Origin of the sequence: Streptomyces sp. NBC_00490, from assembly GCF_036013645.1 — a bacterium.
Lineage (GTDB): Bacteria > Actinomycetota > Actinomycetes > Streptomycetales > Streptomycetaceae > Streptomyces > Streptomyces canus_F.
In genome coordinates, this window is record NZ_CP107869.1 from 4,377,736 (window position 1) to 4,435,406 (window position 57,671).

Genomic DNA, 57,671 nt, shown 5'->3' on the forward strand with positions numbered 1-57,671 from the left:
TGGCCGCCGTTGTACGCGCCGTTCGGCACGTGCGCGTGCTCGTCGCCCGGCGGCTCGGAGTCCCACGGCTGTCCCGTCGGCGTCGCCCACGGGGCGGACGCGCCGCCGGGCAGTGTGGCCGGCGGTGTGCCGCCCCACTGCTCGACCAGGGACGACGTGGTGAACTCGCCCGATTCGTCCGGAAGGTCGCCACCGGCGACGGGGATCGACCACTGCCCGGTCACGTCGTGACCCGGCGCGGGAGCGATCTCCGCGGCCTCCGTGTGCTCCTGGAAGTTCCACTGCCCGGTCGCGCCCGGGCTGTACGTGAACCGGTCGTCCACGCCGCCCTGCGGCACGGCGTTCGGGTCGGGCCACTGGGTGCCGTCGACGGGCACGGCCCAGGCACCGGTGGCCGCCGGATCGGTGCCGGCGGCGCCGTCGGGGGCCGCCGTTATCTGCGGCGGCACATAGCCGTGACCGGGCGCGGCGAGCGGGGTGTCGGAGGCCAGCAGGGCCTCGATGCCGCCCTCGGGGAGCTTCACGAAGGCGGTCGCGCCGTCGTCGTAGTCGCCCTGGGGCAGCGGGTCCCAGCGGCCGCCGCCCTGGGGCATGGCCTCTTCGTTCCGGTCGTCGGTCACGACAGCGCCCTCCCCAGTGCTCGTCGGGCCAGCGCGGCGACGGTGCGCCGCAGATGCAGTACGCCGGGCGGAAGCTGTGGCACGGAGCCGTCCGCCTCCGGGGCCGGGTCGGGGATGCAGGCCGCGGCGACGTACTCACCGAAGGCCTGCAACGCCTCCGGGACGAGCGCGCGGTTGTTGTCCCAGTCGATCAGCCGGCCGACCCACAGCTCGGCGTCCAGGGGCCGCAGCGGCATCGGCGCTATGGCTCCGACGGCGCACCGCACTCCGCGCCGGGCGGGGTCGAGGACGAGCGCGACGGAGGCCATCGCCCGTCCGGGGCCGGTGCGGCCGGTGGCCTTGAGGAAGACCTGCGGTGCGTGCAGCAGCGGCACGCGCACGAAGCCGATGAGTTCGCCGGCGCGCAGCATCTCCATGCCGGCCAGCAGATGCGACACCGGGATCTCCCGGCGGGCTCCGCCGGGGCCCGCGATGATCAGCGTCGCTTCGAGGGCGGCGAGGACCGGGAGCGCGTCACCGGTGGGGGACGCCGTGGCGATGTTGCCGCCCAGGGTGCCCGCGTTGCGGATCTGCGGCGGGCCCGCCGCGCGTGCCGAGGCGGCGAGCGCGGGGATGAGGGCGGCGAAGTCGGGCCGGCCCATCCGCGCGTGCGTGAGTCCGGCTCCGAGCAGGGCGTGCCCGTCCTGGTACTGCCAGCCGCGGATCTCGCTGATGCGGCCGAGGCCCACCAGGGCGGCGGGCCTGAGTTGGCCGGAGTTGACGGCGGCCATGAGGTCGGTGCCGCCCGCGACGGGCACGGCTGCGGGCATGGCAGTGAGGGCCGTCACTGCCTCGTCCAGTGTCGTGGGCAGCGTGACGGCCTGCGCCGCCTGCGGTGCGTGCGTGGTCAAACCGGCTGCCCCTTCCCGCTGCCCCACCTGGTCCCAGCTGGTCCCACCTGTTGCTGCCGTACGGTACGTGCTGACAGGGCGGACGTGGCAACTCTGGCACATCTTCGCCGGGGCCGAAGACAGGGGTCCGCTAGGAGGCATTCGCCCACGTCGTCGGGGAGATGGTCCGTTTTCGTACGGCATCACCTGTGCGTACGGATTGACACTCTTCGGTGATGCTTGCGGGCTTTATCCGTAACCTGTTCGGAAGACCTACCTGTTCGGTGGCGGCCCCTCGATCGGCCGGCCGAGCACTCCTGGGCGCCGCTGCCAGGGCCGCGGTCCGGTGGGCGGCCGGTAGGAGACGCCCAGGGCGTCAAGTCGCTCGTAGTGCCGGACCATTCGCCGCTCGAAGCCGTCGAAGTCGCGCTCGGCAGGGGCGGGCAGATCGCTCCAGGCGACCTCGGCGAAGGCCGAAAGCCTGGGAAACGCCTGGTAGTCCACGCGCGCCTGGTCCTCCATGACCTCGGTCCACAGGTTGGCCTGCGTGCCGAGGACATGCGCCGCCTCCGCCGAGGTCAGCTCCGGTGGAACGGGTTCGAAGCGGTACACGTCCTCCAGGGTGCGGACGTAGCCGATGGGGACCGGCTCGTCGGCGCCCTCGTGCTGCCGGTGGTCCAAGTACACCTGCTGTTCAGGACACATGACGACGTCGTGGCCCGCGCGCGCGGCCGTGATGCCGCCCTCGTACCCGCGCCACGAGGACACGGCCGCGCCCGGAGCGAGACCGCCCTCCAGGATCTCGTCCCAGCCGATGAGCCGGCGGCCGCGCGCGGTGAGCCACTTGTCGAAGTGCCCGATGAACCACGACTGCAGGCCGTCCTCGTCGCCGACCCCGAGTTCCTTGATCCGGGCCTGTGCGGCGGGTGAGGCCCGCCACTGGTCCTTCAGGCATTCGTCGCCGCCGACGTGAATGAACTCACTCGGGAACAGTTCCAGGAGTTCCTCGAAGACGCCCTCGTAGAAGCGCAGGGTGTTGTCAGTGGGGGCGAGTACGTTCGGAGAGATACCCCAGGTGTCCCACACGGAGAGGGAGGTGTCGGTGTTGCCGAGTTCCGGATACGCGGCGATGGCCGCCTGCGAGTGTCCCGGTACGTCGATTTCGGGGACGACGGTGATATGCCGCTCGGCGGCGTAGGCCACGATCTCCCGGATGTCGTCCTGTGTGTAGTAGCCACCGTGCGGCTTCTCCTCCCACAACGGCGAGGCCCGGTGGCCGAATTTGGTACGCGCCCGCCATGAGCCGACCTCGGTCAGCCGGGGGTACCTCCCGATCTCGATCCGCCAGCCCTGGTCGTCCGTCAAGTGGAAGTGGAAGACGTTGAGTTTGTGGGCGGCCATCAGATCGAGGTAGCGCAGGACACCGTCCTTGGGCATGAAGTGCCGGGCGACGTCGAGCATGAGGCCGCGCCAGCGGAAGCGGGGGGCGTCCTCGATCGTCTGGTGCTGGACCCCGTATTCGAGTCCGGGGTCGATGGGAGCGCGCCGGAAGGCGTCGGGGCCGAGGAGTTGACGCAGTGACTGCGCGCCCCAGAACACCCCGGCCGCGCCGCCGCCCGTGATCTCGACGCCCCAGTTGAGGGTGACCTTCAGTCGGTACCCCTCCGGGTCCAGGGTGTCGTCGAGCCGCAGCGTGACGGTGTTCTCGGCACCCTCCTGCCCGGGCGGCAGCGACAGCCCCAGGGCCGCGCCCACCGTGGAGCGCAGCCACCGCTGCGTGCCCTCGGTGCCCGGCGCGCCCCACAGGGCGGTGTCCACCCCGAAGACGAAACCGCAGGGACTGGGCCCTTCGACGGCGCGCGGCGCCGGAATCAGATCCGCGAGTGAAGTCACGTCAGTCCTTTACCGCTCCGCCCAGCCCCGAGACCAGCCGTCGCTGTACGAGTACGAAGAACACCAGCACCGGAACCGTCATCACCGTCGACGCCGCCATCACGCCGCCCCAGTCCGGCTCGTCCGGCTTGTAGAAGACCAGCAGGGCCATCGGCAGCGTCGACTGGGACGTGTCGCTGATGATGAACGACTTGGCGAACAGGAAGTCGTTCCAGGCCGAGATGAAGGAAAACACGCTCGTGGCCACCAACCCGGGGAACACGAGCGGGAAAAGGATCTGCCACAGGAATCGCGCCCGGCTCGCCCCGTCGATGTACGCGGCCTCCTCCAGCGCCTCGGGCACCGCTTTCACGAACCCCCGCAGCATCCAGATCGCGAAGGGCAGCGAGAAGGCGATGTGCGGCAGGATCAGCGAGCCCAGCGTGTTCAGCTGACCGAAGTCCCGCATCAGGAAGAAGAGAGGGATGGTGAGTGCCTCCACCGGCACCATCTGCGCCACCAGGAACATGATCAGCAGCGTGGTCCGGAAGCGGAAGCGGAATCGGGTCACCGCGGTCGCCGCGAGAAACGCGATCAGTGCGGAGGCGATCACCACCGTGCACGCCACGACAAGGCTGTTGACGAAATACCGACCGAAATCCTGCTGGCCGAACACGCGCCGGAAGGAATCCAGGGAGGGCGAAAGCGTCCAGGGCCGCGGCTCGGCCGACTCGATCTCCCCGGCCGGTTTGAAGGCGCTCAGCACCATCCAGTAGAGGGGGAAGGCGACGACCACCGCGATCAGCAGCGCGGACGCCTCGGCGGCCAACCGCCACGGACGCCTCACAAAAGACCGCGCCCGGGCTCGTACAAGATTCACAGTTCCTCCCCCTGCCTGCGGAGCAGTCGCAGATACCCCAGCGTCACGGCGAGCAGGATCAGCAGCATCACGATCCCGATCGCCGAGCCGAGGCCGTACTGCGAGGAGGCGAACGCCTGCTGGTAGGCGTAGACGTTCAGGACGAGGTTCTGGCCCGCGATGCCGCCGCCGTTCGTCATGACGTAGATCTGCGTGAAGACCTTGAAGTCCCAGATGACCGACTGGATGGTGACGACCACCAGGATCGGCCGCAGCATCGGCGCCAGCACGGACCGCCAGATCCGCCAGTGCGAGGCGCCGTCGAGGGCCGCGGCCTCCAGCACCTCGCCCGGGACGGCGCGGATACCGGCGTACACCGTGACCATCACGAACGGGAAGGAGCACCACACCACTTCGAGCAGCACGAGGAAGAAGGCGCTGAAGCGTCCGTACGTCCACGAGTGGTCGCCGAGGCCCAGCACCCGGTTCACCGGCCCGAAGTCCGCGTCGAACAGAAACAGCCACACCGTCGACCCCGTGACGGCCGGCGTCGCCCACGCCCCCAGCGCGGCCAGCATCAACACCAGCCGCGGCACGGCCCGCACCCGCGTGAGCAGGACGGCGAGGGCACACCCGACCGCGAGGGTGGACACGACACAGGCCGCGGCGAAGACGACGGTGGCAAGCAGCACCTGCCAGAACCGCGAGTCACCGAAGAGCTCGGCGTAGTTGCCGAATCCTTCGAAGGTGGCCGGTTCACCACCGCTGACCTGGGCCTGGGTGTACTGGAAGAGGGAGATCAGCCCAAGCTGATAGATGGGATAGACGAGCAGCGAGCCGAGAACGACGAGGGCGGGGGCGAGATAGAGCCAGGGAGCCTTCTGGCGCCGCGAACCCTCACCCACCCAGGGGCGCGGGGCTGTGTTGAATTTGCGGCTACCGCCGCGTGGGCGCGACCAGCCACGCCCCTCCCGCACCCGCAAACGCTCCGCAGCCCCCGAGCTGGTAGGCGTGCCGCTCACCCGGCAGAGCCAAACGCCTCGTCCATCTTCGCGGCCGCATCCTTCGAAGCCGCGGCCACACCCTTCTTACCGCTGATGATCTCCTGCAACATCGTCGGCAGCACCAGCGACGAGTCGATCTGCGACCACCCCGGCGACGCCGGCACGAACCTCGTCCCCGCCCCCAGCGTCCGCGCGAACGGCTTCACATACGGCTCCCGCGCCGCCGCCCGCTGCCGCACATCGGTGAACGTCGGCAGAAAGCCCATCGCGTCGAACATCGAGGCCTGCGTCTTCTTCGACGACAGCTGCTCCATCAGCTCGACGGCCAGTGTCCGGTGCGACGTGCTCTTCAGTACGCCGATGTTGTTGCCGCCCGCGAAGGCGGGAGCGATCGAGCCGGGCGCGACCCCCGGCAGCGGGACGACCGCGTACTTGCCCTTGACCTTGCCCGCCTCGACCGCCGTGTGACTGAAGTCGCCGCCGATCGCCATGCCCGCCTTGCCGGCCGCGAACGCGGTGATCGTGTCGTTGCCGCCGAAGCCCGCGCACTTGGCGGCGGGACAGTTGTCGTCCGAGAACAGGGACGTGTACGCCTTGATGCCCTTCTGGGCCGCCGCGCTGTCGATCGCGGCGGTGTACGAGCCCGCCGTGCCGGTGGCGAGTTCACCGCCGTTGGCCCACACGAACGGCATCGCGCCGTAGGTGTAGGCGCCGCCGACGACCAGGCCGTACAACCCGGGCTCGGCGGCCCGGATCCTGCGGGCCGTGGAGGCCAGCTCGGCCATCGACTTCGGCACGTCGAGGCCGAGCTTCTCGAACACGTCCGTGCGGTAGTAGAGGGCGCGTACACCGACGTAGAACGGCGCCCCGTACACCTTGCCGGCCACCGTGACCGACTGCTTCGCCGTCGGGTCGGTGTCCTTCGCCTCGCTCCAGGCGCCGAACTCCTTCGTGACGTCGAGGAGTCCGCCGTCCTTCACATAGCCGGCGGTGTCGGTGTTGCCGTACTCCATGACGTCGGGCGCGGACTTCGGGTCGTTGAAGGCGGCCTTGACGCGCTGGGCGCGGGTCTCGACCGGGATGTACTCGACGTCGACCTTCGTGTCCTTGTGGGCCTTCCGGAAGGCGGTGACGACCGAGTCGACGACCTTCTCCTTGGGCTTGTTGCCGACCTCCTGGAAGAGCCAGACGCGCAGGGTGCCGGACTTCTCGTCCTTGTCGGAGGCGGTGTTGGTGGAGGTCTGCGGGGCGCAGGCGGTGACGACGAGGGCCGTGAGCAGGACGGCCAGGCGGGGGGATCGGGGGGAGCGCTTCATGGAGTGGGCCTCCGAGCATGCGTTGCAACATGTGCAATGACAGTTTCGCTCTGCACAACGGAGGCTAGGGACTACATGAACATGCCCACAAGAGGTCTCCACCACTTCGTGACCTGTGAGGGCATGCGAAAGGCCCCCGGAGCGCGCCGAAACGCGCCCCGGGGGCCTCGCGAAACTCAGTCGGGCAGCGGGCCTACTTGTCGCCGCCGCCCTTGCCGTCGCCGTCCCCGCCGGCACCCATGGACTCGTAGATCTCCTTGCACATGGGACACACGGGGTACTTCTTCGGGTCGCGGCCCGGCACCCAGACCTTGCCGCACAGCGCCACGACGGGGGTCCCGTCGAGGGCGCTCGCCATGATCTTGTCCTTCTGGACATAGTGGGCGAAGCGCTCGTGGTCGCCGTCACCATGGGACACCTGCGGCGCCGGCTCTACGAGGGTCCCCGTTCCAGTCCCGCGCTCGCGCTGCGGCTGGGTCTCAGGCTCAAGAGTGCTCATAAAGGCAAGCGTACTGAAGCTCACAGACATCAGTTGAGCGAAGGGTCGTCCGGATATGTGGCCACCATCGCGAGCTCGTTGCGCTGGCGGCGCAGAACCTCGCGCCAGAGCCTTTCCGGGGACGGGGAGGAGACGTCGCCGGGTTCGGACTCGACGACGTACCAGGCGCCCTCCACCAGCTCGTCCTCCAGCTGGCCGGGCCCCCAGCCGGCGTATCCGGCGAAGATCCGCAGCGACCCCAGGGCCGAGGCGAGAAGTTCCGGCGGTGCCTCCAGGTCGACCAGACCGATCGCCCCGTGCACCCGGCGCCAGCCCAGCGGAGCGCGCTCGCCGGACGCGCCGCCCGGGATGACGGCCACGCCGAGCGCGGAGTCGAGAGAGACCGGGCCGCCCTGGAAGACGACGCCGGGCTCACCGGTGAGGTCCGCCCAGCCCTCCAGGATGTCGCCCACGTCCACCGGAGTGGGCCGGTTGAGGACGACACCGAGGGAGCCCTCCTCGTCGTGGTCGAGAAGGAGCACCACCGCACGGTCGAAGTTCGGGTCCGCCAGGGCGGGTGTTGCCACGAGCAACCGCCCTGTGAGCGAGGACACCTCGGTCATGCCAGACATGATCCCGCATCTTCCCCGTGAGCGGGGAGGCAATGCGCGTACGGCAGGGAATGCAGCTCAGAGCGCAACCACGCGCCCCCACGCGCACAACCGCCCCGGTGACCCCATGTGCCCGGGACCGCACGGCACGTGTTGTGACACAGCTATGACGTGACTGGGCGGCACTTGGGCTTACGGAAGGGGGGTGGGCGGCGATTACCCTTTCCCTTCTGGCCACCTGCCCCACCAATCGGAACGCGAGATACATGACCGTCAACGGCTCTGACGACGTACTGCTTGTCCACGGCGGCACCCCGCTGGAGGGCGAGATCCGTGTTCGTGGTGCGAAGAACCTCGTACCGAAGGCCATGGTCGCCGCCCTGCTGGGCAGTGGACCGAGTCGACTGCGCAACGTTCCGGACATCCGTGACGTGCGGGTCGTACGCGGACTGCTGCAACTGCATGGGGTGACGGTCCGTCCGGGTGAGGAGCCGGGCGAACTGGTGATGGACCCGACGCATGTCGAGAGCGCGAACGTCGCCGACATCGATGCCCACGCGGGTTCCAGCCGTATCCCGATCCTGCTGTGCGGCCCGCTGCTGCACCGCCTCGGGCACGCCTTCATCCCCGGTCTCGGCGGCTGCGACATCGGCGGCCGGCCCATCGACTTCCACTTCGAGGTGCTGCGCCAGTTCGGCGCGACCATCGAGAAGCGGGCGGACGGGCAGTTCCTGGAGGCGCCGCGGCGCCTGCGCGGAACGAAGATCCGGCTGCCGTACCCGTCCGTGGGCGCGACCGAGCAGGTGCTGCTCACCGCGGTCCTCGCCGAAGGTGTCACCGAGCTCTCCAACGCCGCGGTGGAGCCGGAGATCGAGGACCTCATCTGCGTCCTGCAGAAAATGGGCGCCATCATCGCGATGGACACCGACCGCACGATCCGCGTCACCGGTGTGGACCAGCTCGGCGGCTACAACCACGCCGCCCTCCCGGACCGCCTGGAGGCCGCCTCGTGGGCTTCCGCGGCGCTGGCGACCGAAGGCAACATCTACGTCCGCGGCGCCCAGCAGCGCTCGATGATGACGTTCCTGAACACCTACCGGAAGGTGGGCGGCGCCTTCGAGATCGACGACGAGGGCATCCGCTTCTGGCACCCCGGCGGCCAGTTGAAGTCCATCGCGCTCGAAACCGACGTGCACCCGGGCTTCCAGACGGACTGGCAGCAGCCGCTGGTCGTGGCGCTCACCCAGGCCACCGGCCTGTCGATCATCCACGAGACGGTCTACGAGTCCCGCCTCGGATTCACCTCCGCGCTCAACCAGATGGGTGCTCACATCCAGCTGTACCGCGAGTGCCTGGGCGGCAGCGACTGCCGCTTCGGCCAGCGCAACTTCCTCCACTCGGCCGTCGTGTCGGGCCCGACGAAGCTCCAGGGCGCCGATCTGGTCATCCCCGACCTCCGCGGCGGCTTCTCCTACCTGATCGCCGCCCTCGCGGCCCAGGGGACCTCGCGGGTCCACGGCATCGACCTCATCAACCGTGGCTACGAGAACTTCATGGAGAAGCTCGTGGAACTCGGCGCGAAGGTCGAACTGCCGGGCAAGGCGCTCGGATAGCCCAGTCCGAGTAGACCCGGTCCGAGTACGGCGATGGGGCGGCCCCTGGAAAAGGGGGCCGCCCCATTGGCGTTACTGCGCCTCGTACGTCGTACCGGACGTACCGTCAGGCCTTACTTGCCCTTGGCGGCTTCCTTGAGCTTGCTGCCCGCGGAGACCTTGACGCTGTAACCGGCGGGGATCTGGATCGGGTCGCCGGTCTGCGGGTTGCGCGCGGTGCGAGCGGCACGGTGGGTGCGCTCGAAGGTCAGGAAGCCGGGGATGGTGACCTTCTCGTCGCCCTTGGCGACGATCTCGCCGACAGTCTCGGCGAACGCGGCCAGCACGGCGTCGGCGTCCTTGCGGGTCACCTCGGCGCGGTCGGCCAGGGCGGCCACCAGCTCACTGCGGTTCATGTTGTTACTCCCGTGTTCTTTTGCCGTTGGGGCGTGCCACGCGGCGTAGCCGCACTTTCGGCACAGCGATGCCGATGCTGCCAGGGTTCTCGGTAAGGCCCCGGACCCGGGTCCGTCGTCAGACCCTCGCGCCCAGAGACGCATCCTGCCCCCACCTGCGGCGCGAAAGCCAATCCGGCACCCGTAGGAATCATGAGAACACCCTTGGGTGTCACACGAAGAGAGGCCCCGAGCCTGGCCGACACGATAAACGGCGGCCAGGAGCCCCGGGTTCCACGACGCGCCGATGCAAGGCCTTGCCGTGGTGATCCTCACAGCCCGCGCACATCGTCCTACGAGGACGCCGCCGCCTTCGCCGCCTCGCGCACCGCTCCGGCGACCGCGCCCGCGACCTTGTCGTTGAAGACGCTGGGGATGATGTAGTTCGGGTTCAGCTCGTCCTCGGTCACCACGTCCGACAGGGCGGTCGCGGCGGCCAGCATCATGTCCGTGTTCACCGTGCGGGACTGCGCGTCCAGCAGACCGCGGAAGACACCCGGGAAGACCAGCACGTTGTTGATCTGGTTCGGGAAGTCGGAGCGGCCGGTGGCCACGACCGCCGCCGTCTGGCGGGCGATCGCCGGGTCCACCTCGGGGTCGGGGTTCGCGAGCGCGAACACGATGGCGCCCTCGGCCATGGCGGCCACGTCGTCGCCGTCCAGGACGTTCGGGGCGGAGACGCCGATGAAGACGTCCGCGCCGCGCACGGCCTCCTTCAGGGTGCCCGTCAGGTTCTCGGGGTTGGTGTTGTCGGCGATCCAGCGCAGCGGCGAGTCAGCGGCGGCGGACACCAGGTCCTCGCGGCCCGCGTGCACGACACCGTGGATGTCGGCGACGACGGCGTTCTTGACACCCGCCGCGATCAGCAGCTTGAGGATGGCCGTACCGGCCGCGCCCGCACCGGACATGACGACGCGGATGTTCTCGATCGCCTTGCCGGTGACCCGGAGCGCGTTCTTCAGCGCGGCGAGGACGACGATCGCGGTGCCGTGCTGGTCGTCGTGGAAGACGGGGATGTCGAGGGCCTCGCGCAGCCGGGCCTCGATCTCGAAGCAGCGGGGCGCGGAGATGTCCTCGAGGTTGATGCCGGCGAAGCCCGGGGCGATCGCCTTGACGATCGCGACGATCTCGTCGGTGTCCTGGGTATCCAGGCACAGCGGCCAGGCGTCGATGTCGGCGAAGCGCTTGAACAGGGCCGCCTTGCCCTCCATGACCGGCATGGCGGCCATCGGGCCGATGTTGCCCAGACCCAGGACCGCCGAGCCGTCCGTCACGACCGCGACGGTGTTGCGCTTGATGGTGAGGCGGCGCGCGTCCTCGGGGTTCTCCGCGATCGCCATGCACACGCGGGCGACGCCCGGGGTGTAGATCATGGACAGGTCGTCACGGTTGCGGATGGGATGCTTGGACTGCATCTCGATCTTGCCGCCGAGGTGCATCAGGAACGTACGGTCGGAGACCTTGCCGAGCGTGACGTCCTCGATGCCGCGCAGCTGCTCGACGATCTCCTCGGCGTGGGCCGTGGAGGTCGCCGCGATGGTGACGTCGATGCGGAGCTTCTCGTGGCCGGAAGCGGTCACGTCGAGGCCGGTCACCGAGCCTCCGTGGGACTCCACGGCCGTGGTGATCTGGGAGACCGCGGTTCCGCTCGCGGGCACCTCCAGACGGACCGTGATCGAGTAGGAGACGCTGGGCGCCGTTGCCATGGCCGACTTCCTCTGCTTTCTGTGACGCTGTATGCCGTCCGATGGTCGCACCTACTGTCGAGTAGGCGTTAGCCGCGTTGGATTGCGAACGTTTTGTTCACAACGAGAGAGGCCCACGTCCGTGGACGTGGGCCTCTCTCGCAGTCAGTGACACCGACCCGCCATGCTCGCCTCGCGGCAAGTGGTCCCTCTGAGGGACGAAGGTTGGGCCCGGGGGCTTGGATCGGGCCGGTGTCACACCCAGGCTAACAAACGGATCCCGTAAGGCCATTCCCGTCTCGACAGTTCATACCGATCAATCTCTGAGAAGGTCGGGCACTCCGGTCGCGTCGGGCTGGTCGCGCTCCCCCGACACGACCGTCAGCTGCTGCGTGGCGCGGGTGAGCGCCACGTACAGCACCCGCAGGCCGGCCGGGGACTCGTCGGCGATCTCGGCCGGGGAGACGACGACCGTCGCGTCGTACTCCAGGCCCTTGGCCTCCAGGCTGCCCAGGGCCACCACCCGGTCGCCGAGCCCGGCGAGCCAGCGGGCGGCCTCCTCGCGGCGCTGCATGGCGACGACCACGCCGATCGTGCCGTCGACCCGGTCGAGGAGGCGGGCGGCCTCCTCGCGGACGGTGCTCGCGAGGGATTCCCGTACGACGGCGAAGCGGGGTTCGACGCCGGTGGACCGTACGGCCCTCGGGGACTCGGAGCCGGGCATCGCGAGGGCCAGCACCCGGGAGGCGAGCTCGGCGATCTCCGAGGGGTTGCGGTAGTTCACGGTGAGCTGGAAGCGCCGGCGCGGACGCGTGCCGAGGGCCTCGTCCCTGGCCTCGGCGGCCTCGTCGGGGTCGGACCAGGAGGACTGGGCCGGGTCGCCGACGACCGTCCAGGTGGCGTGCCGGCCGCGGCGGCCGACCATGCGCCACTGCATCGGCGTGAGGTCCTGGGCCTCGTCGACGATGACGTGGGCGTACTCGGTGCGCTCCTCGGCGAGGCGCTCGGCGCGTTCGCGCTGGGTCTCCTCGCGGACCGGCATCAGCTCCTCCAGGCCGGTCAGCTGGTCGAGCGGGTCCAGGTCGCGCCGCTTCCTGGGGCGGGCCGGGGTGCCGAGGATCGCCTGGAGCTCGTCGAGCATGGCGATGTCGTGCACGGAGTACCCGTCCCGCCGCAGCGAACGGGCGACCTTGCGGACCTCGCCGGGGTTGAGGATCCGGCGGGCCCAGCGGCCCAGGCGGCGCTCGTCGGCCATGGCGTCGAGGACGGCCTTCGGGGTGAGCTCGGGCCACCAGGCGTTCAGGAAGTCGATGAAGCTGTCCTCGCTGCTGACGTCCTCGTCGAAGGAGGAGCGCAGCTCGGCGGCGAGCTCCGGGTCGGTGTGCCGGCCGCCGGCGCCCGAGCGGGCCCACAGGGCGTCCAGGAGGAGCCTGCGGGCCCGGGGGCGCAGCAGGTTCACGGGGGCCGTGCCGCTGAGCGCGGTGTGGCGGATACGTTCCAGCTCCGGCGCCTCCAGCTCCAGGCGGCGCCCGAAGGCCACCACGCGCAGCCGGGAGGCCGGGCCCGCGGGGGCGCGCTCGGGGGTGTCGTCGTCACCGAAGGGGAGCTGGTCCGCGTCGCCGGCGCCGAAGGCGAGCCGGCCGGACGCCTCGCCGCGACGGCGCCGCCTCCCGGAGCCGCCCGCGGACCCGCCGCTGCCCGAGCCGGCCTCCAGCGCCCCTCGTGCCGCCTTCCGCAGCACCTTGAGCATCCGGTACGAGCCCTTGGCGCGGGCCGTGGACGGAGAGTCGTACAGCGTGGCCTCCACGCCGTCGACGAGCGAGCCGATCGCCCGGATGGCGACCTGGCCCTCCTCGCCCAGCGAGGGGAGCACGCCCTCGGTGTACGCCACCAGGAGCGGGGTCGGCGAGACGATGAGGATGCCGCCGGAGTAGCGGCGCCGGTCCTGGTAGAGCAGATAGGCGGCGCGGTGCAGGGCCACGGCCGTCTTGCCGGTCCCCGGGCCCCCCTCGACGTAGGTCACCGAGGCCGCGGGTGCCCGGATGACCAGGTCCTGCTCGGCCTGGATGGAGGCGACGATGTCCCGCATCGTGTGGCTGCGGGCCTGGCCGAGGGCGGCCATCAGGGCGCCGTCGCCGATGACGGCCAGCTCCTGGCCGGCGAGGAAGGCCTTGAGCTCGGGGCGCATGAGGTCGTCCTCGACCCCGAGGACACGGCGACCCTTGGAGCGGATGACCCGTCGGCGCACCACCCGGCCGGGGTCGACCGGGGTGGAGCGGTAGAAGGGCGCCGCGGCGGGGGCCCTCCAGTCGATGACGAGCGGCGCGTACTCGGAGTCCAGGACTCCGATCCGGCCGATGTGCAGGGTCTCGGCGATGTCGGCGGTGTTGTCGTCCCGCACGGCGCCGTCGGCGGGTTCCACGGCGGTGTAGGCGCCGTCGGGCCCCTTCTTGCCGTCCTTGCCGAGGAGCAGGTCGATCCGGCCGAAGAGGAAGTCCTCGAACTCGTTGTTGAGGCGGTTGAGGTGCACCCCCGCCCGGAAAACCTGCGCGTCCCGCTCGGCGAGTGCGCCGGGGGTGCCGACCTGGCCACGCTTGGCCGCGTCGTTCATCAGGAACTCCGCCTCGTGGATCTTCTCCTCGAGACGCCGGTACACCCGGTCAAGATGTTCCTGTTCGACGCTGATCTCTCGATCACGAACAGAGTCGTGAATCGAGTCGACCGCAGTCTGTTGAGCCTGAGCGGCCACCGGGCCCCCTTCTGACGTGCTGGGCAGCCGTCAACCGTACGCGAAGGGGACCCGATGCAGCTACGCCGACTACGCGTCGACTTCGACGAGTCGCTTGCCACCGAAGGTCATGACCTCGAAGTGGTCGATGTCGTTCAGGTCGAAAGCGGCGCCGCCGTGGACGTAGAGCGGCTGCTTGGCCTGCTCGGTCTTGGCGTTGGCGATGCCATAACCCCAGGTCGGGACGGACCAGGAGGTGACCGTCTCACGCTCGCCGTTCTTGCCCACGGCGATGAGGGAGCACTTCTCGGGGCCCTTGACGTTCTTCAGCTGGAGGACGGCGTGGGTGCCCCAGGCCTTCTCCTCCACGGCGACGGTCGCACTGACGTCCGTGCTGGGGTCGGTCGCCGTCAGCTTGTCGTCCATGGCGTCGAAGGCTTCCTTGGCGGGGCTGCTGGCCGTCCCGTGCGCGGAGACGTTTCCGCCGGAGTCGTCGCCGGTCGCCCCTACGGCCACCAGCGGACCGCCGATGATCAGGGCGGCCGCCGCGGCCACCATGTAGAAGCCGCGCCGGCGCTTCTGGGCGCGGCGTTCGGCGACCTCGTCGACGAGCTTGTTCACCAGCCGCGGACTCGGCTTGGCGGACAGCGACTCGCCGATCGCGGGGGTGCCGGAGCCGGGCAGGTCCGCGAGCGCGGCCAGCATCGGTTCCATCCCGGCGAGCTCGTCGAGCTGCTGGGCGCACCACTCGCAGGTCGCGAGGTGCATCTCGAAAGCGGTTGCCTCGGCGTCGTCGAGAATCCCGAGGGCGTAGGCGCCGACGGTCTCGTGCTCGTTCGGCACCGGAGAACCCTGCATGGAGCCAGACATACCCGAACCACCACTACCGAATCCCTGGTTTCCCCCGTAAACACTCATCACGCCGTCACCCCCCGCTCCTCCAGTGCCAGCTTCATCGACCGCAGGGCATAGAAGACCCTTGAGCGAACGGTGCCGCTGGGTATCCCGAGCGTCTCGGCCGCCTCATTGACCGTACGCCCCTTGAAGTACGTCTCGACGAGCACCTCCCGGTGTGCGGGAGTCAGGTCGTCGAGCGCGTCCGACAGCGTCATCAACCACAGCGCCTTGTCGATCTCGTCCTCCGCGGGGATGACCTCCAGCGGCGACGGATCGACCTCCTGCGGCCGGGCCTGCCGGCTTCGGTGGCCGTCGATGACGATGCGCCGGGCGACCGTCACCAGCCAGGGGCGTACAGATCCGGTCGCTCGATTGAGCTGACCGGCGTTCTTCCAGGCACGGATCAGCGTCTCCTGCACGACGTCCTCTGCTCTTTGGCGGTCTCCGGCGACCAGCCGCAGTACATAGGCGAGCAGGGGTCCTGCGTGCTCTCTGTACAGAGCACGCATGAGCTCCTCATCAGGTTCCGAGGGCTGGGACATGCGATGTCGGGCCCTCGATCCACGTTCATTGGCCACGACGGAATCCTTGCGCACGCCCACCTCCGATGTCCGGGGGTTCCCCCGACCGGTCGCTCAACACGGGGTACGCACGCGGTCCGTTGAGTGTTCAAAGTGACACGACAGTTTTCTTCAGGATGCCGAGACTAGGGGGACATGGGTGCACATACCCACCCCTCGATCTTTACATTTCCGCCACATTGGCTCGAACGCCGGGACTGCCCGCGTGCCGCCGGGGGTAAACGGCATGTAATCGAAATCACTTCGACAGCCGTTCCACAGAAGGGACATAACGCCCCCTCAGGCGCGTGCGAGCGCGGCCCGACGCCGGTGCCGGGCCACCCTTTCCCGGTTTCCGCAGACCTCACTGGAGCACCAGCGCCTCCTGCGACCCCGGGACGTATCGAGATAAACGATCGGACAGTTGTCGCCGGCGCACTGCCGCAGACACGCCCGCGCGACGGGGTCGGTGAGCAGTTCCACCGCGTCCCGGGCGATCGCGCCGAGCAGCGCGGCGAGTTCGGGAGGGTTCGCCAACTCCCTGACGAGCGAGCCGTCCGCACCCTGCACGGCACGCGGTGCCGGGGGTGCGGTGCGGGCCAGGTCGTTGACGCGGGCGAGCGCGAGGTCGTACGACGGCCGGGGCTCGGGGACGAGTCTCGCGCGTACCAATTGGCCTGTCTTCGCACGAAGTTCGCGAAACCCCACGAGCCAGGACGCGTCGGCGTGGGCCAGCGGGGTGTCCGGTGGTACGAGCCCGGCGCCGGTGATCCAGGCGAACAGCGCCTCGGTCGAGTCGAGCCGTTCGACGGGGTGGGTGGTCGCGAGGAGATCGAGGCAGATCCGTCCCGCGTCGAACCGCAGCTCGTACGGGGCCGTGGCCGTACCCAGTGCCATGTGCCTGTCACCGCCTAGAGGTGCCCTGTGTGTGAGGGGCCGGTGAGAAGGGGCCGGGAGAAAAAGGTTCCCTCTCAACAGTGCCTTCCCGCTCTCGCCGTCGGAACCCCTCGTACCGGTGAGGCGTGGACGGGTGCGTATGGGGATGCGCCTTTGGACCATGTTCCGGTGGATGCGCCGGCCGTTGACTGGAGGGCATGACGACGAAGAAGAGCGCGGGAACCGTACTGGGGGCGGCCACGGTCGCGATGGGCCTGATCGCCGGGGCCTTCTACGTTTTCGCCTGCGGGGTGATGCCGGGGCTGGCGCGCAGCGACGACGAGGTCTACGTCGAGGTGATGCGGAACATCAACGACGTGATCCAGAACCCGGTGTTCATGCTGAGCTTCCTCGGGGCGCTGGTGCTCACGGGGGTGGCGGCCTGGCAGGCTCGGGGTACGGGGTACCGCCGGTGGGTGTGGGCGGGGCTCATCGCCTACGCCCTCGCTTTCCTCGTGACGGTCGCCTTCAACATCCCGCTGAACGACGCCCTCGACCGTGCGACGGACTCCGCTGCGGCGCGGGAGGAGTTCGAGGACGCGTGGGTGGCGTGGAACGTGGTGCGGGCGGTCCTGTCGACGGCGGCCATGGCCTGCCTGGCCCGCGGCCTGGCCGGCTACGCCCGCCTGACACCCCGCTGATCTCGCCCCCGCCGCCCCTACCCATTCCCGCCCCAGGGGGCTCCGCCCCCTGGGCCCCCGCTCCTCAAACGCCGGAGGGGCTGGATTCACTGACGCCGGTCCGTGCAACCCAGCCCGTCCGGCGTTTGAGGACAAGGCCCGTTCAGGGCCGACGGCGGGGGTCTGGGGGCGCAGCCCCCAGGGATGGGACGGGTAGGGGCGGCGGGGGCGAGGAAAAGGGTTACGCGTCGGAGTACTTCGCGTCCGCCGCCGGGTCCAGGGCGAGGCGGTAGCCGCGCTTGACTACCGTCTGGATGAGCTTCGGCGCACCGAGTGCCGTGCGGAGGCGAGCCATCGCCGTCTCCACCGCGTGTTCGTCACGCCCCGCGCCGGGGAGCGCACGCAGCAGCTCCGCCCTGGCCACCACCCAGCCGGGCCGACGGGACAGAGCACGCAGCAAGGACATACCGGCCGGCGGCACGGGGCGCAGGACACCGTCGACGAGGACCGCGTGGCCGCGGATCTCGACGCGGTGACCGGCGATCGGGAGGGACCGGGCCCGGGCCGGGAGCTCCTGGCAGAGGAGCTGGACCAGCGGGCCGAGACGGAAGCGGTCGGGTGAGACCGTGTCGACGCCACGGGCCTGGAGCGGCAACGAGGTGACGGGACCCACGCAAGCCGGAAGGACGTCGTGGTTCAGGGCGGCCAGCAGCTCCGGCAGCAGCCCGCGCTCCTCCGCCCGGTTCAGCAAGGACGCCGCGGCGGGCGCACTCGTGAAGGTCAGCGCGTCCAGGCCACGGGAGACCGTCGCGTCGAGAAGCCGGTCCACGGGCCCGATGTCCTCCGGCGGCATCCACCGGTACACAGGGATCCCGAGCACCTCCGCTCCCCCGGCCCGCAGCGCCTCCACGAACCCGGGCAGCGGTTCCCCGTGCAGCTGGATGGCGATACGGCGGCCCTCGACACCCTCCTCGAGGAGCCGGTCGAGCACCTCGGCCATCGACTCGGACTCCGGCGACCAGTTCTCCGTCAGCCCGGCGGCCCGTACCGCGCCTTTGACCTTCGGCCCGCGGGCGAGCAGCTCGATCCCCCGCAGGCGCTCCAGCAGGTCCTCGCCCAGCCCCCACCCGTCGGCGGCCTCGACCCAGCCCCGGAAGCCGATGGCGGTCGTGGCGATCACGACGTCCGGTACCTCGTCGATGACCTGCTTGGTCGCGGCGAGGAGCTCACTGTCGTCGGCGAGCTGCACGATCCGCAGGGCAGGTGCGTGCAGGACGGCGGCTCCCCGTCGCTGCAGCAGTGCGCCCAGCTCGTCGGCCCGGCGCGCGGCTGTCACGCCTACCGTGAAACCGGCCAGAGGGCCGTGCTGTTCTGGTCGCTGCTGTTCGTCGTACATATAACTCTCGTCCCGCACTCGAGTCGTTTGCACCTACACCGGGTGTGATGGCACCTGCATGCCGAGCGAGCCTGTCAACGGTGCGTGACAGGCTCGGTTCGACTTGATGTCGCCAGTGTTACGTCACACCTCGGCGTAGCTGAGCTGCGACTTCGCCTCGGAGGTGGCCGAGGAGGCCTGAATCCGGGAGGCCGAGCGGCGAAGGTATACGGCCCAGGTGACCAGGAAGCACGCCGCGTAGAAGACGAGGAAGACCACGAAGGCGCCGGTTCCGGAGCCGTTGGAGAGGAAGGACTGGCGGAAGGCCAGGTTGATGCCGACGCCGCCGAGCGCGCCGACCGCACCGATCAGTCCCATGGAGGCACCGGAGAGACGGCGGCCGTAGGCGGCGGCCTCGTCGCCCTGCAGCCCCTTGGCGAAGGCCTTGGCCTGGAAGATGCCGGGGATCATCTTGAACGTCGACCCGTTGCCCAGACCCGTCAGGACGAAGAGGATCACGAACGCGGTGACGAACAGCGGCAGCGACTTCTCCATGCTGGCGAAGATCAGGACCGCGGTCGCCACGCCCATGGCGACGTAGTTGTAGAGGCTGATCCGGGCGCCGCCGTACTTGTCGGCGAGCCAGCCGCCCAGCGGGCGGATCAGGGAGCCGAGCAGCGGGCCGATGAAGGTGACGTACGCGGCCTCCAGCGGTGTACGGCCGAACTGGACCTGGAGGACCTGGCCGAAGGCGAAGGCGTAGCCGATGAAGGAGCCGAAGGTGCCGATGTAGAGGAAGGACATGATCCAGGTGTGGGCGTCCCGCGCGGCGTCCTTGGCGGCGCCGGTGTCGTTCTTCACCGTGGCCAGGTTGTCCATGAAGAGGGCGGCGAGGACGGCGGCGACCAGGATCAGCGGGATGTAGATGCCCAGCAGCACCCGCGGGCCGCCGCTGGCGCCGATGACGGCGAGCGCGATGAGCTGGATGACCGGCACGCCGATGTTGCCGCCGCCGGCGTTGAGCCCGAGGGCCCAGCCCTTCTTACGGAGCGGGAAGAAGGCGTTGATGTTGGTCATGGAGGAGGCGAAGTTGCCGCCGCCGATTCCGGCCAGCAGGCCGACCAGGAGGAAGGTGTTGAACGAGGTCCCGGGCTCCATCACCGTGAACGCGGCGACGGTCGGGATGAGGAGGAGGCCGGCCGAGACGATCGTCCAGTTCCGGCCGCCGAAGATGGCCACGGCGAAGGTGTAGGGCACCCGGACGACCGCGCCGACGAGCGTGACCATCGAGGTCAGCAGGAACTTGTCCGCCGGGGTCAGGCCGTACTCCGGGCCCATGAAGAGGACGAGCACGGACCACATGGTCCAGATCGAGAAGCCGATGTGCTCGGACAGGACGGAGAAGAACAGGTTGCGGCGGGCGATCTTCTCTCCGCCCTCGTTCCAGAAGGTCTCGTCCTCAGGATCCCACTGCTGGATCCAACGGCCGCCCCTGGTCGGCGGTGCGGGGACGGTGCTAGGGGCTGTCATTGCGCCTCCACGGGGCTCCGGGGCTCGCTGGTGCGTTCGTGCTGAGCGGTGATGTCCCGAAGGTAGGGAGGGCGCGTTTCCTGACTGTGGCACCCGGTGACCGGAAAGGAACTTTGCTCTCACCCCGCGCGAACACGGGATGAGAGGTTCTGTCGCCTCACGTTACGAACAGCTCCCACCGGGCCGGTCGCCGATCATGGGAAGCCTTGCCCGGGGGTCAGTGCTGGGGGGACTGCCAGTTCGGGTTCTGCTGGGGGTAGGGCTGCTGGGGCGGGTACGGCTGCTGTTGCTGGGGGTACGGCGGCTGGGCGGCGTACGGGCCGGGGGCCGGGGGCTGCTGTGGGTACGGCTGCTGCGGCGGGTAGGGAGCGGTGGCCGCGGGCTGGGCGCCGTAGGGCTGCGGCTGCTGCTGCGGGTACGCCTGCGGCTGCTGCTGGGGGTACGGCTGGCCGTAGCCCGGGGCGGGCGGTGCGGCCGGAGCGTTGCCGTACGGACCGCCGGCGTACTGGCCGGCGAAGGGGTTGGCCTGCTGCCCGGGGTACTGCGCCCCCGGCGGCAGATACCGCACCCGACCGCTCTCGTCGCTGACGGGCGTGAACCCTGCGGCGTGCAGCCGGGCCGCGAACTTGGCGTTGCGCTTGCGGGTGACGAGGAGGCCGATCCCGAAGATCGCCATGAAGACGACCCAGGTGACGGCCGCCGCGACCATGTCGCCGGGGCTCCCGCCGAGCCGGAGCGCGAGGATCACGCATCCGATGGTGACGCCGAGGGCGCCGTACGCCATGCGCTTCTCGGCGTTCTTGCCGGTGAGGTCGAAGTTGATGCGGGCCTTGAGCAGCTCGAAGGCGTCCGGCACGAGCGGCGGCACGGAGACCCCGTCGCTCGCGTTCGGATACTGGGCCCAGTTCTGGGCGGCCCGGGTGCGGGCCTGCGGGCTGGGGTCCGGGACGAGCAGCATGATGAGCGCGCCGTTGCGTCCGGAGCTCTGCCGTACGTCGGCGTACTCGTACCCGAACTGCTGCGCGATGAAGGCGAGCCGGCCGAGCTTCTTCACGGAGGCCATGGCGCTGGTGAGCTCCACTGGCTCCCCGCTCGCCATCAACCGGAGCATCTTCTGCACTTGCCGCTTGCTCATAGCCGTCCGCTCCCCACCGGGCCACCCCGTTCACTTCCGCAACCGACGCAGTCTCGCACGCCCGTACGGCGCAGGGAAACCGCTGCCCCCTTGCGTTTACAGGACCTTGGCACGCCTGTCCGGCCCGGTAACCTCTGGGTCACATGTGATCTGTGGGGGGACTGTGCGAACGCGTGCGACCGTACTGACGGCTGTGCTGGCGTGCCTGGTGGTGGCCGGGTGCGCGGAAGAGGACGGCGGTGGCGCGACGGAGCGCTCCGCGCAGGAGATCCTCGACGGCGCGAACAAGACGATGAGCGAGCTGACGTCCGTGACCGTCGAGGGAAAGAGCACCAACGCCAAGGGCCAGGGTTTCACCGGCCGTCTGACGACCGACCTCAGGAGCAGGTGCACCTCGAGGACCACCTGGAACTGGAACGGCGCCGCCCTCGAACAGATCCGGATCGGCGAGACGGACTACGTCCGCCCGAACCGCGCGTACATCGAGTGGTGGTCGAACAAGCCCATGAGCGGGGCCCAGGACACGTGGTTCAGGACTCCCGTCAGTGAGGCCGAGCGGGGTGACGGGCTCTCCGCCTGCCCCCGGGACTTCACCTCCTTCGGGACGACGAAGAAGGGCGAGCCGACCGAGGTCGACGGCACCCCCGCGCTCGCCTTGATCGTGACCGACAAGTCGGTGAAGACCGGCAAGTACACCTTCTACGTGGCCACCGAGGGCAAGCCGTACATCCTGAAGGTCGTCTACAAGGGCACCGACTTCCACACCACGACCACGTACAGCGGCTTCGACAAGCCCATGGACGTACGACCGCCCGCGAAGGCGCTGGACGTCAGCACGCTCGACAAGTAACCCGAAACAGGCAGGGCTTGCTTCCCGCACCCCTCGCGCTTATCGTTTCTCGATAACATCGATAAACGATAAGCAGGCGGGGGAACCATGACCGAAGTGACCGATGACCGCAAGATGCTCGAGCCCATGGCCACGGTGGTGTCCATAGCGCTGCGCCTCCTGGTCGGCCTCGCGACGGCGGGGCTCGTCCTCTCGGTGGTCCGGGGCAGCTGGGGCAGCGACAGCGTCTGCATCACCGACGAGTCCACCATCAGCTCGGTCGCCCCCGGCAGCTTCGCCCCGGAGCCCGGGGCACAGATCGCCTCGGTCCCCTACTACTGCGCCGAGGACCCCGGCGCCGCCCTGCGTCTCCTGGCCGAACTGGGCACGACCGCCTCGGCCCTGCTGCTGATCAGCAGCCTGTTCCTGTTGCACCGGCTCCTCCAGGGAGCGGGACGCGACGGCGTCCACACGACCCTGACGGCGTCCCGGCTCCGGTTGCTCGGCTGGTGGCTGCTCGCCGGAAGCCTGGTCGTCGCACTCGTCCAGGCGAACACCCAGGCGGCCGTGCTCGCCGAACTGTCCAAGGACGCGGACTACTCGGTCGGCTCCTGGCTGGGGATGTGGGACTTCCCCTACCTCGCCGTGCTGACCGGCCTCGGTCTGCTGACCTTCGCCCGGATCACCCGCGCGGGCACGGCCCTGCGCGAGGACCTCGAAGGAGTGGTCTGATGGCCGGCCCGGACGACGACCACGAGGACCATCACATCGAGGTCCACCTCGACAGGATCCTCAGCGACCGCGGCATGACCGTCACCGAGCTCGCCCAGCGCGTGGGCGTCACCAACGTCAACCTCTCCGTTCTCAAGAACGGCCGGGCCAAGGCGATCCGCTTCACCACCCTCACCCGTATCTGCGAAGTCCTGCAGTGCCAGCCGGGCGACCTGCTCAGCTACCGCAAGCCCTGAAGGAGGCCCGGGCAACCCGGTCAGGCCCGGTGCCCCGCCCGTGCCCGCTTCTTCTTCGCCCCGTCGGGCCAGAGCCGCGGCTTGCGCTGGGCCGCGAGGTCCTCGATCCAGCCCACACCGAGGATCGCCAGCGCGATCAGCGGCCAGACCAGGAAGAACATCCAGATCATGTACGTCGAGTCCAGCGCGGACACCGCACGGTCGCCCTGCATGAACGGCAGCTCGTAGAGCCGGTCGAGGATCGGGACCGTGGCCATGATCAGCATGTTGTGCCAGAGGTAGATCGTGACCGCGCGGTTGTTGGAGAGCGTGATCAGCTTGTCCCACTTCGCCAGCCGGCCCGGCAGCTCCTGCCAGGACGGGGAGTACTGGAGCAGGATCACCACGAAACCGAAGGACCAGGTCGCCTGGGCCAGCGGGATGTCGTTGAGGTCCCAGCCGTCGGGGCCCAGATGGCCCGAGGCCCACCACAGGGCGAACGCCATCAGCAGCACCGAGCAGGAGACCGCGAGATAGCGCGGGACCTTGGCCAGCAGACCCTCGTGATGGGCGAAGCCCATGACCCAGCAGCCGCCGTAGACCGCGAAGTCGGTGACCGCGTTGCCGGTCTCGCCCGGGATGGTGACCAGTCCCGTACCCACGACGGCCGTCAGCCCCAGCGGGGCGAGCAGGGTCGGCCACGGCGCCCGGCGGAACGCCCACAGCAGCAGGGGCGAGGCGACGACGAACCAGAGGTAGGCCCGCAGATACCAGAGCGGTCCCGCCGCCTGTACGGCCCAGGTGTTCTCCAGCAGCCCGGACTGGGAGCCGATGCTCCACGGGAAGGGCGGGGCGCCGAGCGGGATGACGTAGTTGACCATCTCGATCAGGCCCCAGGTCCCGCTGTGGTCCGGGTCCTTCGACAGGTCCCAGCCGCCCGCGAACAGCAGCGCCAGCACCACCGCGCTGAACGCCCACAGCGGCGGCAGCAGCCTCCTGACCCGGCCCCGGATCACTCCCCACGCCGGACGCTTCAGCGAGCGCGCCATCAGCGAACCGGCGAGCGCGAACATCACGCCCATGGAGGGGAACAGGACCGTCAGCCAGGCCCAGCCGAACAGGTGGTAGGCGACCACGCGGACCAGGGCGATCGAGCGCAGCAGGTCCAGATAGCGGTCGCGGCCCGGCTTCTTCGGGGCGGCCCCGGCAGGTGCGGGCACCGTCGCAGCGGGCGCGGCGGGTGCGTCGTACGGCTGTGTGTGTCCGTGGGTCATCCCACTGGCTCCCTGGGTCATCCCACCGGCCTCCGGTCGCTTGCGCTGCCCGCCCGCTGGCGCGGTACCGCGCCGCCGGGTGCCTCGACGACACCGGTGCGCCGCAGCTTCTGCCAGCGCAGCCGGCCGCCGGTCAGGGCGGTGATCCAGGACTGGAGGAGGACGACGTACATGAGCTGGCGGTACAGGATCTGCTGGAGCGGCAGCGAGATGAGGTGGGTCATGCGTTCACGGTCGAGGCGGAAGGCGTAGGCGGCGCAGACCAGCTGGATCGCCAGGACGCCCAGCCAGGCCACGACGGTCTTCTGGGTGGGGCCGAAGACCAGGCCGTAGATCAGGAACACGTCGATCAACGGGGCCAGCAGGGGCGCCAGGACCATGAAGAGCGAGACCAGCGGCAGGCCGACCCGTCCGAAGCGGCCCGAGGGTCCCCGTTCCACCACTGCCCTGCGGTGCTTCCAGATCGCCTGCATGGTGCCGTACGACCAGCGGTAGCGCTGCGACCACAGCTGCTGGACGGTCTCCGGCGCCTCGGTCCAGGCCCGCGCCTTCTCGGCGTAGACGACCCGCCAGCCGTCGCGGTGCATCGCCATGGTGATGTCGGTGTCCTCGGCGAGCGTGTCGTCGCTCATGCCGCCGACCCGCTCCAGAGCGGACCTGCGGAAGGCTCCGACGGCGCCGGGGATGGTCGGCATGCAGCGCAGGATGTCGTACATCCGGCGGTCCAGGTTGAAGCCCATCACGTACTCGATGTGCTGCCAGGCGCCGATGAGCGAGTCCCGGTTGCCGACCTTGGCGTTGCCGGCCACGGCTCCGACGCGCGCGTCACCGAAGGGCTGGACCAGTTCGCGGACGGTGGACGGCTCGAAGACGGTGTCGCCGTCCATCATCACGATGATGTCGTAACGGGCGTTGGCCAGACCGCGGTTGAGCGCGGCGGGCTTGCCCGCGTTCAGCTGGCGGACCACCCGCACGTTCGGCAGGCCCATCGCCTCCACGATCCGCGCGGTGCCGTCACTGGAGCCGTCGTCGATGACGATGACCTCGATGGGGTGTTCGCTCGCCATCAGGGAGCGGACGGTGTTCTCGATGCACTTGGCCTCGTTGTACGCCGGCACCAGCACCGACACCGGCTCGAAGACCGGGTTGCCCCAGCGGAAGCCGCGGCGCCGCACGCGGCGGGCGTGGACGCCGGACAGGAGCAGCATCAGGACGAAGCGGCTGATGACGAGGAAGCCGATGATCGCCAGGGCGACCACCAGTACGGCGGTGATGTTGTCGGAGGCGCCGACCAGGAAGACCCAGGCCTTGCCCTTCCACAGCTCGGCTCCGGTGACCTGGGTGTGCGCGCTGGGGGCGCCGAGGGCCTCGGTGAGGCTGTCGAACTCGTAGCCGTCGGCCTTCAGCTGGGGCAGCAGCCGGTCGAGCGCCTGCACGGTCTGGTGGCGGTCGCCGCCGGAGTCGTGCATCAGGACGATCGCGCCCTTGCCGCCCTTGGGCGTGGCCTTGCGGATGATCTCCTCGACGCCGGGCTTGCGCCAGTCCTCGCTGTCGGTGTTGTTGACGATGGTGATGTAGCCGCGGGTGCCGATGTACTCGGTGACCGGCCAGGACTTGTTGTCCATGGCGTCGGCGAAGGAGGAGTACGGCGGGCGGAAGAGCGAGGTGCGGATGCCGGCGGCGCCGGTGATCGCGAGCTGGTTCTGGGACAGCTCCCAGTCGACGCGCTTCTTCGACTGGTAGGACAGGTCGGGGTGGTTGAAGGTGTGCAGGCCGACCTCGTGGCCCTCCTCGACCATGCGGCGCACCAGGTCCGGATAGCGCGAGGCCATGGTGCCGGTGACGAAGAAGACCGCGTGGGCGTCGTGCTCCTTGAGCACGTCCAGGACCTTCGGGGTCCACTCCGGGTCCGGGCCGTCGTCGAAGGTGAGGACGAGGCGGTGGTCCCTCAGACTCAGGCTCTGGGTGCGGCCGCTGCGGGTGTCGATGACCGGCCCGCCCTCGAGGATCTCCTCGGGGACCCGGTCGGAGGCGGCGGGGGCCTGGACGCGGTGGTCGGCGAGGATCTCGCTGTGCACGTAGCCGCGCAGCATCAGCATCGCCATCATGGCGACGAGGATCAGGCAGGGCAGCAGCAGGCGCATGGGCAGGCGGCGCCGAGAGCCGTCGCGGGCCGGGGACGCGGCCCGGGGACGGCGGGTGCGGGTTGCCATCAGACGGTGCTCTCCGGGGACGGTGTCGTGGTGCTGAGGGGCGCGGGTTCGTTCGCGCCGCCGGCCACCGTGTCGGTGCCGGTGCCGCCGTTGTCGCCGACCGGTGTCTCCGTCGGGTCGGGCGTGGGCTCCTCGGTGGGCGTCGGCTGGGGCGGACTGCTCGTCGCCGGCTCGGTCGGTTCGGGGTTCGGGGTGGGGTTGCTGCCGGTGCCCGAGGTGGTCTTCGTCGCCGTCGGCTCCGGGGCCGTCACCGCGCCCGGGTTCTGGGCGGTCGCGGTGGCGCCGGGCGCGGTGGCGTCGGCGCCCGGCGACACCGTCGCGGTGCCGCTCGGGGACGTCGAGACGCCGGGCGGGAGAGTGGCGCCGTCGGTGGGCGGGACCGTCTCCCCGGGCAGCGGGGAGTTGTCGACCTGGCCGGCCTCCTGGCCCTCGCCCTGGCCCGGTACGGGCAGCCAGGGGGCGTTGGAGTTGCCGGACAGCAGGGTCGTGACGATGACCACGGCGTAGATCGCGCAGGCGAGTCCGATGAAGATGCCGATACGGCGGTATCTGCGGCTTCTGCGGCCCGACTCGTCGACGAAGACCGGACCGTCGGAGCCCTCCGCGGTGTCGCCGCCGGCCTGGCCGACCAGACGGTTGTCGGCCCGCAGGGCGACCGCGTCCAGCTGGACGGTCACCTCGTGCGGGTCATGGGTGTTGCTCCACGGGTCGGCGAAGGCCGTCCCCTCGGGGCCCACCCTGGGCAGCACCTCGGTCTGGTCCGCCGACGCGAGGACATCCGAGCCTCTGGTCTCCGGATAAGCCTGGGTGCCGTTCCCCGGCGCGGGGAACCCCCTGGTGCCGGAAGCCACTGAGGGCCATTCCGGTTGGGCGTCTTCTCGCCAATTCTCGCGCACGCACATCCCCCCACGGGACAGATCTGGGTGCGCATACGACGCCGAGCACTCGTCGATCGAACCGAGCCCCCACCCGGCCCGAGCGCCCCCTTTACCACAGCGTGCTCAGGCCACGAATGTAGCGCACCGACGGCCGATGTGTTTGCAGAGTGTCAGTTGTGGACATTGATGATCTTCATGTCAATGGCCGGAATCCATGCCCCGGCAGGCCGGTGAAGCCACTTCTCGGCCGCGGAAAGTTCGGCCGCCGCGCGACGCAACGCGTCGATTCCGGGGTGCACCAGCCCCTTGCGCCACACCAGTGACACGGGTGACAGGGGCATCGGATCGACGAGCGGGCGCAGCACGGTGTTCGGCATGGCTGGAAAGTCCACTACCGCGAGGACGGGGTTGCGTGTTCTGGCCATGACACGCCGGAACTCTTCGTGACCGATCGCGAGCGGCGCGGGCGAGGCGACCTCGATCCCCCGTCCGTCGAACAGCCGGCGCGCGAGATCGGTCCACTCCGGCGTACGGGGGTTACCGGCCCCCGCGTACACGTCCTCCCCCGCCAGCTCGGCCAGCGGCACCTGCGCCCAGGCCGCCAGCCGGTGGTCCTCGGGCAGCACGACCGCCATGGGCTCGAAGCGGACGATCTGGTGGTCCAGGCCCGCCCGCAGCGCCGGGGCCAGCCCCGCGTACCGGCCGAAGGAGGCGTCGAGGCGGCCCGCGAGCACCTCGGCCGCCGCACCGGTCAGACCGCTCTCGAAGCGGGCCATCAGCTCGATGTCGGGGGCGAGTTCACGGGCCCGGTGCAGCACCCGGCTGCCGGTGCCCAGGCCCGGTGAGTTGATGTCGACCAGCAGCGGCCGCACCGGTCCGAAGGCGGCGATCAGCGCGTCCTGCGCGTCCAGGACCCTGCGGGCGTGCGGCACCAGCCGCTCCCCGTCGGCCGTCAGCGTCACCTGCCGGGTGGTCCGTACGAAGAGCTCGGCGCCCAGCTCCCGCTCCAGCCGCCGTACGTCCCGGCTGAGCGCCTGCTGGGCGACGTAGAGCCGGGCCGCGGCACGGGTGAAGTGCAGTTCCTCGGCGACGGCGAGGAAGGCGCGCAGGAGGCGGGCGTCGAGGTGGGTCGGGGCGGGCATCCCGCGAACCTACAACGCAGGTGCGTGAATGCCCACCGATCAGGTGTTGGACCCCCTGATCACTCCCGGGCGACGGTGGACCCATGCCGCAGCCCCTGTTCACGACGACCGCGGACACGCTCGTCGCCGTCGACTTCACGCCCCGGACCCGTCACCGGGAACCCGGCCCCTACCGCCGCCTCTTCTCCCACCCCGGCACCCGCGCCTTCACCGCCGGAAACCTCCTCGCCCGCCTGCCCATGGGCATGTTCAGCGTGAGCGCCGTCGTCATGATCGTCGCCGCCCGGGACTCGTACGCCCTCGCCGGCGCCGTCACCGCGACCGGCCTCGCGGCGACCGCGCTGGTCGCGCCCTGGACGGCACGGCTCGTCGACCGGTACGGCCAGGCCCGGGTCGCCGTACCGGCCACGCTGCTCGCGGCGCTGGGCTCGCTCGCCCTGGTGCTGTGCGTCCACCGGGGCGCACCCGACTGGACGCTGTTCGCCGCGTACGCCGCCACCGCCACCACCCCCAACACCGGCGGCATGTCCCGCGCCCGCTGGGCCCATCTGCTCAGGGGCGACGACAAGGCCCTGCACACCGCGAACTCCTTCGAACAGGCCGCGGACGAACTGTGCTTCATGCTGGGCCCGGTGCTGGCGGTGGTGCTGTGCGGCTCGCTCGCCCCGGAGGCGGGGACGCTCGTCGGGGTGGCCCTGCTGGTGACCGGGATCCTGGCGTTCGCGGCACAGCGGTCGACGGAGCCGCCGGTGTCCGGCTCGCTCCGCAGGACCGGGGCCCCGCTGCGCGCCCCCGGCATCCCCGCGCTCCTCGCCGTCTGCCTCGCCATGGGCGCGGTGTTCGGGTCCATGGAGGTCGTCACCCTCGCGTTCGCCGACGTCCGGGGACACCCCTCGGCGGCCGGTGTCGTCCTGGCCCTCCAGGCGGCCGGTTCCTGCGCGGCCGGCCTGCTGTACGGCGCGTGGAAGCCGTCCGGTCCGGCCGAGCGGCGCTATCCGTGGTGCGTGGCCGCGATGACCGCGCTGATGACCCTGCCGCTGCTCGCCGCGTCCCTGACCGGCTCCCTCCTCGCCCTCGCGGCGGCGCTGCTGATCGCCGGGATGGCGACGGCGCCGACGATGGTCACCGGTATGACACTCGTCCAGGAACACACCCCCGAGGGCCGCCTCAACGAGGGCATGACCCTCGCCGTGACCGGCCTGCTCGGCGGGATCGCCGGGGGCAGCGCGCTCGGCGGCTGGACGACGGAACACGTGTCGGCGACGGCGGGATTCGGCGTACCGGTCGCTGCGGCGGCGGTGGCGCTGCTGATCACGCTGGGGCGGGTTCGTTTCGCCCCCGCCGCCCCTACCCGTCCCATCCCTGGGGGCTGCGCCCCCAGACCCCCGCTTCGGCCCTGAACGGGCCTCGTCCTCAAGCGCCGGACGGGCTGGAATTGCCTGAACCTGCGATGAGAGGCGCAGCCCCCGGCGGGTGGGTGGGGGCTCGGGACGGCGGCAGCCTCGTCCCGGGATGCCGGAGGGGCTGAGCTTGATTCAGCCCCTCCGGCGTTTGAGGAGCGGGGGTCCAGGGGGCAGCGCCCCCTGGGAGCGGGGGCGAAACACCCGGAACCGCGCCCCAATTCGCGCGCACCCCATTGACGCCCCCACAGCTCGCACATACCTTCGCCCGTCGAAGCGCTTCGACGTCACGCGTCGAATCGATTCGACGATCCCCGTCGAACCTCGCCGCGTGACGCCGCTCCGAGAACCATCCGGCTCCGAACTTCCCTGGAGGCACGGGATGTTGACGGCACGAAGGCGTGTGATGGCGACGGCGGTGGCCCTGACCGGGTCACTGCTCCTGGCCTCCTGCGGAGACTCGGACAATGGGTCGTCCGAGGACGGCAAGACGCTCAAACTGTGGCACTACGAGGCCCCCAACAGCGCGATGGGACAGGCCTGGAACGAGGCGATCAAGGAGTTCAAGGCCAAGCACCCGGGCGTGAAGGTGGAGTTCGAGGAGAAGGGCTTCGAACAGATCCAGAAGACCGCCCCGATGGTCCTCAACTCCTCCGACGCGCCCGACGTGATGGAGTACAACAAGGGCAACGCGACGGCGGGCCTCCTGTCCAAGCAGGGGCTCCTCACCGATCTCACCCAAGAGGCGACCACGCGCGGCTGGGACAAGAAACTCGGCGCGAGCGTCCGCACCACCAGCGTGTACGACACCAACGGCGTGATGGGCTCCGGCAAGTGGTACGGCGTCCCCAACTACGCCGAGTACACGATGGTCTTCTACAACAAGGACCTCTTCGCGAAGTACAAGATCGCCGAGCCGAAGACGTTCGACGAACTGACCGCCGCGATGGACACGTTCGTCCGGAACAAGGTCACCCCGCTCGCCAACGCCGGCGCCGAGTACATCGCCCAGCAGTACCTCTACCAGCTCGCCCTGTCGAAGGCCGACCGCTCCTGGGTCGACTCGTACGAGCTCTACAAGGGCAAGACCGACTTCCACGACACCGCCTGGAGCCACGCCGCCGACACCTTCGCGGACTGGGTGAAGAAGGGCTACATCGCCAAGACCTCCAGCAGCGCCAAGGCCGAGGACGCGGGCGTCTCCTTCATCCAGGGCAAGTCGCCGATCCTGTTCTCCGGCAGCTGGTGGTACGGCCGCTTCGTCGACGAGGCGAAGTTCGACTGGGGCACCTTCCTGTGGCCCGACTCGAACCTCACCCTCGGCTCCGGCGGCAACCTCTGGGTCGTCCCCAAGGGCGCCAAGAACAAGAAGCTGGCCTACGACTTCATCGACATCACCATGTCGAAGAAGATCCAGAACCTGCTCGGCAACAAGGGCGGTGTCCCGGTCGCGGCCGACGCGAGCGCCATCACGGACCCGAGGTCGAAGGCCCTCATCGACAACTTCAACGTCCTGTCCGAGCGGGACGGCCTGGCCTTCTACCCCGACTGGCCGGTCCCCGGCTACTACGACGTCCTCGTCTCCGAGACCCAGAAGCTGATCACGAACAGCGAGCAGCCGGACGGCTATCTGGACGCCCTCCAGGAGGCGTACGACAAGGGCGCGCCGAAGCAATGACGGTGACCGTCGAGAAGAGGGTGACCAGCGAAGAGACCCACGCCGGTCACCCTCGCCGCCCCCGCGACTCCTACGCCCTGTTCCTCCTCCCCGGCGTCCTCGCCTTCCTCACCGTCATCGTCGTCCCGTTCCTGATGAACACGGGCGTCAGCTTCACCGACTGGCAGGGCGTGGGCTCCCCCAGCTGGACCGGCCTCGCCAACTACCGCGAGCTGATGGACGACTCGGAGTTCTGGGAGTCGTTCCGGCACAGCCTGTTCATGGTCCTCGCCATGGCGGCCGTGCCGACGGCGGTCGGACTGGTCCTGGCCGCCGCGCTGTTCGACTACATCGGCAAGCACTTCGGATCGAGGATCGTCGCGGTCCTGCGCGCCTGCTTCTACCTCCCCCAGGTGTTGCCGATCGCGGTCGCGGGCATCGTCTGGAGCTGGATCCTGGCTCCCACCGACGGCTCCCTCAACGAACTCCTCAAGGCCGTAGGGCTGTCGAGCTGGCGGCAGGACTGGCTCGGCGACCCCGACATCGCCCTCTACAGCGTCATGGGCGTGATGGTCTGGGTCCAGCTCGGCTTCCCGCTGGTCATCTTCATGGCGGGCCTGCAACGCGTGGACCCGCAGCTGCACGAGGCGGCCGAGCTGGACGGCGCCGGCTGGTGGCGCCGGTTCTGGCACATCACGCTGCCGCAGATCCGCCCGGAGATCTACGTCGTGCTGACGTGGTGCACGATCGCCGCGCTGAAGGTCTTCGGGGCGGTGTACGTCCTGACCAAGGGCGGCCCGGGCGGCGCCACGAACGTCCCGTCCTACTTCTCCTTCACCACGTTCTTCGAGAAGACGCAGGTCGGCTACGGCGCCGCCATCTCCACCGTCCTCACGGTGATCATCCTGGCCCTCTCCTTGATCGGCCTGAAGCTCCAGACCCGCGCGGGGACAGCATGAGCACCGCACTGCGCCGCTACCCCGTCCTCGTCGCCCTGTGCGTCGCGGCCCTCTTCATGGTCGTGCCCTTCCTGATCGTCGCGGTCAACGCGGTCAAGTCGCCCGCCGAGTACTCCCAGAACGGCCCGCTGAGCCTGCCCGACGGCGTCTACCTGGACGGTCTGAAGGACTTCTGGGAGCGCGTCGACTACAGCCAGAAGCTCTTCAACTCCCTGCTGATCAGCGGCGCAGTCGCAGTCCTCGCGGTGATCCTGTCCGTCCTCAACGCGTACGCGATCGGCATCGGCCGCATCAAGGGCCGCACCTGGGTGCTGGCCTTCTTCGTGCTGGCGAACATGCTGCCGCAGGAGGCGCTGGTCTACCCGATCTACTACCTGAGCAAGGAAGCCGGGCTCTACGACACCAGGCTCAGTGTGATCATCGTGTTCACGGTGATCCAGGCGGCGTTCGGCACCTATCTCCTCTCCTCCGTCCTCGGTCAGTTCCCCCGCGAGATCATCGAGGCCGCGAAGATCGACGGCGCCGACAAGTGGCAGATCCTGTGGCGGATCGTCGTCCCGGTGAGCCGCCCCACCATCGGCGTGCTGCTGGTCTTCTTCTTCATCTGGACCTGGAACGAGTTCCTGCTCCCCCTGGTCATGCTGATCTCCAACGACAACCAGACGGTGTCGGTGGCCCTCGGCGTCCTCCAGGGCCAGCGCCTCATGGACGCCACCATGACCAACGCGGCAGCGCTCCTGGGCGTGCTCCCGGCCATCGTCTTCTTCCTTCTGTTCCAGCGGACCCTCACCCGCGGCATCGCCGTGGGTGCCGTCAAATAAGGAACCCCCACATGAAGTTCACCGACGGTTACTGGCTGCTGCGCGAAGGCGTCACGGCGGACCACCCCGCCCAGGTCCTCGACGTCACCCCCACCGAGTCCGGTCTGGAGATCCACGCACCCTCCCGGCCCATCCTCAGCCGCGGCGACCTGATGACGGGACCGGTCATGACCATCAACGCCCACACACCGATGCCGGACGTCGTGGGCGTCACCTTCACCCACTTCGAGGGCGAACAGCCCACCGGCCCCGCCTTCGAGCTCAGCACGGACCACCCCGCCGCACAGATCTCCTACGACGACGACCACGCGATCCTGACCTCCGGCGACCTCTCGGTCCGCTTCGCCACCCAGGGCCCCTGGCACCTCGACTTCCGCGCCCACGGCCGGATCCTGACCAGCAGCGGCCACAAGAGCATGGGCATCATGCGGGACGCGGCCGGCGGCCACTATCTGCGCGAGCAGCTCAACCTCACGGTCGGCACCAGCGTCTACGGCCTCGGCGAGAGATTCGGCCCCCTGGTCAAGAACGGCCAGGTGGTCGACATCTGGAACGCCGACGGCGGCACGACCACCGAACAGGCCTACAAGAACGTCCCGTTCTATCTGACCGACGCGGGCTACGGCGTCTTCGTCGACCACCCGGGCAAGGTCTCCTTCGAGGTCGCCTCGGAGGCGGTCTCCAGGGTGCAGTTCAGCGCGGAGACCCAGCAGCTGACGTACTACGTCATCCACGGCCCGACGCCGAAGGACATCCTCCGCAAGTACACCGCCCTGACCGGCCGTCCGGCCCTCCCGCCCGCCTGGTCCTTCGGCCTGTGGCTCTCGACCTCCTTCACCACCTCCTACGACGAGGAGACGGTGACCTCCTTCATCGAGGGCATGCGGGAACGCGACCTCCCGCTCTCCGTCTTCCACTTCGACTGCTTCTGGATGCGCGAGCACAACTGGTGCGACTTCGCGTGGGACCCACGGGTGTTCCCGGACCCCGAGGGCATGCTCAAGCGGCTCAAGGAGCGCGGGCTGCGGGTCTGCGTCTGGATCAACCCGTACATCGCCCAGCGCTCCCCGCTCTTCGCGGAGGGCAAGGCGCTCGGGCATCTGCTGAAGCGGCCGGACGGCAGGATCTGGCAGTGGGACCTCTGGCAGCCGGGGATGGCGATCGTGGACTTCACCAGCCCGGCGGCGCGCGAGTGGTACGCGTCCAAGCTGGAGGGGCTGCTCGCGCAGGGCGTCGACTGCTTCAAGACCGACTTCGGGGAGCGGGTGCCCCTCGACGTGGCCTGGTCGGACGGCTCGGACCCGGAGCGGATGCACAACTACTACACCTACCTCTACAACCGCACCGTCTTCGACGTGCTGCGCGAGCACCGGGGCGAGGAGGAGGCGGTTGTCTTCGCCCGGTCGGCGACGGCGGGCAGCCAGCAGTTCCCGGTCCACTGGGGCGGCGACTGCGAGGCGACGTACGAGTCGATGGCGGAGTCACTGCGCGGCGGACTCTCGCTGGGCCTGTCGGGGTTCGGGTTCTGGAGCCATGACATCGGCGGCTTCGAGGGCACCCCGACGCCGTCGCTGTTCAAGCGGTGGCTGGCCTTCGGCCTGCTGTCCTCCCACAGCCGGCTGCACGGCAGTTCGTCGTACCGCGTCCCGTGGCTCTTCGACGAGGAATCGGTCGACGTGCTGCGGCACTTCACCCGGCTCAAGCTCCAGCTCATGCCGTATCTGTACGAGGCCGCCCGCACCGCCCACACCGAGGGCGTGCCGGTCATGCGGGCGATGGTGCTGGAGTTCCCGGACGACCCCGGGTGCGCGCATCTGGAGCGGCAGTACATGCTCGGCCCCGATCTGCTGGTGGCGCCGGTCTTCAGCGACTCCGACGACGTCGCCTACTACGTCCCCGAAGGCACCTGGACCCACTTCGTCAGCGGGCGGACGGTCACCGGCCCGCGCTGGGTCCGCGAGCAGCACGGCTTCCTCAGCGTGCCGCTGCTCGTACGGCCCGGTGCGGTGATCCCGGTCGGCGCGGTGGCCGACCGGCCCGACTACGACCACGCCGACGGGGTGACCCTGCGGGCCTACGGCCTGGAGCGGGGCGCCCGGGTGACGGTACGGATCGGGGAGGTGGCCTACACCGTCGTACGCGAAGGGGACACGCTGCGGGCCTCGTGCAGCGACCCTTCGGCGCCGTGGGCGCTCGCTGCCGGGGAGCGGGTCGGGCGGGCGCAGGCCGGGACCGGGTTTCTCACGGTGGAGCTGGGCTGATGGTGAAGATCACTGATGTGGCCCGGCACGCCGGAGTCTCCCCGAGCACTGTCTCCTACGCGCTCAGCGGCAAGCGCCCGATCTCCGAGGAGACCCGGCAGCGCGTCGAGGCGTCCATCCGCGAACTGGGTTACCGGCCGCACGCGGGCGCCCGGGCCCTGGCCAGCAGCAGATCGAACGTGCTGGCGCTGGTGGTGCCCTTACGCACCGGGATCCACGTCCCGGTGGTGATGCAGTTCGCGGTGTCGGTGGTGACGACGGCACGGCGCCACGACCATGACGTGCTGCTGCTGACGCAGGAGGAGGGCGAGGACGGGCTGCGCCGGGTCGCCGACACGGCACTGGTGGACGCGATGATCGTCATGGACGTCCAGCTCGACGACCCCCGGCTGCCGTTGCTGCGCTCGCTGGAACGGCCGTCGGTGATGATCGGGTTCCCGGCCGAGGCGGACGGTCTGACCTGCATCGACCTCGACTTCAAGGCGGCCGGCGAGGCGTGCGTGGAGCATCTGGCGCGGCTCGGGCACCGGGTGGTCGCGCTGGTCGGGTCACCGCCCGAGGTGTACGTCCGCCAGACCGCGTTCGCCCAGCGCGTGGTCCAGGGTTTCACCGCCGCCGCGGACCGGGGCCGGCTCGCCTCCTCGGTCCACCCGTGCGAGGCCTCGCCCGCCGCCGCCCGCCAGGTCGCCGAGCACCTGCTGCGCGAGCAGCCCGCGTTGACCGGGGTCGTCGTCCACAACGAGGCGATCCTCGAACCCCTCATCGACGCCTTCGAACAACTCGGCCTGCGCGTCCCCGCCGATCTCTCCGTCACCGCCATCTGCCCCGACGAACTCGCCGGGAACCTCCGCGTCCCCGTCACCTCGGTCGACCTGCCCTCCGCCGAGGTCGGCACCCGGGCCGTGGAGCTGCTGATGAAGAAGCTCGACCGCAAGACGGTGCCCGAGGCGACGCTGCTGCCGCCCCGCATGACGGAACGCGCGAGCACGGCGCCGAGAAACGCCCCCTGACCCCCACGGATGCCCCTGTGTGCCCGTAGATGCAAGGCCCTACCCGAAGGAGCCGTGACATGAGAGGCAGCAAGAGACGCAGAGCCACACTCGTGGTGGCGCTGGCCCTGATCGCGGGGCTCGGCGCCACTGTTCCCTCCCACGCCGAGACCCCGTATCCCTTCCGCGACCCCTCCCTCAGCGTGGACCGGCGCGTCGACGACCTGCTGGACCGGCTGACCCTCGACGAGAAGATCTCCCTCCTCCACCAGTACCAGCCCGCCATCCCCCGCCTCGGCATCGAGTCCTTCCGTACCGGCACCGAGGCCCTGCACGGCGTCGCCTGGCTCGGCGAGACCACCGTCTTCCCCCAGGCCGTCGGGCTCGCCTCCGCCTGGGACCCGGCCCTGATGGAACAGGTCGGCTCGGCGGTCGGCGACGAGGCACGCGGCTTCCAGCAGGAACGCCCGGCGGGCTGGGGCCTCAACCTCTGGGCGCCCGTGGTGAACCCGCTCCGCGATCCGCGCTGGGGCCGCAACGAGGAGGGCTACAGCGAGGACCCCGCACTGACCGGCGCCCTGTCGACGGCGTACGGCAAGGGCCTGACCGGCGGTGATCCCGATCACCTGAAGACCGCGCCCACCCTCAAGCACTACCTCGCCAACAACAACGAGTGGCACCGCACCACCACCTCCTCCGACCTGCGCCCGCGCGTCGCGAAGGAGTACGACGAGGCGGCCTTCAGACCGGCGATCGAGGCGAACGCGGCGACGGGGGTCATGTCCTCGTACAACCTCGTCAACGGCCGCCCCGCGACGGTGAATCCGGACCTGGACGGCGTCGTACGGAAGTGGACCTCCTACGACCTCCTGAACGTCACCGACGCCTTCGCCCCGGGCAACCTCCCCGGCGACCAGAAGTACTACCCGAGCGTGACGGAGGGCGACGCCGCGGCCGTGAAGGCCGGCATCGACAGCTTCACCGACAACGACGCGAACTCCTCGGTGACCACCGGCGCGATCACATCCGCCCTGCAGCAGGGCCTGTTGAAGGAGTCGGACGTCGAGGAGGCCGCCGGGCACATCCTGTCCGTGCGCGTCCGGCTCGGCGAGTTCGACCCGGGCGGCGGCAAGTACGGCGCGATCGACAAGTCCGTCATCAACAGCCCCGCCCACCAGAAGCTGGCGCGCAAGGCGGCCACGGAAGGTGCCGTGCTGCTGAAGAACCAGGCGGGCGCCCTGCCGCTGAAGAAGTCCGCGAAGGACGTCGCCGTCGTCGGCCCGCTCGCCGACACCCTCTACACCGACTGGTACTCGGGCACGCTCCCCTACGCGGTCACCCCGGCCGACGGCATCGCGGCCAAACTCGGCACCGCCGTCACGACCAACGAGGGCGTCGACCGGATCGCGCTGAAGAACGCGGAGACGGGCCGTTACGTCACAGCGGGCACGGACGCGGACGGCGAGCCGCTCAAGGAGACGTCCGCCTCGGACACGAGCGCCCAGTTCGACGTCTTCGACTGGGGCGCGGGCATCGTCACCCTGCGCTCCGCCGCCAACGGCAAGTACGTCGGCTACAACTGGGCGAACTTCGTCAACGACCAGGCACAGCCGAACGGCTGGTACGTCCAGCAGCAGTTCAAGCTGGAGGAGCAGCCGGACGGCACCTACCTCCTGCGCTACGCCGGCTACGAGACCGAGGAGCCGTGGTGGGGCAACCCCGTCTACCTCGGCCCGGCCGGCGCGGACGGCACGCTCGGCCTGGTCGCGAAGGACGCCGCCGCGCACTACACCAAGGACGTCGTCCGCAGCGGCGTCGACGAGGCCGTGGCCGCGGTCAAGGGCAGGGACCACGCGGTGGTCGTGGTCGGCTCCAACCCGTCGATCAACGGCCGCGAGGCCCACGACCGCACCGACATGGGCCTGGCCCCGGCACAGGAAGCACTGGTAAAGGCGGTCAAGGCCGCCAACCCGCGGGTCGTGGTGATCGTCGAGAACAGCTACCCGACCACCCTCGGCGCCCTCCAGAAGGAGGTCCCGGCCCTCCTGTGGACCTCCCACGCGGGCCAGGAGACCGGAAACGCCCTCGCCGACCTCCTCTACGGCGACGCCAACCCCTCGGGCCGCCTCACCCAGACCTGGTACCGCTCGGAGTCGGACCTCCCGTCGATCCTCGACTACGACATCATCAAGTCCGACCGCACCTACCAGTACTTCAAGGGCAGCCCGCTCTATCCCTTCGGTCACGGGCTCTCCTACACGTCCTTCCGCTACGGCGGACTTCACAGGACGGCCGACGGCTACGAGGTGAAGGTCACCAACACCGGCGCCCGCACCGGCGACGAGGTCGTCCAGCTCTACGCCCACCAGCGCGTCTCCCGCGACAAGCAGCCCCTGAAGCAGCTGGAGGCCTTCCAGCGGGTGACGCTGAAGCCGGGCGAGACGAGGACGGTCAAGCTGAGGCTGGCGAAGAAGGACCTCGCGCACTGGGACGTCACACGCTCCAAGTGGGTGGTGGAGCAGGGCACCTACGACATCCTCGCCGGCTCCTCCTCCGCCGACATCCGCACCCGCACGACCTGGCAGGTGTCCGGCGAGACGATCCCGGCCCGCGTCCTGTCCCGCACGACCCGCGCCGAGAACTTCGACGACTACGACGGCACACGTCTCGTCGACGAGTCGAAGGAACGCGGTACGGCCGTGGGGGCGACGGGCGACCGGGCGTGGCTGAAGTACGGCGACGCCCGACTCGGCTCGGGCGCCTCGACGTTCACGGCCCGCGTGGCCGGCGCGTCCGGCACGGTCGAAATCCGGCTGGGCTCCCCGACCGGCACCCTCGCCGGTACGGCGGACTTCGGCGGCACCTCGTCGCCGTACGCCTACGAGACGGTGACCACCGACCTCTCGCGCGCGGCGAAGGGCCGTACCGACGTCTACCTGGTGCTGAAGGGAGCGGGCCTGCGCCTGGCGACGTTCAGCCTGGACTGAGACCGCGTGGCGCGGGCCCTCCGCCTCAGCAGAGGACGGGCTTGCGCCACGCGCACTCGAGGTCGCCGCCCCGCGCTGTCCTCGGCTCGACCAGCGTGGCTGCCTCCTCCGTCGACTTCGCGAGCGTGACCACGATGGCGTCCTCCAGCGGCTTCACGGAGGACGCCAGGTAGTTGTTCAGCACGATGCTGAAGACCAGCTCACGTCCGCCGGCGTCCGTGACGTACCCGGAGAGCGCCGACGCCCCCGTCAACGACCCCGTCTTCGCCCGTGCGTTGAGTGCGGCGGCCGTCCCGCACATCCGCGTCCGCAGCGTGCCGCCGACGAACCGGTCCGGGTCACAGGCGACCGGCAGCGAGCGTTTCCAGTCCGCGTACCAGGGCTCGGCGCGCACGGCGAGCAGCAGCTTGGCGAGCTGTCCCGCGGGGAAGTTGTCCATCCGCGACAGCCCCGAGCCGTCGACCTGCCGCACCTTGGCGGTGTCGACGCCGATGCCCTTGAGGTATCCGGCGATGGCGGCGAGCCCGGCGCTCCAACTGCCCTGCTGCGACACCTCGTAGCCCATGGCCTTGGTGAGGATCTCGGCGTGCATGTTGTTGGACAGCTTCATGAACGGGATGAGCAGGTCCTTGAGCGCCATGGAGTCGTGCGACGCCAAAGGCCTCGCTCCGGCCGGTGTCCGCCGTCCGAGCCGGTTCGGGCCGGTGACCTTGACCCCGTGGTCGGCGAGCGCGTCACGGAAGACGGCGGCCGCGTATCCGGTGGGCTCCCAGACGGTCATCCACTCCTTGGCACCCGCGCCGCCCACGGGTGTCGTACCGCTGACGACGATGTCGTTCGTACCGTGCTCCCGCTCGACGGCGAGGGCGTTCGCACCACCGGCGGCGACGGTCGTGGCCCGCACGTCGATGTCGACGTAGTCGGTGTCGGGTGTGACGGTGACAACCGGCTCGTCCCCCGCCGCCGCCCCCGGGGCGACCGTCACGATCACGGTCCCGGTGTCGTAGTCGGTGTCCGGGGCCACGCTCAGCGCGCTGATCTGGGCCGCGTAGTAGTACGACTCGTCGTCCCAGGCCCAGTCGCGCCCGAGCCGCTGCGCGTCGAACCGGGTGTCGTCGGCGATCAGCCGCCCGTCGACGCGGGTCACGCCGGACGCGGCGACCTGGGCGGCGAGCCTGTCGTAGTCGGCGGCGAGCAGGGTCGGATCGCCGGTGCCGCGGAGGTAGAGGTCGCCGCGGAGCACGGAGCCCGAGCGTCGCCCGTGGGCCAGGACGTCCGTGGTGAACCGGTACCCGGGTCCGAGGATCTCCATCGCGGCGGCCGAGGTGGACAGCTTGGTGTTGGAGGCGGGCATCAGCCGGGTGCTCGGCAGATGCTGGTACAGCAGCTCACCGCTCGCGGCATCGGCGACGACGACACTCGCCACCCCGCCCTCCATCCGGGCGTCGCCCAGGACGGTGTCGATGGCCTCGGGAAGGCCGGAGCGGTCCGAGTCCGCTCCGGCCTGTGCGCCGGGGCCGAGGACGGCGGCGACGAGCGCCACGGTGACGGCCCAAGTCCATTTGCCTCTGTGGGGGTTCATGTCGGCCGAGCATTCCGGATCCCGGCGCTCCTCACCAGAACGCCTCTCAGCCGCCCAGCCCCCAGGCCACCCCCATCCGGTACGCGGCACACAGGTTCACATCGAGGATGTACGCCCCCGCGGTCCCGCACTGCGCGCTCCCGCTGCCGGGGTCGACGGGCTGCCCGTGCCCCATGCCGGTGACGCTGTACGTCTCGACGACGGTGGTGCCGCCCGCGTTCGTGTACGTCCGATGCGGATATCCGGCGACGGTGTCGCTCACGTCCGCGACCTGGTCGCCGCCCTGCACATCGGTCCACTGCTCGACGAGGTCGCTCATGTTCACGGGCTTCACGGTGTAGTCGGCGGTCCCCTGGAACGCGACCAGCCTCGGCCAGGGTCCGGCGTACCCGGGCCGCGCGGCCCGCACCCGGTCGCCCCACTGGCCCGGCGTCTGCGTGGCCCCGACGTACATGCACACATACGGCGACCCGGCGGCCTGCGCACACCCGTACGGCAGCCCGGCGACGATCCCGCCCGCGGTGAACTTCTCCGGGTACGCGGCCATCATCACGGCGGTCATCCCGCCCCCGGCGGACAGCCCGGTGACATGCACCGGCCCTCCGGAGACATCGCCGACCTGCCGTTCCACCATCTGCGCGACGGAGGCGGCCTCGCCCTGGCCGCGTGCCATGTCGCCGCTCTGGAACCAGTTGAAGCAGAGCGAGGCGTTGTTGGCGGACTGCTGCTGCGGCAGCACCACGGAGAAACCCCACCGGTCGGCGAGCTGCGTCCACCCGCTGCCGGTGCCGTATCCGGAGGCGTTCTGTGTGCACCCGTGCAGCGCGACGACGACGGGGCGCCCGGCGGGCAGCCCGTCGGGGACGTACCGGAACATCCGCAGCGCGCCGGGATTGGTCCCGAACCCGGTGACCTCCTGGACGGAGGAGGCGGAGGCGGGCGTCGGGGTCAGGAGGACGGCGAGGAGGGCCGTCAGGACGGTGAGCAGGGTCGCGGCTCTGGTCTGTGTCATGGGGAGGGACCGTAGAAGCGTGAACGAGCCCCCGATATGGGGTCGCGCACCACAACGGGCGGGCCGACCGTGGGGCTACCAGACCCCTCCGTAGGTCACCGTCCGCCCCGGACCCACCTCACGGGCGAGCCGCTCGGTCAACTCCCGGCCCACGTCCCACAGTCGGTCGTGGGCCGCGGTGAGCGCGGCGTCGTCCCGGTCCGTCAGCCAGGTGTCCATGGCGGCGGTGACGTCCCGCGCCCACCGGTTCAGGTCGTCCACCAGACCGTCGGAGAGATCGAGGGCGGCGGCGGGGTCGTCGGGGGCGAAGTCGCCGAAGCCCTCGGCGTGCAGCGGGTGCCACTTGTACTCGCACTCGACGACAAGGTGCAGCGGGTGGGGAGGGGTGCCGTGCGCGTCGAGGGACCAGTACAGCTGCCCGCACCCCCAGCACACGGTCTTGTCGGTGCGGTGCCGCTCGTCCCGGTACCGCACCACCCATGCGGGACCGAGCTGCTTCGCCAGCGCCCGGGCCACCTCCAACCCCTGCTTGACGTGCTTGCGCAGAGCCGGCCGGGCGGTGAAGCCGCCGGGCGGACGGGCCTGGATCCACGCGCGCAGCCGGTCGGTGAGGTCGGCGGGCAGCTCGGTGGCGAGGCCGGTGGACAGGTCGTCCCACGGCGGATCCGCGTCGGCGCGCAGCAGCAGCTGCCGGGGTTCGGTCTCGTCGGTCAAGGCACGTCCGTGGGTCATGGCGGCATGGCAAAGGCCCCGCCGCTCGAAAGCTACGGGGCCTCGCCCACATGGGAAATGGTGGAGATGGCGGGAATCGAACCCGCGTCCAACGGTGCAGAATCAGGGCTTCTCCGTGTGCAGTTCGCTGTGATTTTCTCGGCCCCGGCGATCACGCGAACAAGTCGCCGACGGGCCCAGTCACTGTTTGATTTCCCATCGAACCCCGTGACCGGGCTCGATGGTTTAGTTCCCTAGATTATGCCAGGATCCGGGTCGGGAACACTCCCGGGCTGACACCCGTTAGGGCCTCCGCTCACTGCTTATTAGGCAGCGAGGGCGAAGGCGCGGGAATCGCTCTTGTTAGTGGCGATTATTGGTTGCGACATATGGTTTACGAGATCATTGCCGCTTCCTCGACACGCTTCCCCTGCTTCGACATCCGCTGTCGAAACCGATCATCCCCATGTTGTTTTTTCAATCCCCTCCGAAGAGGGGCGCGCACCTTCGCTGAGGTGCTGTACCCATCGTACGTGACCAACGCACCGGGGTGCCAGCCTATTCCTACTGGCCCCGCTGCCTGCGCTTCGCCGCCGCGATCGCCCGGTCCGACTCCCGCCGGTCCTGCTGCTCACGCAGGGTCTGCCGCTTGTCGTACTCCTTCTTTCCTCGCGCGAGGGCGATCTCGGCCTTGGCCCGGCCGTCCTTGAAGTACAGGGCGAGGGGCACGATCGTGTGACCCGTCTCCTGGGCCTTCGACTCCAGCTTGTCGATCTCCTCGCGGTGCAGGAGCAACTTGCGCTTGCGGCGCACGGAGTGGTTGGTCCAGGTGCCCTGGTGATACTCGGGGATGTGGGCGTTGTGCAGCCACGCCTCCCCCTGGTCGATCTGGACGAAGCCGTCGGTCAGCGAGGTCCGTCCTTCGCGCAGCGACTTGACCTCGGTACCGCTCAGCACGATGCCGGCCTCGTAGGTGTCGATGATCGCGTAGTCGTGCCGGGCCTTCTTGTTCTGGGCGACGATCTTGCGCTTGCCGCCCTTCTCGCCGTCCCGGCCCGTGGCGGCCGTCCCGCCCTGCTTGGGCTGGGACTCCTTCGGTACGTACATTCCCTTGCTCATAGTGCCGCCCATTTTCGCACTACGGAGGGGGTGGACGGGAAGTCGTTTACGACGGGGGGCCCAGACCGCTCAGGACCGTCTCCGCGCGCTCGATCATCTGCTGGTCGGCGTCCAGGTCGGGGGTGATGCCCTTGCCGTCGACACCACGCCCGGACGGCGTCCGGTAGTGACCCACGGTCAGCTCGGCGACCGACCCGTCGGGGAGCCGGCTGGGCATCTGCACCGAGCCCTTCCCGAAGGTGCGGGACCCCACGACCACCGCGCGCCCCCGGTCCTGCAACGCGCCGGTGAGCAGCTCGGCCGCGCTCATCGTGCCGCCGTCGACGAGCGCGACCAGGGGTCTGGTGGTGTCGCCGCCGAGGTCGGCGTGCAGGGCCTGCTGGGCGCCGTCGACGTCGTAGGTGGCGACGAGGCCGCCGTCGAGGAAGGCGGAGGCGGCGGTGACGGCCTCGGTGACCAGGCCGCCGGAGTTGCCGCGCAGGTCGAGGATGACGCCGGAGGCGGCGGGGGCCTGTCGTACGGCGGTGCGGACGGCGTCGCCCGAGCCCTTGGTGAACGAGTCGATCTTGATGACGGTGATCCCGCCCGCGAGCTGCCGGACGGTGACCGAGTCCGTGGACAGCCGGGCCCGCCGCACCGTCTCGTCCCACGCGCGCGTGCCCCGCTCCAGCCCGAGCGTGACCGCCGTACCGGCCGGCGCGTCGGTGGCGTCACCGCGCAGTAAGGAGACCACCTCGGTGACGGGACGCCCGTCGACCTTCCGCCCGTCGACACTGCGCAGTCGGTCCCCGGCCCGGACCCCGGCGACGGCCGCGGGCGACCCGGCCCGCACCTTGGTCACCTCGATCCGCCCGCCCCGCTCCCGCCGTGCCCACAGCCCGACGCCGGTGTACCGCCCGTCGAGGGCCTCTTCGAACTCCTCGTACTCCCCCGGCGAGTAGACGGCGCCCCACCGGTCCCCACTACGGCTGACGGCCCGCTCGGCCGCCTCCACGGGCGACTTCCCGGCGGCCATGGCCTCGGCGGCGGCGTCGGCGACGTTCTCCTGCCGCCCGGCCGGCACGGCCGAACCCGCCCTGTCCTGCGTGCTTTTCCGGTCGGCTTCGGGCAACGACCCGGTCGCGGCCCCCGCCACCAGCACACTCGCGAACACCAACGTCAGGGCCGCCCCGCGGCCGATGCGACGGGGCTGACAGAACAGGTCTCGGCCTGACATGCGGGTGAGTCTAGGACAACGCGAAGGGCCGCACGGGCGGTTGCCCGTACGGCCCTCTTGGCATGTGTCACACCTTGAGGTACTTGCGCAGCGCGAAGAACGCCGCCAAGGCCGGCATCAGCAGGCTGGTCGCCAGGATGAGCGGGAGTTTCGTCAGTACGGCGTCCCAGCCGATGAAGTTGATCAGGTTGAGCTTCTCGGACAGGGCCAGGCCGTGGTCGATGATGAAGTAGCGGGCGACCACCAGGAATCCGCAGGCGACCGTGCCTCCGATGAGCCCGGCGACCGCGGCCTCCATGATGAACGGGGCCTGGATGTAGAAGCCCGAGGCGCCGACCAGGCGCATGATGCCGGTCTCGCGCCGTCGGCTGAACGCGGAGACGCGCACCGTGTTGACGATCAGCATCAGGGCGACGACCAGCATGAGCGCCATCACCGCTCGCGCGGCCCAGTTCATGCCGTTGAGAAGGCCGAAGAGGTTGTCCAGGATGCCCTTCTGGTCCTGCACGGACTGCACGCCGTCCCGGCCGTCGAAGGCGGTCGCGACGACCTGGTACTTCTCCGGGTCCTTCAGCTTGATGCGGTACGACTCCTGCATCTGGTCCGGCGTGAGGGAGGCCGCCAGCGGGGAGTCGCCGAACTGCTCCTTGTAGTGCTTGTACGCCGCGTCCTGGGACTCGTAGGTGACCTTCTCGACGACCGACATCTTGTCCAGGTCGCCGAGGATCTCCTTCTTCTGGTCGTCGGTCACCGCGCCCTTGGCGCAGTTGGGGTCGGACTCGGCGTCGCTCTTGTTGCAGAGGAAGACCGAGACGTTGACCTTGTCGTACCAGTAGCCCTTCATGGTGTTGACCTGGTCGCTCATGAGGAGCGACCCGCCGAACAGGGCGAGGGACAGGGCGACGGAGACGACGACGGCGAAGGTCATCGTCAGATTGCGACGGAGACCGACACCGATCTCGGACAGTACGAACTGGGCGCGCATGGCGTCTGGTTGGGCCTTTCCGTGGACTGTGCGGTCAGTGCTGGTAGCCGTAGACGCCGCGCGCCTGGTCGCGGACGAGGCGGCCCTGCTCCAGCTCGATGACGCGCTTGCGCATCTGGTCCACGATGTTCTGGTCGTGCGTAGCCATCAGCACGGTGGTGCCGGTCCGGTTGATCCGGTCGAGGAGCTTCATGATGCCGACGGAGGTCTGCGGGTCGAGGTTGCCGGTGGGCTCGTCGGCGATCAGCAGCTTGGGCCGGTTGACGAAGGCCCGCGCGATGGCCACGCGCTGCTGCTCACCACCGGACAGCTCGCCCGGCATCCGGTCCTCCTTGCCGCCGAGCCCGACGAGGTCGAGCACCTGCGGCACGGACTTGCGGATCTCGCCGCGCGACTTGCCGATGACCTCCTGCGCGAAGGCCACGTTCTCCGCGACCGTCTTGTTCGGCAGGAGCCGGAAGTCCTGGAACACCGTCCCCAGCTGGCGGCGCATCTGCGGCACCTTCCAGTTGGAGAGGCGAGCGAGATCCTTGCCCAGGACGTGCACCTGGCCGTGGCTGGTCCGCTCCTCGCGGAGCACCAGCCGCAGGAAGGTGGACTTTCCGGAGCCGGAGGACCCCACGAGGAAGACGAACTCGCCCTTCTCCACTTCCAGGGACACATCCCTGAGTGCGGGGCGGGTCTGCTTGGGGTAGACCTTGGAGACGTTGTCGAATCGGATCACGGATGCACCACGGTTAGCCGGGGGTAGATGAGCGTGACCTTACGCGACCGGGGTGTGCGGGCGCAGGCGCCGGTTGCGGTTGCGTGCCGGATGTGCCTTTTGTGTACCTGCTCAGGGGGTCACTCCGAGAGCGCTCGAGCCGTTTCCGGAGGAACCTGGCACAGTGGAGGGGGAACGTTCCGGACCCCGAGAGCGTTCTGTAGGAGGAACCGGCACTAGGAGGGCGAGCGCATGACGTACGACCGGCTGGTGTGCGCGAACTGCGCCGCGCCCGTGAATGAGGGCCGCTGCCCCGTCTGCCGCGCGAACCGTGAGCGGCTCACCCAGGACAATCTGTTCGGCCAGCTCAACCCCATGACGCTGATCGCTCTGCTCGCGGTGCTGATCGCGGCCTTGGCCCTGCTGGCCCACCAGACCGCGTAGGCGCCCGTAGGGAACGCCGGAGGGGCCCGGAGCGATCACTCGCTCCGGGCCCCTCGTCGTACGCCGTGCACACCTGTCGTGTGCGCGAGGTCACCGTCAGGCTGCGGCACCGCCGCGGCCGCCCGCGAGACGCGGCAGGATGCGGAAGCCGATACCGCCGGCGATCATCGTCGCGGCTCCGATGACCAGGTACGTGGTCTTGTCGCCCGCGCCGGTCTCGGCGAGCTCGGCGCCGCCGCCCTGGGCCGAGGTGTCGGTGGAGGTGTCCGAGCCGGTGTCGGTCAGGGCCGAGGAGCCCTGCTGCTGGGCGGAGGTGTCGGAGCCGCCGTCGGGGTCGGCGTTGTTGCCGCCCCCGTTGCCGTTGCCGCCACCGTTGTTGCCGTCGTCGTCGGTCGGGTCCGCGGTGGGCTCGTCCGTCGGGTCCTCGGTGGGCTCCTCCGTGGGCTCGGTGGGCTCGTCGGTGGGCTCCTCGGTGATCGGCGGCTCGTCCGTCGGGAGGTCCGTCGGGAGATCCGTCGGGAGGTCGGTGGGGACCGGGTCCGTCGGCGTCGGGTCCGGGGTCGGCGATTCCTCGCCGCACAGGATGCCGAGCAGGCAGTCGTCCGTCTCGGCCGCGGAGGCGGCACCCGCGGCGGTCAGGGAGGCGCCGGCCGCGATCACGGCGCCGGCGGCTATGCGCGCGATCCGGATGCGCGTCTTCTTGGTCATATGGTTGCTACCCCCAGTAGCTCATCGTCAGTGAGGCGGCGCTCGGGGGCCGTGATCGACGGGGGCGCCTGCGTGCGAGTCCCCCGGTTCACATGCGCCCCAGAGATACGCATGCCGCGCTTCACCCTTCCCATTTTTCAAAGCAACGTCAAGGCCGTTGCGTACGCGATGTCCGGGTAAGGGTTCTTTGCGGGGAGACGGAGCCTGTGAGTGTGATGTAAAACCCAGACATCCGGGCACAGAAAAGGCAACTACCGCCGCGGGGGCAGTAGTTGCCTTGTCGACAAACTTACTTCTCCTGCTGCTTGCGCCAGCGAATTCCCGCTTCGAGGAAACCGTCGATCTCACCGTCGAGCACGGCCTGCGGGTTTCCAACCTCGAATTCGGTGCGCAGGTCCTTGACCATCTGGTACGGGTGCAGGACGTACGAACGCATCTGGTTGCCCCAGGAGCTGCCGCCGTCCTTGAGGGCGTCCATCTTCGCCCGCTCCTCCTGGCGCTGCCGCTCGAGCAGCTTGGCCTGGAGGACGTTCATGGCCGTGGCCTTGTTCTGGATCTGCGAGCGCTCGTTCTGGCAGGAGACCACGATGCCGGTGGGGAGGTGGGTGAGCCGGACCGCGGAGTCCGTCGTGTTCACGCCCTGGCCGCCGGGGCCCGAGGAACGGTAGACGTCGACGCGCAGTTCCGACTCGTCGATCTCGACGTGGTCGGTCTGCTCCACGACGGGCAGGATCTCCACACCCGCGAAGGAGGTCTGACGGCGCCCCTGGTTGTCGAAGGGCGAGATCCGGACGAGCCGGTGGGTGCCCTGCTCGACGGAGAGCGTGCCGTAGGCGTACGGCACCTGTACGGCGAAGGTGGTCGACTTGATGCCGGCCTCTTCGGCGTACGACGTCTCGTAGATCTCGGTCTTGTAGCCGTGGCGCTCGGCCCAGCGCAGATACATGCGCTGGAGCTGCTCGGCGAAGTCGGCGGCGTCGACGCCACCGGCCTCGGCGCGGATGTTGACGAGCGCCTCGCGGGCGTCGTACTCACCGCTCAGCAGCGTCCGGACCTCCATCTCGTCCAGCGCCTTCTTGACGGAGACGAGCTCGGACTCGGCCTCCGCGAGCGTGTCCGGGTCGTCCTCCTCCTCGGCCATCTCGAAGAGCACGGAGAGATCGTCGATCCGCCCGCGCAGCGCCTCGGCCTTCCTGACCTCGGCCTGCAGGTGGCTCAGCTTGCTGGTGATCTTCTGCGCCTCGTCCGGGTTGTCCCACAGGGACGGCGCGGCCGCCTGCTCCTCGAGCACGGCGATGTCTGCCCTCAGCTTGTCGAGGTCCAGAACGGCCTCGATCGACTCCATGGTCGAGGAGAGGGACTTGAGCTCTTCGGATACATCGACGACTGCCACGCCTCCAGCCTAACGGCTGTGGCAACCGACCAGCGCCGAGCGGTATCGGGGCGGGAAATCCGGCGCGCACCCCCGCCCCCCCGTCACGGAGACGCCGGTGCCGAGTTCTTCGTGTCCTGGGGAGTTCCCGTGTCGTCCCCCGAGGTCGCCGCCCAGGTACCCACCCCGGCCGCCGCCACGAGCACCACCGCGGCGACGCTCACCACGACCCGGCGCCGACGGGTCGCGGCCCGGTTGCGCGCGGAGCCAGGACGCGGCGCCCCGGCCGCCCGCGGCACCCGTGCCGTCCCCCGCGCGCCTCCCGCCAGTTCGTCCGGCGCCGGCACCCGCATCGACGTATGTGTGTCCCGGTTGGAGTCGGCCGGCTTCGCCCCCGGCACCAACGGCACCGCACCGCGCCGTACCGGCGCCGAGGACGCGGGCTGCTCCGACGGCGCCTCGAAGGGCTCCTCCTCGTCGTCCTCCGCGTCCGGCTCGTCCACGTCCAGCGGCGGCATCCCGACCAGCAACGGCAGCAGCTCCCGCAGCCGCGCCCCCAGTTCGGAGGCGCGCAGCCGGGAGGCGGGCGCCTTGGCGAGGCACTGCACGAGCAGCTGCCACAGCTCGTCGGGGATGCCGGGGAGCGGCGCCACGGTCTCGGTCACATGGCGGCGCAGCACCGCGCCCGGGTGTCCGCCGCCGAAGGGCGTGAAGCCCGCGAGCAGCTCGTAGAGCACGGTCGCCAGCGCGTAGATGTCCACGGCCGCGCGGGGCGGCAGTCCCTCCACGATCTCCGGCGCCAGATAGTCCGGGGTGCCGATGATCTTCGTGGCGCGGGTGCGGCGCGGGGTGTCGATGAGCTTGGCGACCCCGAAGTCCGTCAGCAGGGCGCGGTGCGAGCCGCCGGGTCCCAGGGGGCCCTGCATGTCGAGGAGTACGTTCTCCGGCTTGACGTCCCGGTGTACGACGCCCGCCGCGTGGGCCGCCGCCAGCCCGTCCGCGATGTCCGCGACGATCGCCACCGCCGCCTCGGGTGCCAGCCGCTTCTCCCGGTCGAGCCGGGTGCGCAGGTCGGTGCCGCGGACGAGGTCCATGACGAGTGCGAGGTCGTTGCCGTCCACCACGAGGTCGCGGACCGAGACGACGTTGGGGTGCTCCAGCCCGAGCAGGGCCGTGCGCTCCTGCACGAACCGCCCGACGAGCTCCTGGTCGGACGCGAGGTCCTCACGCAGCAGCTTGACGGCGACGGGCCCCTCGGGCCCCTCGCCCAGCCACACCGTGCCGGCACTGCCCCGCCCCAGGATCTGGTTGGCGGTGTACCGGCTGCCGATCTTCCGTGCCAAGGCTGCTCCTACAGACGCGTGTTGGCGACGCTGCGCCGTCCTGAGGGATAACCCCCAGACCCCCAGCCGACAAAAATACGCGTCCGAAGAGCCGACCTTCACCATGGAGGCCGAAATCACCCGCCAGGTGTCGACAAATCTCCAGAGTCGTCGCCGATCCGGCGGGCGGTGGGGGCTACTGGCCGCCCGCGCCGTCGCCCAGGTCCCCGATCCAGCCGGACACGGTGCCGATCCAGTCGCCGATCTGGTCCCAGTAGCCCTTGCCGGTGCCGATCCAGTCCTGCAGCGGGCTCAGCTCCCAGATCAGCCAGCCCGCGACGAAGAGGATGACGATCGTGAACAGGCAGCCCTTGAGGCAGCCGAGACCCGGGATCCGCATCGGGCTGGAGCTGCGCTGCCGCGGCTGCCGGGGCTCGCGCTGGGGCTGCTGCGGCTGCTGGGGCGGCGCGTACCGCTGAGGCTGCGGCTGGGGCTGGGGCGGCGGCGCGTACCGCTGGGGCTGCTGTTGCTGCTGCGGATGACCGCCGTAGCCCTGCTGGGGCTGGTGCGGCTGTGGACGCTGCTGGCGCTGCGGCGGCTGCTGCGGGCGGGCGACCTGCCGCTGGGGGCGACGGCGCAGCGGGTCCTGGTTCGGGTCGAGGTACTGGACCTGCGTCTGCTCGTTGCGGTCGCGGGCCGCGCGCAGCTGGTTCTGCCAGGGGTGCGGGTCCTCGGGTCCGCCCTGTCCCTGCTGGCCCTGCTGGCCCGGCTGTCCGGGCGGCACCGGCGGCAGGACGGCCGTCGGGTCGGCGGCGCCGCGGTTGGGCAGTACGGCGGTGGGGTCGGCGGCGCCCACGTGCGGCAGGACGTTGGTCGCGGCGTTCGGGTCGTACGCGCCCGCGCCGTGCGGCAGCACCTGGGTGGGGTCCGCGGAGCCCGGTACGGCCGCGGGGGCCGGGTCGGGGGCGAGGAGGGCCCCGACGTTCTCGGCGGCGGCGATCTGCGCGGAGCTCGCGTGCACGCCCACGCCCGCGGCGACGACCCGCAGACCGCGCGCGAGGTTCTCGGCGCTGGGCCGGTCGTCGGGGTTCTTGCGCAGACAGCGCTCGATGATCGTCCAGAGCGGGTCGGGGACCGTCGACGGGCGCCGGGGCTCGGAGCTCAGGTGCTGGTGGAGCACTTCCAGGGCGGAGCCGCCGGAGAACGGCGGGCGGCCGGTGACCAGCTCGTAGAGCAGGATGCCGGCGCCGTAGATGTCGACGGCGGAGGTCTGCGGGCGGCCCTCGGCGGACTCGGGGGCCACGTACGCGGGCGTGCCGACGAACTCGTGGGTGCGGGTCAGACCCGGGGAGTCGGCGAGGCGCGCGATGCCGAAGTCGGTGAGCAGCGGGTGCATCTGGCCGCCGTGCTGCTTGAGCAGGACGTTGGCGGGCTTCAGGTCCCGGTGGACGACGCCGTCGGCGTGGCTGGCGGCGAGCGCGTCGGCGATCTGCGCGGTGAGCAGGGCGGCGCCGACGGGGCTGAAGGGGCCGTTCTCCCGGAGATAGCGGTGCAGGTCGGGGCCCTCGACGAGGTCCATGACCAGGGCGAGCAGATCGCCCTCGACGACCAGGTCGCGCACCCGCACGATGTTCGGGTGGGTGAGCCGGAGCAGGACGGAGCGCTCCCGCAGGAACCGCATCACGATGTCCGGGTCGCTCGCGAGCTCCTCCTTGAGGACCTTGATCGCGACCGTCTCGCCGGCCTGCCCCTGCACGGCGGCCTCGGCGCCCGCGGCCTCACGCTGGCGAGCACGCCAGACGGTCCCCGTGGCACCGCGCCCCAGCGGCTCCTCGAGGAAGTACTTGCTGCCTACCGGCCGCACGTCATGCGCTCCCTGCTGCTTGCCTGTGTTCCGGTCCACTGTAGTGCCGTCTCCCTGAGCACTACGTAGGCGTTGCGAAGCCTGTTCGCAGGAAAGACGCCCGACTCGGGCTCCTGGTTGCCGAAGGTTGACGTGACCGATCTCAAGTGATCGTCGACGATGCACTGGTCAGGCACTTTTAGGGGCAGAGCTGACCAATCAAGATCACTTATTCTCGGGAACGGGGCGCGTTGTCAGTGGCAGGTGCGAGGATGCCTCCAGTACTGGCCGATGTGCTCGTGTGGGGTGGGGGACAGTCCGCGCCCGGGCAGAAGGGACCGCTGACGGCGATGCAGATCCGGCTGACCGTCGTAGACCCGCTGGGCCCGCCTGCCGAGGCCCATGCCCGCCCCGCGAGCTGCGACGTGCTGGTCACAGCACCCGCCGGTACGGCCCTCGCGGCGATAACGTCCGCACTGGCCTCGGCGGTCTCCGGCGACGGCCCGCTCACCTCCGGCACCGGACAGCCCGTGCTGTACGCCGGTGCCGAGCGGCTGGACGCCCAGCGCTGCACCATCGGCGAGCCCCCGCTGACCGACGGCGCCGTGCTCTCCCTCGGCGCCCCCACCGACCCCGAGCCGCACCCCGAGGTCGACGACGCACCCACCCGCCTCGACGTGGTCGCCGGGCCGGACGCGGGCGGGGTCCATCTCCTGCACGGCGGCCGCATCGAGATCGGCCGCTCCGCCGACGCCGACGTCCCGCTCGACGACCCGGACGTCTCCCGGCTGCACTGCGCGGTGACGGTCGCCGCCGACGGCCGCGTCTCGGTCGCCGACCTCGACTCCACCAACGGCACGGTCCTCGACGGCGTCCGCGTGGGCACCCGCCCGGTCCGCTTCGCGCCGGGCGCGCTGCTGCGCGTCGGCGAGTCGGCCCTGCGGCTGGCCCCGCCCGGCGGCCCGGGCCCGCGGCTGCGCACGGCGCCGGACGGCGAGGGGCACGTGCGCGTGGCGCCTCCGGCGGAGACCGACACCGGTCCGGGGGCGCCTTCCGGACCGACACGGTCCGTGTACGGCACCGCCGACTTGAGCACCGCGCCGGTGCCGCAGGACGTGGACCAGCCTGTCGTGCCGGGCCAGGGACAGGCACCACGGATCGAGAGCAGAGGGGCACGGGCGTACGAGGCGAAGGGCCCCGTGTCCCGTCGGCGGGTGTCCGGGGTCGCGGGGCTCTCCGGGGCGCCGGGCGCGGGCGCCGGGGGCAGTGGCGAGACCCATGCCGGACGGCTGGGCGCGCGCGCCTCCGACGGGGGTTTCGGCGGTCCGGCGACCGCGGGCGGCCCTGCCCCGTCCGGCCCGGCCTCCGACGACGGGGCAACCGCGAACGGCCACCCCGGCCCGGACGGCGTTCCGGCGTCCGGCGGACTGCCACGCGGTGCGACGCCGCGCGGCGGCCCCGGAGACTCTCGTGGCACCGTCGCGTCCGGCGGGACCTTCGGCTCCGGGTCCGCCCCGGGCCACGGCGGGCCGACCGACTCCGTACACACATCCGCGGCCACCGGTTCCGGTTCCGGCGACGAGCACACCCGCGCCATGGACACCCCGGCAGGCAGCCGCCGCAAGGGCACCCCTCTGCGGGGCACCGACGTCCCGCAGGGCGTGCGCAAGCGCGGAGGCCTCGGCGCGTGGGCACGGAAGCTGGCCGGTGGACGCGGTGAGCAGGGCGTCACGGCCGGGAGCGAGGCGTACGACGAGGAAGTCGCGGCCACTCCGCCCGTCCCCTCGGCCGTCACCCCGCAGCAGCCGGAGACCTGGCCGGACCCGGCGGCACTGCTGCTGACCGCGCTGGGCCCCGGACCGCGCCTCTGGGAGCGCGGGCCGGACCATCCGGAGGCGCTCACGGTGCGGCTGGGCACGGCGGACCGGGCGGCACCCGACGGCTCGGGGCTGCTGCCCGCGGTGCCGGTCACCGCCGATCTGCGCGAGGTGGGCGCGCTGGGGCTGGCGGGCCCACGCGCGCGGCTGGCCGGGCTGGCCCGCGCGGTGGTGGCCCAGCTCGCCGCGCTGCACTCCCCCGACACCCTCGAGATAGTCCTGATCAGCGCCGACCGCTCCCGCTCCCTGGCCGAGCGCACCGCCGAGTGGTCCTGGCTGGGCTGGCTCCCGCATCTGCGCCCGGCCCACGGCCAGGACTGCCGCCTCCTCCTCGCCTACGACCGCGAACAGGCGACGGCCCGCACGGAGGAGCTCCTGCGACGCCTGGACGAGACACCGCAGCCGGCGGGAGCGAGGACCCGACCGGGGATTCCGGCTCAGGGGCCCGGCGGCAAGGCGCTCCCGGAGCGGGACCGGGGGCGCGACGCGACCCGGCGGCCCTCCTGGGCGCGCGACGACGACGGGGCCGACCGGGCACCCGGCTTCGAAGGGCCGTACACCGTCCTCCTCGTGGACAGCGACCCCGGCGGCGCCGATGTGCGCGAGGCCGTGGCGCGGCTGGCGCTGGAGGGCCCGCGAGCCGGCATCCATGTGGTGTGCCTCGCCGAGACGGCACCGGCCTCGCCCGCGTCGCCGGTGACGGAGACGTACGAGACGGCGTGCGCGGCGTCCCCGGCGTTCCGGGATTGCGGCGCGGTCGCGCTGCTGAGCGGGGACGTGGCGACGGCGTTGCGGCTGATGCGGGTGGCACGGGGCGGAGCTCTCGGCTCCGACGACCCGCTCGCCCCCGGCCGCCCTTCCGACCTCGCGGACCGCGGTCCCGTCGGCGAGGCCCCCGCCGGTCATCCCGCCCCCCAGGCCCACACCACCGGTCCCGTGGGCCATGGCACCGTCGCCGCCGTGGACGCCGTCTCCCCCGCCTGGGCGGAGCGGTTCGCGCGGGCGCTGGCACCGTTGCGCACGGACGGCGCGGGCGGTGAGCGGCAGGCGCGGGTGTCGGCGCCGTTGCCGCAGATGGCGCGGTTGCTGGACGAGTTGGGGCTGGCGCGGGCCACCCCGGCGTCGCTGATGACGCGTTGGGCGGACGCGGCGGACGACACGGAGGCGCTCGGCGGACGGGCCTTGGCCGTGCTCGGCGCCGGGCCGCGCGGGCCCGTCTGCGCGGACCTCCTGGCCGACGGCCCGCATCTGCTGATCGAGGGCCCGCCGGGCAGCGGCCGTACGGAACTGCTGCGGGCGGTCGTCGCCTCGCTGGCCGCCGCCGAGCGGCCGGACCGGCTGAGCATCGTCCTGATGGACGGCCGGGACAGCGTGGGCGCGGGCGCCGGGCACGGCGAGGGCCTGCGGGTCTGTACGGACGTACCGCATGTCACCACCCACCTCACCGCCAACGACCCCGTGCGGATGCGGGAGTTCGCCCAGTCCCTGAGCGCCGAGCTGAAGCGGCGGGCCGAGCTGCTGGGCCGCTCCGACTTCGCCGAGTGGCACACCGGACGGGAACTGACGGGCCGTATGGTCGCCCAGCGCGGGTCCGCCCAAGGAGCCGGTGACCTCGACGCCCCGCCCAGCTCGACCATCCGGCTGCGGCCCGCCGCGGCCCGTCGACAGACCGAGTCGGCACCGCCGTTGCCCCGCCTCGTGGTGGTCGTCGACGATCTGGACGCCCTGGTCTCCCCCGCGCTCGGCTCGCCGGGCCGGCCCTCGGCGGGCTCGGTGATGCGCGCCCTGGAGGCCGTGGCGAGGGAGGGCGAGCGGCTCGGCGTCCACCTGGTGGCCGCGGCGGTCTCCGGTGGCCGTACGGCGGAGTCGGACGCGGCCAGGCGGGCGACCCTGCGGGTCACCCTGGACGCCCCGGCACCCGGCCCGGACGAACCCGCGCCCGGGCGCGGCCGTCTGACCTCCGCGGACGGAAGGGTCACGCCCCTCCAGAGCGGGCGGGTCACCGGTCGTATCCCCCGCACGGCGACGCTGCGCCCGACCGTGGTCCCCCTGGACTGGCACCGCATGGGCGACCCGCCGACCCGCCGCCCGGTACGGGAGCTCGGCAACGGGCCGACGGACCTGGCGCTGCTGGCGAGCGCGCTGGAGCGGGCGGCCCGTGAGGTGGCGGCCACGGAGGTCCCGTCGCTCCTCTAGTTCCGGTGTCGTTCCGGTCCGGTTCCGGTCGACGAGCGCTGTCCAACGCGTGTGTCCCGTTACGACGCGACAACGATCCCCCGCTTGACACCGCACGCGGTCTTGCCGACCTCAGGCCCCCGGCGTAGACCAGAGCCACGGGACAGCGCTCGGCGTTCGACGACGAACGAAGAACGGGGCAGTGATGCGCAGCACGAGCACATACCGGACACGAAGGGTCACCGCGACAGCCGCCGCCCTCCTGGCGGGAGCGCTGACGCTCACCGCGTGCGGCGGGGACGACGACAACGGCGGCGACAACCCGACCAAGGGCACGGAGACCGGCGGCACCTCCGTCACGCTCCCCAAGCTCGACGGCCAGACGCTGGAGGTCGCCGCCGTCTGGACCGGAGCCGAACAGGAGAACTTCACCAAGGTCCTGAACGAGTTCACCAAACGCACCGGCGCCAAGGTCAAGTTCGTACCGACCGGCAACAACACCTCCACCTTCCTCGCCGCCAAGATCGAGGGCGGTCAGCCCCCGGACGTGGCGTTCCTGCCGCAGGTCGGCGTGTTGCACCAGTTCGCGGGGAAGAAGTGGCTCAAACCGCTCGGCGCGGAAGCCAAGGCGCAGTTGGACAAGAACTTCTCCCAGGGATGGCGTGACCTCGGGGCCGTCGACGGCCAGCAGTACGGCGTCTATGCCAAGGCCGCCAACAAGTCCCTGATCTGGTACAACACCGCGGCCTTCGAGGCGGCCGGGATCAGCGAGACGCCCAAGACGTGGAAGGAGTTCACCTCCACCGCGCAGACGCTGTCCGACGCCGGCTCACCCGCCGTCTCCGTCGGCGGCGCGGACGGCTGGACGCTCACCGACTGGTTCGAGAACGTCTATCTGTCCCAGGCGGGTCCGGAGAAGTACGACCAGCTCGCCAAGCACGAGATCAAGTGGACGGACCCTTCCGTCAAGGACGCCCTCACCACGCTCGCCGAGCTGTGGGGCAAGGACGAGCTGCTCGCGGGCGGCCGCAAGGGCGCGCTGGACACGGAGTTCCCGAAGTCGGTCACCCAGGCCTTCACCGGTGACACCCCGGCCGCGATGG

47 protein-coding genes and 1 other RNA gene (2 of these 48 only partly in view) are annotated in these 57,671 nt (G+C 70.5%); 15 read left to right on the forward strand and 33 right to left on the reverse strand.

What is annotated here, in order from left to right; all coding sequences use genetic code 11:
• The 8 genes from OG381_RS19720 to OG381_RS19755 all read right to left on the reverse strand — a co-directional run.
• On the reverse strand, positions 1-620 hold the beginning of the coding sequence (locus OG381_RS19720) for a 2Fe-2S iron-sulfur cluster-binding protein (protein WP_327717393.1). The gene continues 961 nt to the left of window position 1, outside the view; the window shows 620 of its 1,581 coding nt (coding positions 1-620); its start codon is at positions 618-620; the stop codon falls past the left edge of the window.
• A complete protein-coding gene (locus tag OG381_RS19725; RefSeq protein WP_307030012.1) occupies positions 617-1,510 on the reverse strand; it encodes an FAD binding domain-containing protein in 894 nt (297 codons plus the stop codon). The genes OG381_RS19720 and OG381_RS19725 overlap by 4 nt, the downstream gene beginning before the upstream one ends.
• Before the next feature lie 252 nt (positions 1,511-1,762).
• Positions 1,763-3,382 carry a beta-N-acetylhexosaminidase gene (locus OG381_RS19730; protein WP_327717394.1) on the reverse strand — a complete coding sequence of 540 codons (1,620 nt, stop codon included), beginning with the start codon at positions 3,380-3,382 and terminating at the stop codon, positions 1,763-1,765.
• Between the two features lies 1 nt (position 3,383).
• A complete protein-coding gene (locus OG381_RS19735) occupies positions 3,384-4,241 on the reverse strand; it encodes a carbohydrate ABC transporter permease (RefSeq protein WP_327717395.1) in 858 nt (285 codons plus the stop codon).
• Positions 4,238-5,125 carry a carbohydrate ABC transporter permease gene (locus OG381_RS19740; protein WP_327717396.1) on the reverse strand — a complete coding sequence of 296 codons (888 nt, stop codon included), beginning with the start codon at positions 5,123-5,125 and terminating at the stop codon, positions 4,238-4,240. Before OG381_RS19740 ends, OG381_RS19735 begins: the two co-directional genes overlap by 4 nt.
• A gap of 113 nt (positions 5,126-5,238) precedes the next feature.
• Positions 5,239-6,540, reverse strand: a complete 1,302-nt coding sequence (locus tag OG381_RS19745) for an extracellular solute-binding protein (RefSeq protein WP_327717397.1) — start codon at positions 6,538-6,540, stop codon at positions 5,239-5,241.
• A 193-nt stretch (positions 6,541-6,733) separates the two neighbouring features.
• Positions 6,734-7,039, reverse strand: a complete 306-nt coding sequence (locus OG381_RS19750; RefSeq protein ID WP_307030001.1) for a DUF3039 domain-containing protein — start codon at positions 7,037-7,039, stop codon at positions 6,734-6,736.
• 29 nt (positions 7,040-7,068) lie between these two features.
• A complete protein-coding gene (locus OG381_RS19755; protein WP_046258927.1) occupies positions 7,069-7,641 on the reverse strand; it encodes a YqgE/AlgH family protein in 573 nt (190 codons plus the stop codon).
• 254 nt (positions 7,642-7,895) lie between these two features.
• Here OG381_RS19755 and murA point away from each other — a divergent pair, with 254 nt between their 5' ends.
• Positions 7,896-9,242 carry a UDP-N-acetylglucosamine 1-carboxyvinyltransferase gene (murA, locus tag OG381_RS19760; RefSeq protein WP_046258926.1) on the forward strand — a complete coding sequence of 449 codons (1,347 nt, stop codon included), beginning with the start codon at positions 7,896-7,898 and terminating at the stop codon, positions 9,240-9,242.
• A gap of 113 nt (positions 9,243-9,355) precedes the next feature.
• Here the strand turns inward: murA and OG381_RS19765 are convergent, their stop codons facing one another.
• From OG381_RS19765 to OG381_RS19790, 6 genes are all read right to left on the reverse strand, one after another.
• Entirely contained in the window at positions 9,356-9,637 is a 282-nt protein-coding gene (locus tag OG381_RS19765; protein WP_007382399.1) for an HU family DNA-binding protein, read from the reverse strand.
• 332 nt (positions 9,638-9,969) lie between these two features.
• Positions 9,970-11,382: an NAD-dependent malic enzyme gene (locus tag OG381_RS19770; protein ID WP_327717398.1), complete on the reverse strand. Its 1,413-nt coding sequence runs from the start codon at positions 11,380-11,382 to the stop codon at positions 9,970-9,972.
• Between the two features lie 295 nt (positions 11,383-11,677).
• Positions 11,678-14,110 carry a HelD family protein gene (locus OG381_RS19775; protein ID WP_327717399.1) on the reverse strand — a complete coding sequence of 811 codons (2,433 nt, stop codon included), beginning with the start codon at positions 14,108-14,110 and terminating at the stop codon, positions 11,678-11,680.
• A 69-nt stretch (positions 14,111-14,179) separates the two neighbouring features.
• A complete protein-coding gene (locus OG381_RS19780; protein WP_327717400.1) occupies positions 14,180-15,007 on the reverse strand; it encodes a zf-HC2 domain-containing protein in 828 nt (275 codons plus the stop codon).
• Positions 15,007-15,528, reverse strand: a complete 522-nt coding sequence (locus OG381_RS19785; RefSeq protein ID WP_010039908.1) for a sigma-70 family RNA polymerase sigma factor — start codon at positions 15,526-15,528, stop codon at positions 15,007-15,009. The genes OG381_RS19780 and OG381_RS19785 overlap by 1 nt, the downstream gene beginning before the upstream one ends.
• Before the next feature lie 318 nt (positions 15,529-15,846).
• The gene (locus OG381_RS19790) at positions 15,847-16,443 is read right to left on the reverse strand and encodes a CGNR zinc finger domain-containing protein (RefSeq protein ID WP_327717401.1); all 597 of its coding nucleotides are present in this window, start codon (positions 16,441-16,443) and stop codon (positions 15,847-15,849) included.
• 197 nt (positions 16,444-16,640) lie between these two features.
• Between OG381_RS19790 and OG381_RS19795 the strand changes: the two genes are divergently transcribed.
• The gene (locus OG381_RS19795) at positions 16,641-17,123 is read left to right on the forward strand and encodes an anthrone oxygenase family protein (protein ID WP_327717402.1); all 483 of its coding nucleotides are present in this window, start codon (positions 16,641-16,643) and stop codon (positions 17,121-17,123) included.
• A gap of 220 nt (positions 17,124-17,343) precedes the next feature.
• Here the strand turns inward: OG381_RS19795 and OG381_RS19800 are convergent, their stop codons facing one another.
• The 3 genes from OG381_RS19800 to OG381_RS19810 all read right to left on the reverse strand — a co-directional run bounded on the left by OG381_RS19800 (position 17,344) and on the right by OG381_RS19810 (position 21,142).
• Positions 17,344-18,498 carry a uroporphyrinogen-III synthase gene (locus OG381_RS19800; protein ID WP_327717403.1) on the reverse strand — a complete coding sequence of 385 codons (1,155 nt, stop codon included), beginning with the start codon at positions 18,496-18,498 and terminating at the stop codon, positions 17,344-17,346.
• A gap of 123 nt (positions 18,499-18,621) precedes the next feature.
• Entirely contained in the window at positions 18,622-20,007 is a 1,386-nt protein-coding gene (locus OG381_RS19805; RefSeq protein ID WP_327717404.1) for a nitrate/nitrite transporter, read from the reverse strand.
• 217 nt (positions 20,008-20,224) lie between these two features.
• Entirely contained in the window at positions 20,225-21,142 is a 918-nt protein-coding gene (locus OG381_RS19810) for a hypothetical protein (protein WP_327717405.1), read from the reverse strand.
• A gap of 163 nt (positions 21,143-21,305) precedes the next feature.
• On the opposite strand from OG381_RS19810, the gene OG381_RS19815 reads away from it, so the two are divergent.
• From OG381_RS19815 to OG381_RS19825, 3 genes are all read left to right on the forward strand, one after another.
• Positions 21,306-21,992: a hypothetical protein gene (locus OG381_RS19815; protein ID WP_327717406.1), complete on the forward strand. Its 687-nt coding sequence runs from the start codon at positions 21,306-21,308 to the stop codon at positions 21,990-21,992.
• An 87-nt stretch (positions 21,993-22,079) separates the two neighbouring features.
• Positions 22,080-22,703, forward strand: coding sequence for a DUF2975 domain-containing protein (locus OG381_RS19820; RefSeq protein WP_327717407.1), 624 nt, complete (start codon positions 22,080-22,082; stop codon positions 22,701-22,703).
• Positions 22,703-22,939, forward strand: coding sequence for a helix-turn-helix domain-containing protein (locus tag OG381_RS19825; protein WP_327717408.1), 237 nt, complete (start codon positions 22,703-22,705; stop codon positions 22,937-22,939). Before OG381_RS19820 ends, OG381_RS19825 begins: the two co-directional genes overlap by 1 nt.
• 20 nt (positions 22,940-22,959) lie before the next feature.
• Here the strand turns inward: OG381_RS19825 and OG381_RS19830 are convergent, their stop codons facing one another.
• The 4 genes from OG381_RS19830 to OG381_RS19845 all read right to left on the reverse strand — a co-directional run bounded on the left by OG381_RS19830 (position 22,960) and on the right by OG381_RS19845 (position 28,425).
• Positions 22,960-24,192, reverse strand: a complete 1,233-nt coding sequence (locus tag OG381_RS19830; protein WP_327717409.1) for an acyltransferase family protein — start codon at positions 24,190-24,192, stop codon at positions 22,960-22,962.
• A gap of 17 nt (positions 24,193-24,209) precedes the next feature.
• On the reverse strand, positions 24,210-26,405 hold the full coding sequence (locus OG381_RS19835) for a glycosyltransferase (protein ID WP_327717410.1): 2,196 nt from the start codon (positions 26,403-26,405) through the stop codon (positions 24,210-24,212).
• Positions 26,405-27,256, reverse strand: a complete 852-nt coding sequence (locus tag OG381_RS19840; protein ID WP_327717411.1) for a hypothetical protein — start codon at positions 27,254-27,256, stop codon at positions 26,405-26,407. The genes OG381_RS19835 and OG381_RS19840 overlap by 1 nt, the downstream gene beginning before the upstream one ends.
• 197 nt (positions 27,257-27,453) lie before the next feature.
• Positions 27,454-28,425: a LysR family transcriptional regulator gene (locus OG381_RS19845; RefSeq protein ID WP_327717412.1), complete on the reverse strand. Its 972-nt coding sequence runs from the start codon at positions 28,423-28,425 to the stop codon at positions 27,454-27,456.
• A gap of 83 nt (positions 28,426-28,508) precedes the next feature.
• On the opposite strand from OG381_RS19845, the gene OG381_RS19850 reads away from it, so the two are divergent.
• The 7 genes from OG381_RS19850 (at position 28,509) to OG381_RS19880 (ending at position 39,499) form a co-directional block, all read left to right on the forward strand.
• Positions 28,509-29,825: an MFS transporter gene (locus OG381_RS19850; RefSeq protein ID WP_327717413.1), complete on the forward strand. Its 1,317-nt coding sequence runs from the start codon at positions 28,509-28,511 to the stop codon at positions 29,823-29,825.
• Positions 29,826-30,231: 406 nt separating this feature from the next.
• Complete coding sequence (locus OG381_RS19855; protein WP_327717414.1) at positions 30,232-31,503, forward strand: ABC transporter substrate-binding protein; 1,272 nt, start codon at positions 30,232-30,234, stop codon at positions 31,501-31,503.
• The gene (locus OG381_RS19860) at positions 31,500-32,441 is read left to right on the forward strand and encodes a carbohydrate ABC transporter permease (RefSeq protein ID WP_327717415.1); all 942 of its coding nucleotides are present in this window, start codon (positions 31,500-31,502) and stop codon (positions 32,439-32,441) included. The genes OG381_RS19855 and OG381_RS19860 overlap by 4 nt, the downstream gene beginning before the upstream one ends.
• Positions 32,438-33,262, forward strand: a complete 825-nt coding sequence (locus OG381_RS19865; RefSeq protein ID WP_327717416.1) for a carbohydrate ABC transporter permease — start codon at positions 32,438-32,440, stop codon at positions 33,260-33,262. The genes OG381_RS19860 and OG381_RS19865 overlap by 4 nt, the downstream gene beginning before the upstream one ends.
• An 11-nt stretch (positions 33,263-33,273) precedes the next feature.
• A complete protein-coding gene (gene yicI, locus OG381_RS19870; protein WP_443061915.1) occupies positions 33,274-35,523 on the forward strand; it encodes an alpha-xylosidase in 2,250 nt (749 codons plus the stop codon).
• Positions 35,523-36,533, forward strand: a complete 1,011-nt coding sequence (locus OG381_RS19875; RefSeq protein WP_327717417.1) for a LacI family DNA-binding transcriptional regulator — start codon at positions 35,523-35,525, stop codon at positions 36,531-36,533. The genes yicI and OG381_RS19875 overlap by 1 nt, the downstream gene beginning before the upstream one ends.
• Before the next feature lie 59 nt (positions 36,534-36,592).
• A complete protein-coding gene (locus OG381_RS19880; RefSeq protein ID WP_327717418.1) occupies positions 36,593-39,499 on the forward strand; it encodes a glycoside hydrolase family 3 C-terminal domain-containing protein in 2,907 nt (968 codons plus the stop codon).
• Between the two features lie 25 nt (positions 39,500-39,524).
• Here the strand turns inward: OG381_RS19880 and dacB are convergent, their stop codons facing one another.
• The 8 genes from dacB to ftsE all read right to left on the reverse strand — a co-directional run bounded on the left by dacB (position 39,525) and on the right by ftsE (position 46,848).
• On the reverse strand, positions 39,525-41,081 hold the full coding sequence (gene dacB, locus OG381_RS19885) for a D-alanyl-D-alanine carboxypeptidase/D-alanyl-D-alanine endopeptidase (protein WP_327717419.1): 1,557 nt from the start codon (positions 41,079-41,081) through the stop codon (positions 39,525-39,527).
• Positions 41,082-41,127: 46 nt separating this feature from the next.
• Entirely contained in the window at positions 41,128-42,093 is a 966-nt protein-coding gene (locus OG381_RS19890; protein WP_327717420.1) for an extracellular catalytic domain type 1 short-chain-length polyhydroxyalkanoate depolymerase, read from the reverse strand.
• Between the two features lie 75 nt (positions 42,094-42,168).
• Positions 42,169-42,825 (reverse strand): hypothetical protein, encoded by a 657-nt coding sequence (locus tag OG381_RS19895; protein WP_327717421.1) that lies wholly within the window; start codon positions 42,823-42,825, stop codon positions 42,169-42,171.
• Positions 42,826-42,883: 58 nt separating this feature from the next.
• Positions 42,884-43,270: a transfer-messenger RNA gene (gene ssrA / locus OG381_RS19900) on the reverse strand.
• A 98-nt stretch (positions 43,271-43,368) separates the two neighbouring features.
• Positions 43,369-43,911, reverse strand: a complete 543-nt coding sequence (gene smpB, locus OG381_RS19905; protein WP_327722510.1) for an SsrA-binding protein SmpB — start codon at positions 43,909-43,911, stop codon at positions 43,369-43,371.
• A 58-nt stretch (positions 43,912-43,969) separates the two neighbouring features.
• Positions 43,970-45,139, reverse strand: a complete 1,170-nt coding sequence (locus OG381_RS19910) for a S41 family peptidase (protein WP_327717422.1) — start codon at positions 45,137-45,139, stop codon at positions 43,970-43,972.
• A gap of 67 nt (positions 45,140-45,206) precedes the next feature.
• On the reverse strand, positions 45,207-46,124 hold the full coding sequence (gene ftsX, locus OG381_RS19915) for a permease-like cell division protein FtsX (protein ID WP_327717423.1): 918 nt from the start codon (positions 46,122-46,124) through the stop codon (positions 45,207-45,209).
• A gap of 34 nt (positions 46,125-46,158) precedes the next feature.
• Positions 46,159-46,848, reverse strand: a complete 690-nt coding sequence (ftsE, locus tag OG381_RS19920; protein ID WP_030780423.1) for a cell division ATP-binding protein FtsE — start codon at positions 46,846-46,848, stop codon at positions 46,159-46,161.
• A 231-nt stretch (positions 46,849-47,079) separates the two neighbouring features.
• On the opposite strand from ftsE, the gene OG381_RS19925 reads away from it, so the two are divergent.
• Positions 47,080-47,271, forward strand: coding sequence for a hypothetical protein (locus tag OG381_RS19925; protein WP_307029951.1), 192 nt, complete (start codon positions 47,080-47,082; stop codon positions 47,269-47,271).
• A gap of 96 nt (positions 47,272-47,367) precedes the next feature.
• On the opposite strand, the gene OG381_RS19930 is transcribed toward OG381_RS19925, so the two are convergent.
• From OG381_RS19930 to OG381_RS19945, 4 genes are all read right to left on the reverse strand, one after another.
• On the reverse strand, positions 47,368-47,979 hold the full coding sequence (locus OG381_RS19930) for a hypothetical protein (protein WP_327717424.1): 612 nt from the start codon (positions 47,977-47,979) through the stop codon (positions 47,368-47,370).
• A gap of 289 nt (positions 47,980-48,268) precedes the next feature.
• On the reverse strand, positions 48,269-49,372 hold the full coding sequence (gene prfB, locus OG381_RS19935) for a peptide chain release factor 2 (protein ID WP_327717425.1): 1,104 nt from the start codon (positions 49,370-49,372) through the stop codon (positions 48,269-48,271).
• Between the two features lie 83 nt (positions 49,373-49,455).
• Positions 49,456-50,694: a serine/threonine-protein kinase gene (locus OG381_RS19940; protein WP_327717426.1), complete on the reverse strand. Its 1,239-nt coding sequence runs from the start codon at positions 50,692-50,694 to the stop codon at positions 49,456-49,458.
• Between the two features lie 175 nt (positions 50,695-50,869).
• Entirely contained in the window at positions 50,870-52,537 is a 1,668-nt protein-coding gene (locus OG381_RS19945; protein ID WP_327722511.1) for a serine/threonine-protein kinase, read from the reverse strand.
• Between the two features lie 329 nt (positions 52,538-52,866).
• Here OG381_RS19945 and OG381_RS19950 point away from each other — a divergent pair, with 329 nt between their 5' ends.
• Positions 52,867-56,589, forward strand: coding sequence for an FHA domain-containing protein (locus tag OG381_RS19950; RefSeq protein ID WP_327722512.1), 3,723 nt, complete (start codon positions 52,867-52,869; stop codon positions 56,587-56,589).
• Between the two features lie 184 nt (positions 56,590-56,773).
• Positions 56,774-57,671 carry the 5' portion of an ABC transporter substrate-binding protein gene (locus OG381_RS19955; RefSeq protein ID WP_327717427.1) on the forward strand. 476 nt of this gene lie beyond the right edge of the window, so the window shows 898 of its 1,374 coding nt (coding positions 1-898); it begins with the start codon at positions 56,774-56,776; the stop codon falls past the right edge of the window.

Excerpts from the sequence above, each read along its gene's own strand:
- OG381_RS19845 (WP_327717412.1), bottom strand. The coding sequence starts at position 28,425 with ATGCCCGCCCCGACCCACCTCGACGCCCGCCTCCTGCGCGCCTTCCTC.
- OG381_RS19910 (WP_327717422.1), bottom strand. The coding sequence starts at position 45,139 with ATGTCAGGCCGAGACCTGTTCTGTCAGCCCCGTCGCATCGGCCGCGGG.
- OG381_RS19745 (WP_327717397.1), bottom strand. The coding sequence starts at position 6,540 with ATGAAGCGCTCCCCCCGATCCCCCCGCCTGGCCGTCCTGCTCACGGCC.
- OG381_RS19890 (WP_327717420.1), bottom strand. The coding sequence starts at position 42,093 with ATGACACAGACCAGAGCCGCGACCCTGCTCACCGTCCTGACGGCCCTC.
- dacB (WP_327717419.1), bottom strand. The coding sequence starts at position 41,081 with ATGAACCCCCACAGAGGCAAATGGACTTGGGCCGTCACCGTGGCGCTC.
- OG381_RS19880 (WP_327717418.1), top strand. The coding sequence starts at position 36,593 with ATGAGAGGCAGCAAGAGACGCAGAGCCACACTCGTGGTGGCGCTGGCC.
- OG381_RS19790 (WP_327717401.1), bottom strand. The coding sequence starts at position 16,443 with ATGGCACTGGGTACGGCCACGGCCCCGTACGAGCTGCGGTTCGACGCG.
- OG381_RS19780 (WP_327717400.1), bottom strand. The coding sequence starts at position 15,007 with ATGAGTGTTTACGGGGGAAACCAGGGATTCGGTAGTGGTGGTTCGGGT.
- OG381_RS19930 (WP_327717424.1), bottom strand. The coding sequence starts at position 47,979 with ATGACCAAGAAGACGCGCATCCGGATCGCGCGCATAGCCGCCGGCGCC.
- OG381_RS19835 (WP_327717410.1), bottom strand. The coding sequence starts at position 26,405 with ATGGCAACCCGCACCCGCCGTCCCCGGGCCGCGTCCCCGGCCCGCGAC.
- OG381_RS19860 (WP_327717415.1), top strand. The coding sequence starts at position 31,500 with ATGACGGTGACCGTCGAGAAGAGGGTGACCAGCGAAGAGACCCACGCC.
- OG381_RS19795 (WP_327717402.1), top strand. The coding sequence starts at position 16,641 with ATGACGACGAAGAAGAGCGCGGGAACCGTACTGGGGGCGGCCACGGTC.
- OG381_RS19820 (WP_327717407.1), top strand. The coding sequence starts at position 22,080 with ATGACCGAAGTGACCGATGACCGCAAGATGCTCGAGCCCATGGCCACG.
- OG381_RS19950 (WP_327722512.1), top strand. The coding sequence starts at position 52,867 with ATGCAGATCCGGCTGACCGTCGTAGACCCGCTGGGCCCGCCTGCCGAG.
- OG381_RS19750 (WP_307030001.1), bottom strand. The coding sequence starts at position 7,039 with ATGAGCACTCTTGAGCCTGAGACCCAGCCGCAGCGCGAGCGCGGGACT.
- smpB (WP_327722510.1), bottom strand. The coding sequence starts at position 43,911 with ATGTACGTACCGAAGGAGTCCCAGCCCAAGCAGGGCGGGACGGCCGCC.
- OG381_RS19785 (WP_010039908.1), bottom strand. The coding sequence starts at position 15,528 with ATGTCCCAGCCCTCGGAACCTGATGAGGAGCTCATGCGTGCTCTGTAC.
- OG381_RS19805 (WP_327717404.1), bottom strand. The coding sequence starts at position 20,007 with ATGACAGCCCCTAGCACCGTCCCCGCACCGCCGACCAGGGGCGGCCGT.
- OG381_RS19925 (WP_307029951.1), top strand. The coding sequence starts at position 47,080 with ATGACGTACGACCGGCTGGTGTGCGCGAACTGCGCCGCGCCCGTGAAT.
- OG381_RS19855 (WP_327717414.1), top strand. The coding sequence starts at position 30,232 with ATGGCGACGGCGGTGGCCCTGACCGGGTCACTGCTCCTGGCCTCCTGC.
- OG381_RS19765 (WP_007382399.1), bottom strand. The coding sequence starts at position 9,637 with ATGAACCGCAGTGAGCTGGTGGCCGCCCTGGCCGACCGCGCCGAGGTG.
- OG381_RS19895 (WP_327717421.1), bottom strand. The coding sequence starts at position 42,825 with ATGACCCACGGACGTGCCTTGACCGACGAGACCGAACCCCGGCAGCTG.
- OG381_RS19830 (WP_327717409.1), bottom strand. The coding sequence starts at position 24,192 with ATGACCCACGGACACACACAGCCGTACGACGCACCCGCCGCGCCCGCT.
- OG381_RS19770 (WP_327717398.1), bottom strand. The coding sequence starts at position 11,382 with ATGGCAACGGCGCCCAGCGTCTCCTACTCGATCACGGTCCGTCTGGAG.
- ftsX (WP_327717423.1), bottom strand. The coding sequence starts at position 46,124 with ATGCGCGCCCAGTTCGTACTGTCCGAGATCGGTGTCGGTCTCCGTCGC.
- murA (WP_046258926.1), top strand. The coding sequence starts at position 7,896 with ATGACCGTCAACGGCTCTGACGACGTACTGCTTGTCCACGGCGGCACC.
- OG381_RS19810 (WP_327717405.1), bottom strand. The coding sequence starts at position 21,142 with ATGAGCAAGCGGCAAGTGCAGAAGATGCTCCGGTTGATGGCGAGCGGG.
- yicI (WP_443061915.1), top strand. The coding sequence starts at position 33,274 with ATGAAGTTCACCGACGGTTACTGGCTGCTGCGCGAAGGCGTCACGGCG.
- OG381_RS19755 (WP_046258927.1), bottom strand. The coding sequence starts at position 7,641 with ATGACCGAGGTGTCCTCGCTCACAGGGCGGTTGCTCGTGGCAACACCC.
- OG381_RS19825 (WP_327717408.1), top strand. The coding sequence starts at position 22,703 with ATGGCCGGCCCGGACGACGACCACGAGGACCATCACATCGAGGTCCAC.
- OG381_RS19800 (WP_327717403.1), bottom strand. The coding sequence starts at position 18,498 with ATGTACGACGAACAGCAGCGACCAGAACAGCACGGCCCTCTGGCCGGT.
- OG381_RS19865 (WP_327717416.1), top strand. The coding sequence starts at position 32,438 with ATGAGCACCGCACTGCGCCGCTACCCCGTCCTCGTCGCCCTGTGCGTC.
- OG381_RS19850 (WP_327717413.1), top strand. The coding sequence starts at position 28,509 with ATGCCGCAGCCCCTGTTCACGACGACCGCGGACACGCTCGTCGCCGTC.
- OG381_RS19875 (WP_327717417.1), top strand. The coding sequence starts at position 35,523 with ATGGTGAAGATCACTGATGTGGCCCGGCACGCCGGAGTCTCCCCGAGC.